Origin of the sequence: Nitrosovibrio tenuis (assembly GCF_900109785.1) — a bacterium.
Lineage (GTDB): Bacteria > Pseudomonadota > Gammaproteobacteria > Burkholderiales > Nitrosomonadaceae > Nitrosospira > Nitrosospira tenuis_A.
In genome coordinates, this window is sequence record NZ_FOBH01000004.1 from 1 (window position 1) to 57,671 (window position 57,671).

A 57,671-nucleotide genomic window follows, 5' to 3' on the forward strand; every position below is an offset into this window, starting at 1 on the left:
TATTGCAGCAATGTTTGAATTCTTAGAGATGCCCTAAAGAGCGAAGGCCCGGCAACTATACAGCTTTACAATTTTCCTGTCCATGCCGATTGTCTAGAATATATGTATCTGATTGCGCTAAAAAACCATACTTATTTTATGGTTTTCGCGTACGCTCCGCCATCCGCTTTGCGAGGGAACAAACCCTGCTTCATGACGCCGTTTATTCTCCCTCTTTATTTTCCCTCTGCGCTATGACTATCGGGAAAAGTGATGCTGTCAAATGAAAGGTCAAACCTGATTATGGAATTTGTAGGGCGGCCTGATATTTAGTGGCCATGCGCTGCAGCAGCGTCTCAAAATCTGCCTGCATTGGCCAGATTCACCAGATCGGGCGCCTTGGCCTTGTGATCATCCCAATTTCGCCAGCAGCGCGCTCCAGCGCGGGACTTGTTCAGAGATTTCCTACCCTCTTCGCCAGTCATGATATTTTTGCGCCCAGTCCAGCAGACGACGAGGCATATGCGCGCGCCTCCATTCCCCAGCGGCATATTTGTTGGCCTCCGGCCAAGTCGGATAAGTATGAATGGTGCCGAGTATCTTGCTGAGGCCAAGGCCCTGCTTCATCGCCAGCACGAATTCCGCCAGCAGGTCGCTGGCATGCATGCCGACAATGGTGACGCCCAGAATACGATCTTTTCCTGGTACGCTGAGCACCTTGACAAACCCACGTGCCGCTTCATCGGTAATCGCACGGTCGAGGTCCTGAAAGCCGTAGCGTGACACTTCGTAAGCGATGCTCCGTTTTTTCGCTTCCTTCTCCGATAATCCAGCACGGGCAACTTCCGGGTCAGTGAAGGTAGTCCACGGAATTACCGAATAGTCCACCTTGAAGCGCTTGAAAACACCGAACAATGCATTTACCGATGCGTACCACCCCTGATGGGCCGCGACGTGGGTAAACTGGTATGGTCCGGCTACGTCACCACACGCATAAATGTTGGGGTAGAGGGTTTGCAGATACTCATCCGTTTCAATGGTACGCATGGGCGAAACCGGGATCCCCAGTTCTTCCAGGCCAAACCCTTCGGTACGCGCAACTCTGCCGACCGCGCACAGCATTGCATCGAATGGAAGGGCTTCCTCGGTTCCGTCCCTGTGGCATACGACCAGGTATTGGTCATCACCGTTGCGCTCACATCGAATGGCGCTGGTCTGCGTCAACACGCGTACGCCATCGTCGCGCAGCGCGGCTTCAACCAGTGCAACCGCGTCCGCATCCTCGCGCTCCATCAAGCCCGCTCGCTCCACTTGGGTAACCTGGCAGTCCAGGCGTGCAAACGCCTGCGCCAGCTCGCAACCAATGGGCCCGCCGCCCAGGACAAGCAGCCTCTCGGGGCGCGCGGTAAGCGACCAGATGGTGTCGGATGTATAGTAGCGCACCTCGTCCAGTCCGGGGATTGAGGGAATGATGGGGCGAGAGCCGGTCGCTATGACAATCGAGCAAGCCGTCATAGTTCGGCCATTGACCTCGACTGTCCAGGGTGTGGTAATACGCGCTTTGCCGTGAATAACCTCCACCCCGAGTTTAGTATAGCGTTCCACCGAATCATGCGGCTCAATCGTATTGATGATGCGATGTACCCGAGCCATCACATCTCCAAAATCGTATTCGACGATGGCACGCGTAATGCCCAGTTCATCGGCATGCCGGGTCTGCCGCAAAAAGGCCGCCGAACGTATCAGCGCTTTGGAAGGTACACAACCAAAATTGAGGCAATCGCCGCCCATCTTGTGTGCTTCGATCAGTGTCACCTTGGCGCGGGTAGCGGCTGCGATATAGGATGTCACCAGTCCTGCCGCGCCGGCCCCTATCACTATCAGATTGCGATCGAATCGCTTGGGTTTAGGCCAGCGAGCACGCGTACTGCTCACTTTGAAGTAGCCCAGCCCCCATCGCGAGAGCCACGGAAACGCCGCTAGTAACGCAAATGAACCGATTGTGACCGGCGATAAGATATCGGATGGACTGGAAATTTCGCCCAATCGGGTCCCCGCATTGGCGTAAATGGTTGTCCCAGCCAGCATGCCCACAAGACTGACCCAAAAAAAGGTTGCGGTCCGCATTGCGGTGAGCCCCATCAGTACATTGATAATGAAAAACGGAAACACAGGTATCAGGCGCAAGGTGAAAAGATAAAACGCGCCATCGCGTTTAATGCCGGCATCGATCGCCGCCATGCGATTGCCGAAGCGGTGCTGAACCATATCGCGAAACACATAGCGGGCCATCCAGAAAGCAAGCGTAGCGCCGATGCTGGCGGAAATGACCGCGACAGGCGCGCCCACCCACAGGCCAAAAATGGCGCCCCCAGCCAATGTCATTACTGCTGCGCCCGGCAAAGAAAGCGCAGTAATGAGGATATACAGCGCGGTATATAAGCCGATTGTCTGCAATGGTCGCGCTTGGTAGGCCTGCTTCAACACATCGCGACTGTTCTTGAGCGTTTCGAAGCTGATGAAACGCCCGAGATCCAAGACATAGAACAACCCGGCCAATAATACCAACACCCCAAGCAGCCACCAGTGTTTCATCTCAGGAATTCCGGAACAAATCCTCCGCTTACGCCGTTGCGTAGGCAACCCATGCACTTATTACTCTTTACCGTCGTCGGACTACCTCAGGCGTCCGCTTCATTTCGCTGCACGATGCGCCGTATTTAAAGCAGCTATAGCAGCGGTGGTGTTTCATGCTCACGGGTGTTTGCAGGGCTTCCGTCAATGTTTCACCGACGACATAATCCGGATCGTCATCCACGAGAGTACAGGCGTAAACCTTCATGCAGTCCCCGCTTTTTGCCACCATTTTGCTGAATGCGCACATGAACGCGCGGCGGCTCTCTTCGGTTTGATAGCTCGTCATGCAAGTTTCAGTGATTTGTGGGGTGGATACATGTATGCCTGGAGGATGAAATTCGGGAAATTCCACCCGAGCAAGATCCGCAGGTAACCCTGCTCTTTGGAAGATTTCGGCAAAGACCGCCGCAACAGCGGCCACATCGGCCGCCGTGCCCGGCGAGAGCTGGCTCGCGACCGAAACATGAAAGCCCATCTCATGCAATTTTCGCAAGCCTGCCAGCGCACTGGCGAACATGCCCTCGCCACGCCCAGCGTCATGCCGTGCGGCCTCAGGATAATCAAGGCTAACGCGAAAACTCAGCGCGCATGCCCGGTTTTGCAACGGCTTCAATTGCTCGATACGCCTGATCAGCGGCTCAGTCGCATTGGTCAATACCAGGCAGGGTCTATGCTGCAACGCATAATCGAGAATACGTATGATGTCCTTATTGATGAAAGGCTCGCCACCGGTAAAGGAAAATTGCTTGACCCCAAGAGCGAGTGCTTCATCGACGAAAGGAATGGCATCTTGAAAACGCAGCAGTTGCAACCGATCGTCTCCCGGTTTCGAGCCTTCCAGGCAAAAAGGGCAAGCCAGGTTACAAGCGGTGCCAGTATGGAACCATAGTTCATCCAACACATGCGGTTGAATAATGCCGCGCGGCTCCCCGCCCGGCAGCCGATACCAATCCTCGTGCCGATCAGGAAAAGGGCTGAAACGGCGGAGGGGTGCGCTGGTCATGGGAATGAGCCTATGATACCCCTTCGCATCCCTTGCTCATGCTAGCAGCACCCGCCTGCACGTTTGTCGGCAATATCATGGGTAGAGTCATCATAAGGCAGCCCCATACCGCAGCCGGGGAAAATACCATAGTGCCGCTCGAAGTTGCCATAAAAATCGAAATGCGCGGCAAGTCGGGTATCGTGCAGCATGCGCCAGGTGTTTCCGCACACAGGGAAATGTTTGCCGGCTTCCATGCGATGATGCTTGTCGAGCACAAACACGTGGGGATGATTCGGTACCGTGCCGCGGTAAACCACGGCTTGACCATAGTCTTCACAAGCCGGCTCCAGATTACCCAGCTTGAACAGCCGGTAGGTGGCCGAATAAAAACGGATGTTTCCCGTCCGCGTGGCAAGTTCCGCGTCCACGTTAATTCTTCGGTCGTCAACCAAGCGTGGGTCGGCAAAACCGTGCTCGCGGGAAAGCTGGAGGAAATCGTTCCAATATAATGCACCACTCAGACATTCGCCGTACAGCACCGGATCGCGAGTCAATGGTTCAGGTACGCGGCGGTCAGTATACACATCGGAAAAATACAGTTCACCGCCCGGCCTGAGGACGCGCCACGCTTCATTCAGTACCGACGCCTTGTCGGGAGCGAGGTTGAGTACGCAATTGGACACAATAACATCCACGCTTGCATCGGCTAATTCGAGTTCCGAGAGGCGCTCAATATAGCCGTGCATGAAGCGCACGTTGCTTGCAGCGTAACCAAAGGCTTTACGGTGATAATCCTCGTGCCGGCGTGCGACAGCCAGCTGCTCTTCCGTCATGTCGACCCCAATTACCCGGCCTTGCTCCCCCACCAGTTTTGATAAAACAAAAATATCGCGTCCGGCTCCACAGCCAAGATCAAGCACAGTCAGGCCTTCCAGGGCTTCCGGCAGAACCAGGCCACAGCCGTAGTATCGAGCCAAAACCTCATTGTGTACCTGAGCCAATATGGGTTTGACATATGCGGGCAAACCGGCGTCAGTCTTGCAGGCGCTGGTCTGGAGATCGAGCGAGCTACCCAGGATTTCGCCATAGTACTTCTGAACAGTGTCATGCATGGAGTTACCTCATGATTGGTTTAAGTTGTCCTTTTGGAGCGGTAGCGTGCTGCCAGCCTGTCAGGTTCGACTCCACGCGCAAAAGCCAACGCGAGATTGCGATTCACCCACGTACGACGCCACCATCCGTCACGATGCCAGCGGCGGGGATCGATAAAAAGCGGTTCGCGTAAAGATTGAAAACGCCCCAGGCGGCGCAGGCCGCGTACCAGCGCTACTTCTTCAAACAATGGCCAGGGCGAATGGCCGCCTGCCTCGATGTAAGCCCGCCGGGTCATGAACAGCCCTTGGTCGCCATAAGGGACACCGATCCGGCAACGGAGGGCGATAGCAGGCTCCAGTAATAATGCGGGCCATGCGCGCGGTGCATCAAAACGGAAACGAAAGTAGCCGCCTACCATATCGCGTTCGAAAGCGCGCTCCATTGCCATTAAAGGATTTGGCGGCAGCCGGACGTCCGCATGCAGGAACCATAACGCATCACCTCGTGCCAGCGCCGCGCCAGCCCGTAATTGGCGCCCGCGGCAAGGTTCGCCGGGCACCCAGAGTGCACCGTATCGATGGCAAACTTGGCTGCATTTCTGGTCGCCAGCACCGTCTGCCACGATAATCTCCAGCGGCGCCCGGGAGGTGCTATGGGGCAGCTTTCGCAATTGATCGAGCAGGTTCGCCAATTTTCCCTCGTCTCGATAGCAGGGAATGATTATGCTAAAACTGGACATGATCCGTTTCCCCGAGCTGCACAATGTGGCTCGCCAATTCATGCAGCGCCCGTCGCGCCGGTCGCCGGTCGTGGCTCAGTGAAGTGATCAGCCGTACGAGATCGTCTGCCTCATCCACGTCAAACCCATGTGTCAGAGTCGACACCGATTGGCCGGCATCATGGCAGCAGTCCGCCAGCGCGATACCCAAATGGGGCGTGCTCCACGGCAAACCACCCAGCGGCGGCCAATGCTTGCGGCTCGCCATCAACACCACACCGCCATCCAATGACGGCATCAATACGGTATCGTGATATTCCATGGCCTCACTCGCTGCTGCGTAATCGGCTGCTTCGAGTGCGGGTGCATCGCTGCCGATATAGACCAGCTCTTCCAGTCCCGCGGCGCGCAATTTGCGATCCAATATGTTCAGCCGCTGTCCCAGATTCCCCGCTGACTGGGGCTCTACGCGCGTTTTGGGATGTACTCCCGGCAACAGAGCCTCGGCCCAGGCATAATCCCCCGCATGCGCAGGAGCGATGACCACCGGACCGGACCAGACATGCGTGTCTTCCAAAGCACAGGCAAGCAGTGCTTCGGCAACACGGCTTGCCGCCATCCGGCCCAAACTTGCGGCCAGCCGTTGCTTGCCGATCCCTAATCCCGGTCGCTTGCAAACCAGCACCAGCGCCGCTTCAATCATGTCGGTTGTTATTGATTCCGCCGCCACAGACTGCATGAGCCGTTCATGAGGTTCTCTCATGAGTTTCCTTTATCGATCACCCGAACTCGTCTGAGAATTGTTATCGATTTATCCCCAGACGACACCGCCTACCTGATGAAGATAAGGTTGTTACATAATAGACAGCATTTTTCTATTGAGCACGAAAATTTTGAAGAGAATCCGCAGTCGCCGATTTTGAAACAAGTTCTCACAGGATGAGATGGAAGATCGGGCTTTATTGCATGACGCGATCTGTGGCATCGCCAATGCCTTGCGCTTTAGAAGAGCATGGCAAACAGGCAAACAGTACAGGAAGCTTGTGATGGAATTTGTTTTATTGGATAAAAATGGCACAGCCCGCCGAAGAGAATACCGGGAATTTGTCAGAGCTCTTAAATGAGACCCTGCCTCTGCCTGTACCATTGTTCAAGCATCATCAGCACCCACACCATGGTGCCGTGATAACCCGCATGCTCGCCCAGATGCTGTTCGAGCAGCTTATCGATAAATCGAGTATTGATGATGTGCCGCGACTTGAGATCATTTAAGCTGTCAAACGCCAGAGCCTGCAACGGTTTATGGTGTTGAAGCCATACGCCGAAGGGAAGACCGAAGCCATGTTTCTGTTTGCCGATGATTTCATCCGGCAAGAACCCTCGCAGCGCTTCCTTGAAGAAATAACGCAACTTTGTGCCTTTAAGTTTGAGTTGGGGTTCGAGTTGCAAGGAAAAATCTACGATTTCATCGCTTATCAGCGGATACGCCACATCCATCCCAGCCAATTCGCACGCCTTGCTCACTTTCGGGAGGTCATTGTCGGCAAGGGTGAATTTTCGATCAAAAGCCAGCATGCGATTGATCAAGCTCTTGGCGCTGCTCTGATGATAAATATCGCTTAACAATTCGGCCGGATAGCCCGGATCGACCGTTTCAAGGAATTCCTGGGTAAAAACCGCCCTGGCGCCATAATGCTCCAGCAGATTATAAGTTTCCGTTCGCGCGGGCATCTCTATCGATGCCTGTTCCACATAACTGCGGGCCTTGCGCATCAATGGCAACGCAGCCCCACCGGGAATGCCTAAAACCACAGGCTCGATAACTGCCTTGCGCAGCAACGCAGGAATTTGTTCATACAAAGAGAAAAGATGCTGTTTGGCATAGCGTGTATTGCCCCCGAATAATTCATCTCCTCCATCGCCGCCCAGCATCCTGTTCAGGCCATCGGCTTTCGCCATGCGCGCACAATAGAAAGCCGGTATGGCGGAAGAATTACCGAAAGGTTGATCGAAGATCGCCGCCACCTGAGGGATGGCTGCCACAATATCATCGGGAGTGACATAATACTCCTGATGCCGCGTACCAAAATGTTTCGCTGCGATACGCGCGTATGCCATTTCGTCATAACCCGAGGCATCAAAACCGATGGAATACGTCCGTGCCGGCTGGCCCGTCACTTCGCCAAGTATTCCCGCGATCGTCGAGCTATCTGTGCCTCCGCTGAGAAAGGTTCCAACCTTCTGATCCCCGGCAGCCTCGCGCACGCTGGAGCGCAATACCCCTAGAAAACCCTCCTTGAGTTCCTGAAAGGGTCGTCTCTCACCTTCGAGGAAGCGCATTTCCCAATACCTGCGGGTCTCAACCCGTCCCTTCCGATAAATCAGATATTCACCAGGGAGAAGACGGGCCTGTTCCCTATAAATGGTCCCGGGACCGGGCACCATATGAAAATAGATATAGTTGTAGAGGCTTTGCGGCGCGATTTCAGGTCTTATCAATGGGTGCATAAGGATAGCGTCCGCCGCTGAGCCGAAAACCAGTGCTCGCCCGGATAGCTGGAAGGCAACCGGGTACGTTCCCATGCGGTCGGTTGCCAGGACAGCCTCATCAGTGTCTTCGTTCAAGATACAAAATGAAAATGCTCCAGCCAGACTCGAAAAGGCTTTTTCGCCTCGGGTCCGCCAATCGTCAGCGAGTGTTTTCGCGACGCCCTGGCTCAGTGCGAGCTGGGCTAGCTGCGACTCGAGAAAATTGGGCCGCCCGCATATGGCAACAATAAGGCCGTCCTTTTGATAGAGATGCCTGCTACCGTCTCCCGCCGCGATTGCGAGCGCGCTTTCCATCCCGGCCAATGGTTCCATGTGGCTGCCATCGAAACGGGAAAGCGGCCCGGCCATCTGCCGGACAAGCCGCAGGTTTTCGGAAGCAGAGATACTGTGGCCTATCCAGCCGCAAAACCCACTCAAAATAGTGCCTCGGTTTTTTTTAACATCAGCGTTCCATTGATAGCTTCGAAACAGTCGTGCTTGTGATCCAGATGGACCCGTCCCCGAACCTCGGGCAATACCAAGGCAGCAAGCAGTATTATGCTCAACTAGACCAATACTTCAACAGGAGGCGGGTGGCTGAGAAACGCCGTTGGGCTCGCAGTAAGACCATACGCGCCGGACTGAAAAACGACAATCAAATCTCCTGCTTCTGCCTGGCTCATTTCCATCTGATCCGCAAGAAGATCCAGGGGGGTGCACAGCGGCCCAACGACCGAAACAATTTCTCTTGCGTTGCCGCGAACTTTGGTGCCGACGACTACGGGGTAATTCTTGCGAATGACCTGGCCAAAATTCCCGGACGCAGCGAGGTGGTGATGCAGCCCCCCATCCGTTACAAGAAATATCTTTTCCCTCGATTTCTTTCGCTCCAGTACGCGGCAAACATAAATGCCAGCCTCTGCAACGAGATAACGTCCGAGTTCAATGACCACGCGTGCTTGCGGTAGCTGCCGCTTTGCTTCCGGCAGCAAGCATCGCAAGTTTTCCCCGACGGCCCCCAGGTCCAATGGCTCATCGCCGGGGAAATAGGGTACGCCGAAACCACCGCCAATATTTAGCAAACGAACTGCGCCAGGCGCATGTTGCGCGAGCGCAATGCCAAGTTGAATGGTTTTCTCGTGGGATTCCTGAATAGCCGCCACCTTCAGGTTTTGCGAACCGCTGAAGATATGGAACCCTTCGAAGTCGAGTCCAAGTCTACCTATCCGCCCGAGCATGGAGGGAACCTGCTCCGCATCAACACCAAACTGTTTTGCGCCGCCGCCCATCTTCATACCGGAGGATTTCAGCTCAAAATCCGGGTTGACGCGAACCGCGACTTTCGGGCGAATGCCGAGGCGATCGGCCAGACAGGCTATACGCTCCATCTCCTGTTCGGACTCCATGTTCACCACAATACCTGCGGCAATGGCGCAGGAAAGCTCATCATCACTCTTCCCCGGCCCGGCGAAACTGATGTGTTCCGGCGATATGGGCGTGTCGAGCGCAATTTTCATCTCTCCGCCGGACGCCACATCTACTCCATCCACCAAGCCGGCCATATGCTGCACTATGGCGGGCATAGGGTTCGCCTTCATTGCATAGTGGAGGTGAATCTCTTCGGGAAGATGCCGGCGCAGAAAAGCGACACGGTCAGTGATAAGCTGTCTGTCATAAGCGTAAAAGGGTGTTCTGCCTATTCGCTGCGCCAACCGCGGGAGCGCGAACCCTCCGACCTGCAGGCAGTCGTCGCGCACCGGAAATTGAGTCACAGGGACATGCTTGGGACGAATATTACTCATGCGCCGGTTCTCTGAAGGCATTTTGCAGTTCTTGGCCGAGAAGCTTCCGATCAATCTTGCCATTGGGGTTGCGTGGCAGGTTTCCTTGCCTGAATTCAATGCGGCTGGGCAGCATGAAAGCAGGGAGGTGAAGCTTGCAGGCGGCGAGCAATACCTCCTGATCCAGACTCGTACCCGCCCGCGGTACCGCGATCACGATGATGGCTTGACCCAGCACGGGATGGGGAACTCCGATTGCAGCAGCCTCTGCCACAAGTTCCGTGGCGTAAATCACTTCCTCGACCTCCATCGGGCTCACTCGATAACCGGACGTCTTGATCATTTCATCGCGGCGGCCGATGAAATACAAGAAGCCCTCCTCATCCATACGTACGGTATCACCTGACCAAACGGCCAATTCCGGGATTGTGAGGCCTAGTTCGTGCGAAAGAACGGGCTTGAAACGCTCCGCCGTTTTTTCATGGTCATTCCAATACCCCATGGATACGAGAACCCCGCGATGCACGAGTTCTCCCGGTTCGCCGGCGGCGCAGGGTGAGCCATCCTCCCGTACCACGAGAACTTCCGCATTGGGAATTGCCTTGCCTATGGAGTCGGGGCGAATTTCTACCTGCTCAGGAGGCAGAAAGGTCGAGCGAAACGCCTCGGTAAGACCATACATCAGAAATACGGCAGTGTCGGGAAGATTGCTGCGCAACAGATCGAGTGTCGCGCGAGGCATCGCCCCCCCGGAATTTGTGATATACCGTAGTGGAATGGCGCTTGGCCACTTCAATTGAGCCAGCTGAATCCATAACGGAGGCACCGCGGCCAAGCCTGTGATCTTCTCCTCCTCAAGCACATTCAGGATGTCCCGGGGCAGAAGATAGTTCATCAGGATGCCGGCAGCTCCGACACGAAATGCCGTAGTAAGCTGGTTAAGGCCATAGTCAAAACTCAGCGGAAGTACCGACAGAATCCGATCCTCAGGATTATTTTTTAAATATTGGGCCACGCTTGCCGCGCCCGCCGTGAGATTGCGATGAGAAAGGACTACGCCTTTTGGTTTGCCAGTGCTTCCGGAAGTGTAAAGGATGGCCGCCATGTCGCCGTCGATACGGCGATGCACTCCAAACTCTTCCGCTTGAGACAACGCGTCCTTCCATGATATGACGTTCAAATTCGCCACCACCGGCAGCGCCTCTGCTGGGCTTACCACTATAACCGTGCGCAAATCATGACATTGCGGCAAAACCGGGGCGAGCAGCCTTAACCGCTCGGCCGACGTCACCAGAATTCTAACGTTACAGTCCCGAAGAATATAGGCTACCTGTTCAGGTTTGAGGAGGGGATTGATTGGTACGAAGACACCTCCCGCAGCCGCAGCACCGAACAGGGCAATAACAGTTTCCGGGCGTTTTTCAAGGTAGACGCCTGCACGCTCACCCCGGTCAAGCCCTAAAGCGAGCATGGACTGCTCAATTGAACGGACCTCCTGAGCCAGCACGGAATAACTTATGCGGCTTCTCCCATACACCAACGCTTCCGCGTCTGGGAAACGATCAGCAGACTTAAGAATGAGCTCGTGGACAAGATCTGCCATTTAATAACGTAAACCTCAAAAATTAACTATTTTATTCGGTGACGGTTCATCAAGTCGTAAATGGTGGGACGGCTGACGCCCAGCAATTCCGCCGCCTTCACAACGTTACCGTCGACTCTTGCCAGCGCTTTCATCAACGCATCATATTCAGCCTTGTCGCGTACCTGGCGCAGATTAATTGGTTCTGCCTCAACGGTTGAACCCTGTAAACCGAGGTCTTCCGCGCTTATCAGGGGCCCATCAGCCATGATGACGGCCCGTTTGATGCAATTTTCCATTTCGCGCACATTACCTGGCCATGTATGGCTTTCAATGGCGGCAATCGCCTCCTTGCTGAAATTGAGTACCGAACGTTTTTCCTGGGTGCAAAATTTATTCTTGAAGTGATGCGCAAGCAATGCCGCATCACCGATTCGGTCTCGCAAGGGCGGTATCGTGATCACGATTTCGCTCAGGCGATAATAGAGGTCCTCCCGGAAGCGGCCTTCTTCGATCAGCTTCTTCAGATTCTGATGTGTTGCACATACGACACGCACATCAACCGGTATTTCCTTACGTCCCCCGATTCTTTCAATCACTCTTTCCTGCAAGAAACGGAGGAGCTTTGCCTGCAATGCCATTGGTAAATCACCCACCTCATCAAGGAAAAAAGTCCCTTCATGGGCAAGTTCAATTTTACCTGGAGTCTGCTTGACCGCTCCGGTATAGGCTCCTTTTTCATATCCAAACAGCTCACTTTCCAAAAGTGCTTCCGGAATAGCGGCACAGTTGATCGCCAAAAAGCGTTTTTCTCTTCTGGCGCTGGATTGGTGCAGAGTTCTCGCAAGAATTTCCTTACCCGTACCGCTTTCGCCCAACACTATAACGCTAGCATCGGATGGCGCAACTTTTTCTATATTGCGGCATACTTTGACCAGGGCGGGATCGCGGGTAATGATACCGCTTATGGACGAGTATGCCTGAGCTTGCACCAATCTGCGGTTCTCCTGTTGCAATGAGTGCAAATAGAACGCTCTCTCTACTACCAAGCCCAGCATTTCTGGGTCACAAGGTTTTTGATGAAAATCGTACGCTCCCGCGCCGATAGCCTTCAATGCATGACCATGATCCTGATTACCGGTCAAAACAATTACCTTGGTATCGGGCGCGAGCTCAAGTAACTGCTCCAGCGTGGCCAACCCCTCCGAAGCACCATCCGGGTCGGGCGGGAGCCCTAAATCCATAGTGACAACCGCCGGCTCATGTCGCCTGGCCAAGGCAAGCGCGCCTTCACGGTCGCTTGCCACCAATACTTCATAAGCGTCGAAGCTCCAGCGTAGCTGCCTCTGCAATCCGGGATCATCTTCGATGACTAACAGAACCCTTTTATCCTGACTCACTTGATTCCTCTTACATTGCCTGCTCAAATTTATTCATCAACCGGTCCTTTGCGCACCAGTCTGCCGGTTCGGATGAAGAGGCAGAACGATGCGAAAAACCGTGCCATCGTACTTACTGCTGGTTACTTCCATTTGTCCGCCCAGCTCGAATACATATTCCCTGCTTTCGAAAACGCCTATACCCATACCCGCCGATTTAGTGGACTCGAACGGCTTGAAAAGTTTATCTCTGATAAACTCATCGCTCATCCCGTGCCCAGTATCCTTTATTTCAACGATGGCAAAATCATTCTTCCTTTTCAGCCGAACCCAGACTTGACCGTTACGGCTTGTGGCTTCGATTGCGTTCTGAATGAGATGCCCCATAACGCGTTCAAGACGTGATGAGTTCGCATACACTTCGAGGTTTGAATCCTGTATTTCCAGAGTTGGCTTGGGCTCGACAATGGATTTGCTCTTTACTGCTTCCTGCAGCAGTCGCGCGAGTAAAAGAGGAGCCGGCCTTTCCGGCGAACTTGCCGTGCTTAATTTCTCCAGCAACCGTTTCATTTTTTGAACGGACAGATATACCGTCTCAACCATATCGCGCTGAAATTCCGGATTTTTCTGGTGTTTTTCGGCATTGGAAAGCAGTAGCGATAACTGAGAAACGAGATTCTTCAAATCATGCACGACGAACGTCGACATACGGTTAAACGATTCAAACTGACGCGCCACCATTAGCGCATTGGCCGCCTCGTGCTGTGCCAAATAGCTGGCTGCCTGATTACCCGCAACTTTGAGAAGATCACTGACTTCCCAGTTCAACTTTAGTTTGCTTCTGGGTTGTGCCAGCACCACAAATCCGAATAATGTTCGATGCTGAATCAGCGGTATCACCAGCCATGCTTTTGGTAGGGCCTGCAACCATTGAGGCAGAGTAACGCCCGGGTATTTTTCAGGGTTCGACGCATATTCCTCCAGATCGATCACCCACTCCTTGTGTTCCAAAAATTGGCAGAACGAGCTGTTAACGGCCTCAAACCCGTCCACTGAAGGCATATTCCAATGTGATACAGGTTCACATTTGCCTGATTCACGGCTTATCCACAGTCCACCGCCAGGACTTTCCACGAGTTGGGCCAAAGCCTGGATAACCCGCTCCTCCAATCCATGTCCACCCTCTGAAAGAGTGCGTGTAAAGCGCAGCCATTCTTCGCGGTAGTCGTAGTTGTAGCTAAAAAAATGCTTGCTGATGAAAACCCTGAGCCAAGAGCGCAACGTGCCCGAAAACAGCACAGCCAATAACAGAATGATGGCGCCGAACAGGAACGTCACCTGCATGACCGTGCCCCAGCTTCCGCCAAAAAAACGAAGGTAGTATCCTGCGCCGGCCATGGCCAGTAAATAGGCGGCGGCGCCAAACAATGCTGCGGAATAGAAGAGAATCCGACGCGATACAGTGAGGCCGATGGACCATTGAGGATTGCGCGCAGCCGACACTGCGACAAGCGGAACAACAAGCGCGTTAACGATTCCCCGCGCCGCCCATATCTCCGGGTTTATATGCCTGAGCAGTAAGGCGTCACTATATAAGTAAAAATCATAAGCGAAGATACTGCCTATGCCGAGGCAGGCGAATTTTATTCCCCAACGGTGTTTGGCCGGCGTGTTCCGGTAAAGCTGCTCCACCAGAATCATGCCAGTGAGCGCCATAGCCAGACTTCCTAAAATATTGTTAGAAAAATCAAGCGCATCATGGCGTAAAAAACCAAAGTTTCCATGGGAGTAGAAGGCCAGCAAGAAACATGCAATGTAGAGGGCTGCGATCAGGATCACGACCGGACTGACCCTCGCGGCAAAAGACGGGCCTCCTTGTCGGTATAACCCCAGCAGTGTGATGAGAAAAACCGACCAGCCTGCGTTTCTGAGAATTTCCAGAATATCAGTTAAAAGCGAAAGAGGAAGGACATCGGTGACGCGATAGGCGAGCACCGCCGCCCATAGCGCAGAAAAAAGGCAGGCAGCAGGCAATACCAATCCATGCGAACGACTGCGCCAACTGGTCAGCAACAGCGTCGCCAAAAAAAAATGTGCCACAGCCGCCATGGTATAGCTGACTGTCGCAATGCCCGTCAACATCGCAGGAGCTGTTTCGAGAATTTATGAGTAGGCGCTCCGCCGAACCCGCCGCTCCAAAAACCGGGGGATAAGTAAGCCGGGAAGAACCCGGTTGACGACCCCGGTAATAACCACGCTCCCAATTCAGTTAATAATTGAGCCTGAGCTGGCAAACTCGTCGACTTATTCAAGAGTTCCCCAATCGTTCTCAATCATCTACCGCCTTTTCCCAACACAACAACTTCGATTGTGTCGATCAGGATGATAATATCAAGGAACAAACTATGGTTTTTGACATAGTATAGATCGTACTGCAGCTTCTCGATTGCATCCTGCACTGAAGCGCCATACTTATAGCGAACCTGGGCCCATCCGGTTATACCTGGCTTAACGCTGTGCCTGACGTTATAAAAGGGGACTTCGGTACAGAGCCGGTCTACGAAATAGGGCCTTTCCGGTCGAGGTCCCACGAAACTCATGTCTCCATTTAAAACATTGAATATCTGAGGAAGTTCATCTATTCGTAGTTTCCGGATAATTTTTCCTACTCGGGTTACCCGAGGATCGTCCGCTGTCGCCCATTGCGGGTTTCCACCTTTTTCCGCATCCTTCCGCATACTGCGGAATTTCAGTACCATAAATGTTTTTCCGCCTTTGCCGACGCGCTCCTGTCGATAAAAGATCGGGGCGCCGTCCTCAAGAAGTATGCATAGAGCAGTAATGAGCATTATGGGCAGGGTAGCGGCCAGAAGGACTCCACTGGCCGCTATATCGAAAACCCCTTTAATTGCAGACCTAAGCGGGCTCTGATCGAAGCCGCCCCCAAAAACCAGCCAGCTCGGGTAAAGAGAATTAACTCGAATCTGGCCTCTTTCTCGCTCGAAAAAAGCGGCCGAATCAGTAACCTTGATTCCGTTCAGCTTGCATTCCAGAAGATCCTGAATAGGGAAGCAGCCGCCTCGCCGCTCCTGAATTGCAATGACGATCTCGCCTGCGCCGTATTGATTAACCAGGGACATTAACGAAGTCATCTGCGGTAGAACGGCGGAGGATGGCACCTGAAGCTCTTCATCCGGTAACGGGACAAAACCGATAATTTTAAGTCGTCTGTAGGCAGGATCGCTACCGGCTTGATCGACGAACTCCCTCGCCTTGCCACCGATTCCTAATACAATAGCCTGAGACTCAAGAAGACCCAGACTGGACCATTTGAAGAAGCCTGCTCGTGTCAGAAGAATTCCTGGCAAGGCCACTAGCATCACGAGCCCCAGTATTCCACGTCCGAGATAGAGGTCTGGCAAAAGGTAGAAAGCCAGAGTCATAAGTCCGAATCCCAACGCCATAGAGGGCATTAGACGAAATAAAGTCTCTTTGATGTCTCGCCGCGAGTCCTGCTGGTACATTCCCATCGCCGCCATGGACAGAATCATGACAAAAGTAAAAGTGCCGGCTTCTGGAAATAAGGATGTGAAAGTGAAAGGAAGCGGTTCAACTTGATCAAAAAAGCGAACACCCGCACCGAAATAAACCGCGAACATCAGCATGAAAAATTCTGCGCTGATCAATAAGACAGTAGTTCTGGAAATATAATGATTAGAAATACGAAGCAATTCTTCACTCTTCAGCAGTGCCGGTTAATACATATGGCGCTGCTGCCTCTCCTGTTTATTTGCCTAAAGCCAAAGATCGAGGTATTTATGCCACCCCTCGGTATCAGCCCATGCACAGGATCTACATAGCGATCCTGCTCCAATCTTTCCTGAACTCATGCACTTTTTTCTGTCAAAAACCCACCCCATGACCGTGGCCAGCTATATATCCCACCCCGAGGCATAAATGGTTGTCGTAATTATTAGCAGGTCGGATGACACCCTAGTGGACGGGGGGATTGACCCGCTAACTGTTCACGGCCTGGCCAACCCGCTCATCAAATTTATCGATAGCTATCATTTAAATTATGGGTAAGCCCCTCTTTGATAGGGACAATGCAGCGTGTCTTTATGCAACGTCAAGTCTGTTCAATATAGCTTTTTCCATCTGATGTCTGCATCATATCAACTTCGCCAGCGAGAACAATTGGACTTTGGTACGTGAGGACCGAGGGTCCTGTATGGGGCACTAAATTGCCGATGGCTGGTACAGTTGATAAGGTTAGAGATTAGATCACGTTGGAATGACCATTAATGGAGATCGGCGGCTATGGCGATAACGATGTCAAAGCGTGCCATAACATCCGCCTATGCCATAGGCTCTAATGCGCACGGGTTTGGGATAGAACTAAAATTACTGTCATCAGTATTCGCAAACCGCCGCATCCTGCCGAAAACCACAAATCAGGAGCTTCGGTCTTGGTATGGCGAACGCCGAACCCAGCTATGCTTTCACGTTCGCAATATCATCCGTTAGGGAGTTTACCATTCAACTGAACGCGTGGTTTCGGCTCAGATTGCTTCAGGTATTTGGGATGAAGGCCGAATTCTTCGGATTATGAATGTCCTGTTTGTGTCGCATCGTTTGTTGACACTGAGCCCTTTACGATCAACGCCAGCTTGAGCCGGTCTGCAACGTCCAGTTTCCGGAAGACTTCAGTCAAATGGGCCTTGACCGTACGTTCTGTAATAGCTAGCCGGCGGGCAATTTGTTTATTGGATTCGCCATTTCCGACTAATGTAGCGATCTCGTATTCGCGTCGGGTCAGATTTGCAAGTAACTCGCCAACCGCTCGCTTGATCCGGTTCTTTTCCTGCGTCATTATGACGAGTTCGTTTAGGAGGCGCCAGCTAAGCGATCGTCGAATCCACAACTCCCCGTGCTGGACAGCTTCTACCACAGCCTTGAGTTGCTCGGGCTCGATAGTACTTCTACAGCAACCCCTCACACCCGTTCTGAACAATGCCCATTCTATCTCATCGGAGATAGAGTGGCTCAAGACGATAAATTTCGTTTCCGGATTCAATTTCATGAGGCCCGCAATTCCATCCGGTCCATCCAATTTCGGCAAATCGTGATCAAGCAGAAGAATTTGCGGTTTTCCGCGGACCAACTCATCCCTGACGGAGTCGAGATTGGTCGAGCAAAATACCGTCGCGAGGCTGTGGACCCCACGCTCCCAACGGTACAGATCATCCTGCGATGAACTAGCCAGCAAGATCAAGAATATCTCTCCCCTGAAAACCATGACATCAGTGCAAAACCCTGTCCATTATTTTGCCGAGCATTTTGCGGGTCGCCCAAATTTCCCCGCTATCAACAACGCGGACAGCCTTCAAAAAATAAAATGGATCCGCCTCATGGCTCAAGTAGCCACGCGCTCCATTAGCCAGAGCCTCGAGTATGTGCTCCTCCGGAATCGATTTATCAGTCAATAACACTACAAAGGTTTCAGGACATCGATGGCGAAGAGCGTCAAGCAAAGTAAAGTTCGCATCGTCGGATGGATCAAGGTGGATAAAAAGAATGCGGGGTTTAAAACGGCTGATCCTGGCAATGATATCTTCGACCGCTGCAACGCTCGCGTGAAGCTCGGATTGGTGGCTCAACGTCATGTGATTTCCATTTACCATAACGTTTGTAAGCACCTCAATGCCTTGTCCGTTTCTCAGGCACTGTTCTAACTTGGTGCGCCGCCCAGGGTTCGTGTCGGCTATCGCCACCGTAACTGTTTGCATTCTTTCCTCCTTCCAGTAACTTATGTCAGCCAATTTTTCATTTCCTGCGCCCCAACAGATCCTGGATGTACGTTCCGGGAATAGCATAGGTTATGCCACTAGGATTGCTGAGCGCGGACTCTTTTGTGCCTTTTACAAAGACCATATTGATCACACCGTATACCAGCCCGGTTTCAGGATCATAAAGGGGGCTGCCGCTGTTGCCCGGGTAGGCAGTACCATCGAGCTGAAATACGGCATAGCGAGGCTTTTGCAATTGGCCGATCATTTTTGCATTAAGTTGCCTCGAGTTGCGCGCAGGCAAGATGATCGGGGTAATTGCGGAAACCATGGCTCGATGCGTGACGGGATAAAATCCTAGAATCATGCCAATGGGAAAACCCGTAAAAATCAAAGCCTGTCCTTCGCGAACACTCCTTGCGTCCCCCAATTCCATCGCGGGCAATGCTGTACCGCTGATCTTCAGCAGCACCAGATCATGCTCTTTATCGATAGCAGCAATTGATGCGGCGCGAAGCTCCGGTTCGTTACCCTTTCCGGTGATAACGATGTAGGATTCTTTATTGGCAATATCCAATACCTCTGGAACAACATGAGCATTGGTAACGACATGAAACCCATCGTCCAGCACGAATCCCGTACCTAGAAAATTAACCTGCGGCGAACGGGTTCTCTGGACGGTTCCCACCCCTACTATCGACGGTTTAATCTGTTCGATTGTTTTGACAAGCTCTTTTCCCCAAAGCGGGGAAGCAAACACGAGCGGGAGAATGGCTAAGCTTTTGGCATAGCCTGGCAGAACAATCGATAAGGTGCGCCAGATATTCATCGTCTCAAAGGAACCTCGAATAAGCCCCACGCGGACGCGACAGCGACTCTGTGGACGAGACGAACGCGCGGGAGGGACAACTCGCGTACCATCCCGCAACGGGACGGGATCGCCCACACCTGCGGTCGCGGCACATTAAGCTGCCCGGTCCCCGCTTTGCGGGATCCTCTGGCAATGCTTTGGCGCCGCTTGTAGCTCTCCATGCATCGCATGCCTCGCATCATAGGCGGAGCTACGACCTTCGTCGCGCGCCTGGTGCCGCGTCGTGCACCTGGGGCTCATCCCGATTTTACCAGCAACGCGCTCCGCAGAGGACTTGTTAAGAGATCCCCAATGCCAATTGTCAGCTTCTGGGGCGTTTCCGAAAAGCTTCCACTCCAGAAACCTAAGCAAATCCTCGTGCGGAATGCCTCGTTGGGCTCAGCAGCAACCAGTCACAACCAGGGCTGTCGGTTCATGCTGCCGCTATCAGGAGCACCAGTCTCTGGTAGAAAGCAGTAAGTGCGCCCTCGTTAGGAAGATGCCAAAGAGCCTCCCGCGGAGATTGAGAAGGGGATCCGGGCGCTTTTGCGGCAATGGCTCACCTCTAACGGCACTCAGCGGTTTATCTTGAGCGAGCCGGCATCAGAAGCCGGGCAGGATTATCGGCAACCCTCCATCTTGTAAATATAATACCCATCCTTGTTAATCGCGTCGGCGACATTAGCCGGAGCGCCTTGACTGTGGCAAAAACTGCATTCTCTGCTGGTGACTGTTGCGTCCCCTTCGCCGATCGAGGTCAACCATTGCTTCGCATATTCGACCGCTTTCTGGTTGTCTTTCACTGCGGTAAATACATCAAAGTGCATCGTGTGGCCATCTTTAGCTTTGACATAAGTGTCATACACGTGAATTTCCATATTGCTTCTCCTTACGTTTACAGGTGTTAGGGGAGCCGAGGCAATCGCCTTGTAGTAAGCCGACTCAAACGCCAACTCAAACCATAGACTATCACGGCCGCGGAAAAAGTGGAATGCGAGACGTATCCAGCAAATACTTCGTGCTCATCCACTCTTGTAGAGGATCGAACGAGCCTGTCCCCCTGCTATTTTACTCTTCTCGTAGTCCACCTTCACTATATCTGTCACAAAACTGTGACAAAACTGCAATAAAACGGCCACATCCCTGAACTATCCTCCCTTCGGTTTTAAACAAAAAACCCAAGAGGGAGGGGAGTTAATGAAGTTATCCAAAGCATCTTTAGCGATCGGTGCCATGTTAGGCTCAAGCGTATCATGCGCGGCCTTTGCCATTGACCTTTATGTGGACACCAAAACTGAGCAGATTTATGCAAAACCGGGGCCTGGCCGCGTCCATATGGGTTCTTTCGTTCGAGAAGACACTCCGGCAAAAGCAGCCAAGGCGTCCTCCGGCAAGACGATTAATACTCCTGCAGATAGGGAGCCGGAGAATACGGCGGAAATGGCAGGGGCTAACGCCAGTGCGGCTGAGTTGGCCGCCATGCGCAAAGACCTTGAGCTTAAAGCTAAAATGAGGGAGGCTCGCCTTGTCAGCGAGATTGGGTCGCTCGAAGAACGTGTCAAGGAAGCTGAAAAAGTCCATGTCGAATTTCATGATGGCGGTCCACACTTTGCGAGCAAGGATGGCAATTTTACGTTTGCGATGAATGGACGAATGCAGGCCGGTTCGCAATACAATTTTATAAACGAAGTCCAGCCTGCCACCGGCAGCAACTTGCCTAATGAATTGAACAGCGGCGCGACAATCCGCCGTGCTCGTCTTGGTTTTGAAGGTACTTTTTTTAAAATCTGGGACTACAAATATGAGCATGATTTCACGCGCGGTAATGGCTCACTCGCAGCTGGGGTTACCGACGCTTTTATACGGCTAAACGTAACCAAGCCGTTCTCGGTAAAAGTCGGTTCATTCAAGGAACCCTTCAGTCTCGAGGAAGCCGCCAGCAACCGTTTCCTCACATTTATTGAACGGCACCTGGCGGTCAATTCATTCGTGGACAACCCCAATACCTACAAGACGGGCATAGGCGCCAACTACGCGGAGCCGCGGTTTCAATTTGGGGTCGCTTTTCAAACCGAACCTGTAGGACCGTGGTCCGCGGCTTCCACTTCGGTCAATGCCGCCGGAAATAATCCCCGAAACAATGGCTCCGGCGATACGGGCTGGGAAGGCATCGGGCGGATATCGGGAAGACCGTGGATGGAGGATGAAACCAAATTCGTGCATATAGGCATCTCGGCCGGCCACACTGCCGTCAACACGCAATACGCTGCCAATGGCACGATTGCGACTACGCCCTCCGCACAAGGCGGAGGGGGAGGCGGAATGGCATTCTTTGCATTCCCCGGAACCAACGTAGATCGTACCAATGTGCTGAATACCGGCAACCTGAGTGTGGGAAACAAGGGGGCGCCGGGTTCACGGCAGATAACGAGCTACGACCGCTATGGCGCGGAGGGTTGGCTGGTTCACGGCCCGTTATCTCTTCAAGCGGAATATTTGCGCACGAACATAAATGGGATAGGTTATGACAACGAGCATTTCACGGGCTATTATGGTTTTGCCAGTTATTTCCTGACCGGTGAATCCAAAACTTATCATGTCAGAAATGGCGCAGCGAACCGTATAAAACCCAAGCAGAGATTTCAATGGAACGGTCCAGGCTGGGGGGCATGGGAGGTTGCCGCGGGCTATGATTACCTCAACCTAAATAGCGGGGTCATCAGAGGGGGGCAGATGGATATGGTCAGGTTTGCCTTGAACTGGTATCCCCATCCGAATGTAAAAATACAGAATAACATTATCCATGTTTTAAACGTGGATACGAGCGGATCTACCATTCCTCGTACTGCTGGCTTTAATGACGCCCGTTTAAGCTCTTTCCTGACACAGGTTCAGGTGGATTTTTAACAAGCATCTTTTCCAAAAACCTTTGAATAAGTCCGACGCGAGCGCAGCGAAGGGCTTGTTCAGGGTCCTCCGTAATCCGAAAACCGATAAGTTGGAAGCCTAGAAGCGTTTCATCTAAGCGAAAACTCCACTCTGCTGGCTGACTTTTTGCTATCCGCTTCGGCTTGGACCTTCGGCTCAAGCATGAAGATGCGATCGCCCGGAATACCACCTTTTTCGATCAGCCAATCACGCGCATTCTCAGCCCGGACTTCAGCAAGCTCGCGCATTTCGCTATCGCCGGCATTGATATTGGCAAGCAGCAACTGTTCCATTTCCGGCGCCGGCAGGCTTTTTGTCAGCCCTATAACGTTTTTAGGCTTCGCGAATTTTTCTTCCTTATAAGCAAGGGCCAGATATTTGGCGTGTTCCTCCGGCGTCAACTCGATATCATCCAGCAAGCCGCTCGTTTCTCCTTTCTTCACATTCTCCAATAGTTTCTGGGCTTTAACTTTGCGCTCGAGTATGGCGCGTTTCAACGCGTCCGGGTCGTGCATGGGATCCGCTTCGCCCATGATCTCGAGCTTGAGTGCAGGCCGGTCTGTGAGTGCCTTGGACAACGCCTGAAGCCGCTTTTCAGCTTCGGGCGTAACTTCTGCGTGTCCGGGAGAAAAGCTGATCTCCGATAATTCCTCACCGCCCGCAAAAAGCGATCCCAGCAGCGAGAAAGGCGCGGTCACAGCTTTCGTGAGCAGGTTAACGATGACCTTGACAATGACCGCGCCGATGCTGAATTCCGGGTCATTGATCGAACCGCTTATTGGTAAATGAACATCGATTTCGCCACGCCTGTTTTTTAGCAGCGCTACTGCGAGCGTTACCGGAATCGCGAGTGCATCCGGGCTTTCGATTTTCTCGCCGAAGGTCAGTTGATCGAGAAATACATTATTTTCCGCCGTCAACTCACCTTTCTCAATGTGATAGTGAATATCGACCGATAGCTTGCCTTTCTCAATAGCATAACCAACGTATTTACCCGAGTAAGGGCTGAAAGCCGGCATATCGATGCCTTTCGCGGTCGCCGTGAGGTCAAGGTAGAGTTCTTTCCCGAATGTGTTGACCTTCCCGGAAATTTTCAGCGGGGCGGTTTTATCAACAGTGCCATGAACATCGATTTCGCCTGGCTTTTCAGGATCCAGAGGGCCTATGCGTCCGCCAAGGCCTGTCAAATTGGCCCGATAGTTGGGTTTGATGAATTGATCGTGGAAATTGACGTTTCCGCCTTGCAGCAAAATCCGGCCGATCCGAACAGGAACAGGCTGGCGATCTGGCGGTGACGGAGTGCTTATGGCAGTCTGCCTGGGCCCGGAAGGAGCGCGTTCCACCGTTTTCACCGTTTCCTGCGGAGCAGAGGCCGGTTTTCCAGGCGAAGCCTTATCAGCCTCCTGGCGGATGATATGCTTAAGGTTGAGTTCTCCTTGGGGAGACAGAATCACGTAAGCAAAAAAATCCGCAATGGCCACCGAATTTATGTTCACCCTCAGCGGTTCATTCACAAACTCGATACCGCTCAGATCAAGGCTTCGCCAGCGCAGGAGATCCGTGGTCGCCAACTTGTCAAGCACGCTAAAGTTGGAGAATTTGCTGTCACCGTTCAAAACTATTTTTATGGGCGACCCCTCCGCCTTGACTTTGCCTCGAAAGGAGGCGGCACCACGCGTAATCAGCGCGTTCATCCGGTCTCCAGCCCAACCCTGCAGGGAGACAAGGTCGATATCCTTGGCATCCACATCGAATGCGGCCGCCAACGGTGCCCAGGCGAGGGTACCGCTCGTTTCCAGACTCCCGTGTTGGTTTACCGCCGCGTTAAGCGTCAGCTTCAGTGGAGACGCGCCGCTGAAATCGATATGGTCGACAGTCAGGTCCAGCGGCTGGATGACCATCGGCGCTACATTTGCCAGCGAAACATCTTCGAAGCGAAGCGCCGCACCCGTCAGCTTGAAACTGCCAAGCCTTACTGCCCAGGGCTTAGTTGCTTGCGTTTTGGCAGGGGCGGTCTCAGGCGCCTGTTTTGGATTCGGTACTTGCGAAAACAATTTCACGAGATCAAGTCGACCATCGCTCTCCCGGCGCACCGACGCATTCATCCGATCCAGTATTACATCGCCGAGGACAACAGTCTTCCGCGTGAGGTCGATCGCGACCTGACTAACACTCAGCGACGGCAAGGAAAGTACAGGTTGTGTATCACCCTCGCGCGCAATCGCAGCTTCAGCCATGCCCAGCCTTACATGGGATGGCTTCGAGCCATTCAGATTGACCTCAATCGAGCTGACATCCAGCTTATCGAGCTTCGCGGTGTAGGGCATTTCCACCGCATGATTCTCGATCCGCAGCTTCCGCAACGCAGCAACGCCCGTTAAAACCATTTTTGGCGCTTCACCGTCAACTTGGGTAAATGTCAGCAACAAATTGCTATCCAAATAGCCTGAATGAAGGCTGATTCCAACCGGGATGGGGGAATACTCATCGACGCGGGTCAGGTCGACATCATTGAGCTTGAGCTCAAGTGTTGCTTCCCGATTCCTCGTGAAAGGGCGGAGCTTGCCTTCGAGAGTGAGCGGAGCCCCGTTTACCTTGGCGCTGAAATGCGGTTCAACCCAGCTTTGCTCATCACTTTCAAAGTTTGCGATAAAGGGCACCCCGAGGCGGATTCCGGAGATTTCCTGTTGGCTTTTCTTGACCCGATCTATAAATATGAAACGGCCGTCTTCGACGAGAATGTTGCTGACAGCGAACATGGTCTTCCCTCCGGCGGGCCGCTTCATGAAATCTTCAACCAAATCGGTAATGTTGAAACGGTTCTCGCCCTCGCGTACCAACCGCACGGCGGGTCCTCTCACCGATACCGAGCTGATCACCGGCGCACGACGTGAAACAGAAGCAATACTCAAATTGGTATACAGTTCATCGATGGACAATAGTGCTTCACCCGCATCCGTATCTGATGTTTTTTCGCCCACTCGAAAACCGCGCACAGTCAATTCCAATGTAAAAGGCTGAATTTCGACCGATTGCACCGTTACAGGCCGCTGCAGGGCTTCCGAAAGTGTACTTTCGAGCTTGGTCTTGGCGTAACCCGGCAGCCAGAAGTAACCCAGCAAGCCAAAAAGAGCGATCGCGGCGGCTAAAATTCCGAGGCCGATGCCTAAACGGCGTTTTTGCGCAGCGATTCGATGAAAAATTGATGCCGGAGACATAGTTGCTCGGTATTCCTGAAGAGGTTGTTGCCAATAGCAATCATGAATGGAGTGTAAGAATCTCTGAACAAGTCATCCGCAGGACGCGGCGCGGCAAAATCGTAACACTCACAATGCGCACGACGCAGGCGGCCCGTAGCCAGGTCTACTATGCCAAGGAGTGCAAGAAGGCAGTGAACGCCCGATTTTGCCCAACCATTTTCCAATCCGAATGAGGTGGGGCTTTGCCGACGGCCTGCGTTGTCAGGCACCTGGCGAAGGGATCAATCATTCGCTTCGTCGCCTTTCCCCCTCCCATCCGAAGCTGTCGTCGCGCCTACAAAGGACCTGTTCCCTATCTTTTATGCCACAACTTTACGCTCAGGCGAGGGGATGGGTCAATCCTAATAAAACTTTGAATAAGTCCCACCGTTCCACCTGGACGCTACGGGGCTTTGGGCGTCGGGAACATGCGAAAGATGCTCGCAAGCCCGTCTCAGGTTGTGGTACATCGGACGCGACCGCGCAGGGGGAGCAGTGCTTTCGGCAGGAAGAATCGATCCCGCAGCGGAATGCGAGCACCGGTCGTACGCGGTCAGGGCATCCGACGCGGCCCAATCGCCGCTTCGCAAAACTCTTGGGACAACGCCTCGGGCACCCTTCGGTCAGCCCTTGGCAGCGCAGGGCTTGGCTATAACCCTCGTCGCGCCTGAACCCATTCGATTTTACTTTCGGCAAACACTACGATTTATTGCGATTTAGCCGAAGACTTCTGCGATCAGCGACGAGACTTTCTATGTAATGGCGGAAGCAACACATACGTCAAAGCAACCAGGAGCGCAAACAGTACATAGGCTGCAGTCAATGCCCATTCTGGAAAATCATAGTAGAGGATGCGATGTAACCAGCGCTGAACGAAACTATTGGAGGTTTCGGCTCCGCGCAGCGCATCTTCCAGTGTTGTCAGCGGGCAGACCATGCCAATAAGGGATTCGCCAGCGACAAACAGGATGGCAACCAAATGTGCAAGCCGGAACCGGGGATTTCGAACGAAACCGAAACCCATCCAGGTGCCGATCCAGATCACGGGAAGGCCGCCCACGACGAACAGCGCAAACAGGAAATGAACGACAAGTATGAAATCGGCCAGCGGCACGGCTAAGCGAACGACTTTGGAAAAAGCAAAAGAATAAACATATTCTATTAGGTTATTTCTGAATGGGTGCACCTATCGGTATAGTGTCCCCAAACAGAAGAGGTGGCAGCAAGCTTATGAAGATTCGCAACCTGGATCTGACGCGCAATCCCATAAATGATGAGCATCAGCAATTGGGGCTTCCCCCGGTTGAAGAGCCGATTACGCATCCCGGGACCCATCCGCTTCTTCACGCAGCCATGTGGTTTATCGCTCTGGTGATGATTGCGCTGGTTTTGTTTTTGACGGGACGTTTTTTCGTTTCGAACAACTGGTTGGGCGGCTGGCAAATCATCGGCGAGACAGTCAGCGGAAGCGCTTTCTGGAGCGCTGTAATGGTCGGGTTTTTCGCTCAAGTGGTGGATGGGGCCCTAGGCATGGCTTATGGCGTCACTGCGACAACATTCCTGTTGGCAACGGGGGCCAGCCCAGGAGCAGCGAGCGCGAGCGTCCATATTGCGGAGATTTTCACTACCGGGGTTTCGGGTATTTCCCACGCCAAATTCGGCAATGTCAACAAAGAATTGTTTGTACGCTTGCTGGTACCGGGCATTCTCGGCGGAATATTGGGTGCGATACTGGTGACGCGCATCGACGGCGCCATATTCAAACCCTATATATCCACTTACTTGTTACTGCTCGGGATTTATATCCTCAGCAAAGCGTTCCGTCCCCTGCGCCTGCGCAATAATGCCCCAAGGCATGTGGGAAAGCTCGCGTTATTTGGTGGGTTCGTCGACGCGGCAGGCGGCGGCGGCTGGGGACCTGTGGTGACGTCGACGCTGGTCAGTTCGGGTAACGATCCCCGTACTACTATCGGATCTGTCAATTTTGCAGAGTTCTTTCTCACATTAGCGGGCGCAACGGTTTTTACACTGCTGATGGAAACCAATACGTGGACCATAATCGTGGGTCTGGTGTTTGGAGGTCTGTTTGCCGCGCCGTTCGCCGCCGTGCTGTGCAAGAAGCTTCACGCCCGGACATTGCTGATACTGGTGGGTACACTGATCGTTATCATTAGCCTCTACAATCTGTACCGGTCACTTTCTTTCTGAAGCACTTCAGGCCGAGAGAAGCGCGTTCCATCCTGAGGTTTTCTATTGCAGCCTGCTTGAAAACAGATGCACAGCTTTACAAATTCCTTACATTTACATAATAATTTCTTCACATGTGTTATGTTAATTTTTCCGCAACCAAAAAGCCCGTAATGAGAGTGATGTCAATTATCGCTAGCATGCAGGCTTTGTGGCTTTGATGGTCATCTTAAACGAATTAATTGTACTACTTGAGTATGGCGTTTGACGGACAGGAACTGAATTCCTGTTCTCAAGTTTTAGTTTATTTCTGGATTTTCGATATAGGGAGAAAAAAGTGCAAAAAACTATCAAAGCTATTTTTGCCGCCGCGGTGCTGTCCAGTCTGGCGCTTTCAGGTCCAGTTGCCGCTCAACAGGCCAATGACGATCTATCGGATTTCCAGGTCTGGGGTAATATTACAGCTACGGGGAACTGGGGTTTTCTTAACCCGGATAACCCAAACTTGAAGAAATGGAAATGGTGGGCGGAAGGCCAGGGACGTTTTGGTGATAATGCATCGCATTTTTCCCAAGCCTTGCTACGTCCCGGTATAGGCTATCAGCTTACACCCACAACCAGCATCTGGGCGGGTTATGCCTGGGCTCCCACCCAACAGCCTTTCGTCAGAGTACCATTCGACGAACAGCGGGTTTGGCAACAGGTATTGTGGAGAGACAAATTCTCCTTTGGAACAGTCCAGGCTCGCAGCCGGCTGGAGGAACGCATGGCCCCTCAGCTCGGTAACGATGTCGGCATGCGTTATCGACAATTGATGAAATTATCGATACCGCTCTCTTTCGCGCCAGGCTTCAGCTATGTGGTTCAGGATGAGGTTTTTGTCATTCTTAATACAGGCGATTGGATACCCCGCAGAGGGATTGATAACAACCGGTTCTTTACGGGAATTGGCTATGCGGTCACTAAAGAGATTACAGCTGAAATCGGCTATATGAACCATTATATTTGGCGGAGAGGTCCAAACCTGATGGATCATATTTTATCGATCAATGTCCTGGCGAACTTTTAATTCTGATTTCCACCCCCAGCAATGGGGGTGATTCCCGGCTATTCCGGCATCCTTTATTTTCCTGAACCGCATGATATCGCCGCCGCTTCGCGGTGTAAACGGACATGAAAAGCGCAGCAATAACACTGTCCCTGGCTATGTCAGCTCCGCTAGTGTTCCTGATCCCGCTTGAGGCAAGCGCCAGGAACTTGTCTAATCCCCAAACCTACGAGCGATGCATTCGGGATTCGATGAAGGGAGTAACAAGCAATCGCGCTGCCGAGGAAGCCACGCGCGCCTGCCGTGAGCAATCCGCGGGGGACAGAGTAAATGACGCGGATCTGCCGCCCGATGCGCTGGATAAGCTCGAAATTCACGCCGGTTTTGGCTGGGGAATTTTCAGCGGAAGTTTGTATAACGGCAACAGTGGTTATGCCATTACGCAGGTTATAGTTCTTATTACTCCCATGACGAAAGGCAACGTTGCCGCTGCATCGGCGGACGGGACCGAGTATGGTATCGCCCTCGCTGTTCAGCCGCTTACCAAAGGCGCACTGTCGATGCCAATCCCGTCGGACAACACCTTGGAGTATTCATGGAAGATCGTGAAGGCACGTGGGTATAAAACGAGGTAGCGCCGGGTCGCTCGCTTCGCTGGCTCACCTCTACAAGAGAGGCTTTACCATGGACTCAAGCTTGCTCCGACTCAGGCTGCCCAATTTCGTGGCGGTGATTTTGCCGCTGCGGTCAATAATGACCGTAAAAGGCAGCGCGCCTTGGCGGTTTCCCGCTGCTTCCGCCAGCGCCATTGCTTTCATGTCACCGACCAGCACGGGATAATTGATACCAATCTCTTTACTGAAGGCTGCTGCTCTTTCCTTCTGATCGACGGCAATTCCAACAAAGACCAGTCCGCTATCGCCGAATTTTTTCTGAAGTTCGATGAACTCGGGAATTTCCTTTCTGCAGGGCTCGCACCAGCTTGCCCAGAAATTGACCACCATCACTTTGCCAAGCCATTGCGACAGGGATTGATTGTTGTCTTGCAGGTCCGGCAGGCTGGCTGCAAGAATTGTCTCGGCTCCTCTGTTTGACCCATCCGCCGGCGCTTCAGCATGCGAACCGCTGCTCATTAGCTGCCCGCGTAATAAAAAGCCTGCTGTTACCGCAAGTAATGCAACACCCATATACAACAGCATCTGTTGTAATTTCGTCATGCCATATCCCAAAGATTAATTTTCGAAACCGGTCCTCGACCCTTACAGATACAGATACCGCGGGCTGCAGTTGCCTTAGAATACACATGCTGCGGAAAGCCGTCACTCGGCTGCAAGAGTCACCGAAATCCATCCAGCGGACCATCGCGCCACGCTCATGTTGCCTGTGCGGGGTCGAGCTGGAACCGCGTGGTCCGGTTGAGCATGGACATCCAGCCCAACTCCATTTATATGCTCTGCCAGCGGCAACAACCCGCTGGATTGTTATATGAAAGGAAATTAGATCAGCACCGCATTGAGTACTGCAAGAAAGCGTTCCGCATCCTGATATCCAATCAACCTCACTCCTGGAACTTCCCGTCCCTCCTTATCGAGGAACAGGATGCCAGGCGGACCAAACAGTTTGAAGCGCTTGAGCAATGCCGCGTCCTCGGGCGTCCCGGCGGTCACGTCGGCCTGCAGCAATACCACATCTTTCAACCGGGATTGGACCTTTCGGTCGGTAAAGGTGAAACGTTCCATCTCCTTGCAGGAAATACACCAGTCAGCGGAAAAATCCACCATGATGTATTTGTCCTTCGACTGGAGGATATGCTGATCGAGTTCGGCAACGGATTTCACTTTTTGAAAAGGCAAATGCCCGGTTTGCTCGCCACTTATGTTTGTAGCGGCCGTGCTGCGGGCCGCAATATTGAGTTTGGATAGAGGTTGCAGAATATCGCGGCTACCCGACAATACCCCGATCAGCAGGGCAACACCAGTTAATAGCGAGATCATGCCCAGCCCCTTCAGGAATTTCCTAAACCCCGAGGCATCGGGTCGCAGCGGATCGACGGCGTGCAAATAAATGGCTGAGATGATCAATAACGCCGCCCATAGCAGCATATGCGCTACGGCTGGAATTACGGGCGATATCAGCCATATCGCCACACCGAGCAATAACACGCCGAAAAATTGTTTGATGGACTCCATCCAGGGGCCTGCTTTCGGAAGAAGCGCTCCCGCGGAGGCACCCAGCAGCAGCAGGGGGACGCCCATTCCCAGAGCCATGGCGAATAGGGCTGAGCCACCCAGCACTATGTCGCGGGTCTGGCTGATGTAAAGCAATGCTCCAGCCAGAGGGGCGGCCACACAAGGTCCAACGATTAAAGCGGATAATGCCCCCATGCCAAAAACGCTCGTCAAATGCCCACCCTTTAAATGGCCGGCCTCTTCGGACAGCTTGCTCTGAAGGAAACCGGGCAATTGCAACTCATAGAAGCCGAACATGGAGAAAGCCAGCGTTACAAAGACCAGCGCGAATCCGGTTAGCACCCATGCGTTTTGTAATACGGCTGACAGCATCGCACCGGAAAGCCCGGCCGCCACACCCGCGGCAGCATAAGTGATTGCCATCCCCATGACGTAAGCGAGCGACAGAGCGAATCCGCGGCTCTTGGTAATATGTTGACCCCGGTTGGCGATAATCCCTGAAAGAATGGGGAACATCGGAAAAACACACGGAGTAAATGAAAGAAGCAGACCGACCCCGAAAAAACCGGTCAGAATCAGCCAAAAATTGCCGGTTTCGAACATTCGCTCGATCTTGAGCGATTCGGTCTCGATGGCAGGAGCTTTGGCTGGAGATTGAAACAATTCCGCGGTGGGGTCCGCCTTCGTGGTGGACTGCGCGACGGAGAAAGACGAGGCCGCTATTGCGTCGGCGCTAATCGCGCTGGCGATTGCTCCGGCGGCCGCTTTAGCTGCTGGGAGGGTTAATTCGATGACTTTGTTAATAGGCGCATAACAGACCCCCATTGGCTCGTTGCATCCCTGATAGGTTGCAATAAGCGTCAATTTATCGTTCGATGACGCGTCGCGTTTCAGGGAGATGAGCGCTTCGAACGGTCGGTTAAAAACCTCGACCTGACCAAAAGTCAAATCGCCTTTTAGCTCACCCCGGGGCAATGAGATTCTTTCAATCGACGTTTCGGTAGCCTGTGGCTTGAACGCAACCTTATCTTTATATAGATAATAATTTTTCGCCGGTTCAAATTGCGCTACAAGCGTATTCCCGTCCTTTACGCTGACCGTCAGCTTGAAAGCCTGATCCGGAGGCAGCAATTCCTGCTCATTCTGATCAAGGCCTTTACCAATTTGCTGTAATCCCGAAAGAAAACCGAAAGATGACTTCTCCTCCGCAGCAATATTGAGACTGAAGAAGCAAAGTAACAGCAATAAATAACGTCTCAGGCGCATAGAAATACAACTTTGTTCATTTGACATCCGGAGTCGGCGTGCCGAAATCCAGGGTTTCGTTTTCAATCCATTTCAAATAAGAAGGTAAGCCGTTGCTGATTGGGACAGCAATGATTTCAGGGAGTTCGTAGGGGTGCAGCGACTTTATCACCTGCTCTAACCGGGCATAATGTTGCTCAACCGTTTTAATGAGTACCGGTACTTCTGCGGTGGTTTCGCTTTTTCCGTCCCAGCGATAGACCGAAGTGCAATCAGCCAGCACATTGACACAAGCCGCCAGCCTTTCCTCGACCAGCGTTCGTGCAAGACTCATCGCCGCCGATCGATCGGGCATATTGGTAATAACGAGTATGGGCTCCATTGTGATCGGTCGATTGGTGTCTGCTTAAAAGGTAGAGCGAATTTTACCCATTTTCCACGGCAATTGCTGTGCATGGCGCAGGAGATTACTGAAATGACCCGCTGGGCAAATGTCCCCCGGCGATCACCAGCAACTGGGCTTGCAAAAGATATGGTCAGGATAACTCATTTACGTTGAAAGCGATGCCGTGGCACCGGCGGGAATTGTCCAACCCAACCGGATATTTGTCCACCAGGCAGAGATCCGTTGGCTATCGGGAAAACCTGGCTCAGCGAGGCTTATTTTGAGTTTGCAAGACATTCGGCCACGGTTGGATATCGAAGGTTTACACGCAATTCATGCTTCATGCGGTCATTCGCCAACCTTCGCGACTCCCTCATAAACGAAAACATGCCGGGCGATATGCGCCCTTCGGCCTGTGCACGGGCGATACGCCGTGGCCGCGGCAGTCCAAACCGGTCTGCGACCAGGTCGAAATATTCACCCATTTTGAGGTTTGAGTTATCACAGGCGTGATAGATACGCCCCGGTCTGGCATAGCGCAATGCAGCAACAACGATGCGGGCAAGATCGTCGGCGTGAATATGGCTGGTATAGCTGTCCTCTTCCGGAATCAGCGCCAAGCAATCTTCGCGCAGACGGGCAAGCGGTAAACGATCCAATGCGTAAATACCGGGTACGCGAAGAATTGAAACGTTTATACCATTCCGCAAACCCCACGCTCGTACCCGTCTCTCAGCGTCGGCCCGGCGTAATGCGCGTCCGCTTTGGGGATTGATCAGGCGGGTTTCATCTATCAGCGCACTCTGGCAATCTCCATATACCCCACTGGTGCTGATGTAGACAAGCCGTTGTGGTAACATTGCTGCCTTTATCCTCGGCCGCTTGGCCAGCGCTGCCAGGAGGTTGACGGTGCGAGTGTCTAGCTGGCCATGATCAGGTGGCGGCGCCAGATGCAGCACTGAATGAGCCATGCCCGAAATTTGGCCAAGGCTGTCCGGTATATCGAGATCCCCATACACAGGCGTAATATTGTGTAGACGTAATATGGCGCGAGTTTGCGGCCTCCGGCACAGGCCCAGCAGCCTGTAATGCATTCGCAGCAAAGGCGCCGCGCGCAGCGCGATGTCGCCACAACCCACAATCAAGAGCGTCCGTTTCATTTTATTGCTGGCCGTCTTATTTTATTTGTTGACTCGTTCATAACCGATGTCGCATCAAGTCACTATCAAACCGAGCGGACATGTATTCCTTGCCCAGCCCGGAGAAACTGTACTACAAGCCGCGCTTCGTGAAGGTTTTCCGCTGCCCTATGGTTGCCGGAACGGCGCCTGTGGCACTTGCAAGGGCAAAATCATACAGGGAACCGTCGATTTCGGCAGCTATAACGCGGCTACATTAACGGAAATAGAGAAGCAAGCAGGCATGGCGCTTTTTTGCTGCGCCGTGCCGCTGTCCGAACTTGTGATCGAATGCCGCGAAATCGGGGCAATAAAAGATATTAAGGTCAAGACTCTGCCGTGCCGCGTCCACAAGATGGAGCGCGTTGCACTGGACGTAATGGTTATTTACCTGAAGCTCCCCACTAACGAGAGACTGCAATTCCTCCCCGGTCAATATATTGATATTCTGATGAAAGATGGCAAGCGCCGGAGCTTTTCGCTGGCTAACGCGCCCCATGACGACGAACTCCTGCAATTACACGTGCGCAATTATCGCGGCGGAACGTTTGCGGAGCATGTATTCACTCGTATGAAAGAAAGGGATATCCTGCGTTTTGAAGGTCCGCTCGGCACATTTTTTCTGCGCGAAGATTCCGATAAACCCATCATATTCGTCGCCAGCGGCACCGGCTTCGCGCCGGTCAAAAGCATCCTTGAGCATGTGTTTCATGTACGCAACATGCGCGGCAACACGCGCAGCAGTGAAAGGCGGATGGTGCTCTACTGGGGTAATCGCACCAAGGCCGACTTATATATGCCGGATGTTGCGGATCGCTGGCAACAGGAGCATGACAATTTTACTTTTATCCCGGTACTGTCGGAGGCATTGCCAGCCGATAACTGGAACGGACGAACTGGATTGGTGCATCAAGCCGTGTTGCAGGATTTCAACGACCTCTCCGGGTATCAGGTATACGCCTGCGGCGCGCCTGCAATGGTTGAAGCCGCTCATAAAGACTTTACCGCATTGCGCCGGCTACCAGACGACGATTTTTTTTCCGATGCGTTTACCGCCTCACCAAGCGAGCCCAAGTCCTGAAATGTATCCCTGGGCATTCTGGCCCGGCTGATCAGATACATTCTCATTTCCAATAACCGGCGCGCGCCCTCGGATTACCCGGATTATTCGGCTCATCTGCCCTCAGCAAGGACATGCCTCTGCCCCAACGCTTCCAACCTCTTCAGGACAAGCTCCAGCCCCTCGTTATAGTGTTCTTTCGCCAGTTCGGGCCGCCCGATTTTCTCGTTTAATCGTGCCAGTGCAAGATGAGCTGGATAACCCGGCTCGACTGAGAGACTTGCGTCCAGGTAATTTTGTGCTTTGCCCCACAGCTCGCAGTGAATGCATAATTTACCGAGAGCGAGCAACAGGCTGGCATCGTTGGGATGAGATTTCAGCCATGCCTCGGCGCGTTCGATCTGGCTGATTGCGTCATTTTCCGGGCACTCTGCATACAGCTCGGCCAATTCAGAATCCCACTGTCTGTCCAGGCTCTGCTCGATAATCTGACGGGCTGTCGCGCAGTCTCCTATAGCCGTGCAAGCATGGGCAACGGCAACCGCCAGTTTGTTGTCTTTTTTGTCCGCCGAAGATACCGTTTGCCAATATTCCCGCAATACGCGGGGATCCAACATTTTGCTTTTAAGATTTTCCACATGAGCGTGGCGCCGTAATTGCTTCAATAATGTCTTATCGAGTGCGTCGCGCTGTTCCAGTTGCCCAAGCAGGTCCAGTACCCTATCCCAGTTCTTCAGTTGCTGCTGTGCTTTCAGTTCCAGTCGCAGAGCAGCCGCGTGCTGCCGCGTTTCTGCGGCGCGAAGCGTTTGCAATATTTGCAGCGCTTCCTCTGAGCGATGCTCATCCAGCAACAGTTCGGCTTGAGTCATAAGCCTGAGTACCGTTTCCTTCGGCGCACTGGTTTCCGCCAAAGCGATAAACTCATCCCTTTCGGCGTATCTTCTCAGCTCATGCGCTGAGCGCGCGGCAACCACGGCGTTAATCACGTCAATCGCGGGAGAGTCGTCTTTCAATTCCAGCGCGGCAGCGGAAGCTTTCTCTGCCTTGGCATAACGCCCTTCCAGAAACGCCCTCAGTCCATCCAGCATTGCTCTGCGCGCCTTCTCGCGGCGCCGGCGCAACCGGAATTCCTTGACTTCCATGGGCAGCCGCAAAGTGATGACCGCCAGCCGTATCAAAAAATAAGCGACAAAACAAGCTGCCAACAGCAGCACCACCGATAAGTTGAGAGAGAGCTCAATTCGATAAGGTTGCGCGACCACCAGCACATAGCCATTGTTGTATTTGGCCGCCAGCGTCGCTGCCACGGCAATACCAAACAGCGCCAGCAGCCAGAGCGCCGCCTTCATCTATTTGTTCCGGTCTCGCGCGAGACGGTAATTGCGCACCGCGTCGAGACTTTCGGAAATGCGCGGCAATTCCACCCCCACTTCGCTGTCGCGCAGCGTGCGTAACCCCTCAAGCATGCTAACCACCGGCTCCGACTTATTGTCGTAATACCGACTGATCCAATCTATGGAAGCGTCGAGATCAGCCTTGAAGCTGGGCCCGTCGCGCGCAAGTAGCGCATGCCGGGCCGATAACAGACGCAACTTTAAATTTTCCCGCAGAAAATAGGCTTGGGATGGTGACAGCAACGCAACATCCGGCTTATCCATAATCTGGATGCGTACGAGCTGCTTCAAGTCCTCCCATGTTTCGCGCAGGAATTTTAGCCATAGGCTTTCGCCTGGCAGAGCTTGATGCCGGGGAGGGCTCACTTCCGGCGGGCGAAGTTCCATTGCCAGTGGCAATTTATCAACCGCTGCAGCAAGATTATCGAGACGCAGGCTGATTCCCACTGTATCCACATAGGGGGCAGCTTTAAGGCGATCCATATCTTTGGAAAGAATCTTGCGCAGTGGCGTTAGCTGCGGACGATCGATGCGCTGCAGTCGAGCATCGGCCTCTTGCATGGCAATCAGGGCAGCTTTCACGTTACCTGCCAGTTGCAGCTGCTGATTGGCAATAAGCAGTAATTGTTCGACTTCCTCGAGCGTTGCCTCATCGCGGTTACGCGTGAGCTCCTGGTATAGTGCTTCCAGCGCCAATTGCTGGTTCTGCGATTCAGCCAGCTTTGCCTCCAGCAGGCTGAGCTTCATTTCCGCCCGGCGCCCTGTCTCGGCCGCTTCCCCCGCGATATTGCGCGATTCCTTCCCCGACGCGTCTGCTTCGGCCAATCGCTTTGCCAACTCGTGTTGCAGCCCCGCGATTTGATTACGCGTGTCATACCACTGCCAGGCTATAACGGGCGCAAGGATTAAGATAAGAATCAGAAGAGGGAGGTTAATGCGCTTATGTAGCCCCTTACGTATTTCTCCGGGTGATCCCCTGCCCGATTCCTCGCTTATCCTCTGCGATTCAGGCGCGTCGGTCGAGGTGATTTCAGAAGGTATCTCGGCACTCACGGTTTCATTGAAGCTGAATCACCGCCAGCTTTCGATCGGAAATAAATTGACAGGCCTTCAAGCAAACCATAATCTCCGGCGGGTGTAAGAATTACATGGGCGCATCCAAGTGTTCTCGCGCTCTCGGCTATGCGTTCGTGGGACACAAACAAGGGCGTCTGCTTGAGCCATGCCTGAGCCGCCTCACCAACCATATCAAATAAATTGCGTAGACCTTCACTACTGGTTATGGTTATCGCGCTGATCTCGCCGCGCGCCCCGGCTTTCAGTAGCGGAGCAACGTCAGCAGACGGTTTGGCGCGGCGATAACATTCAGCATACTCAAGTATGGCGCCCCGCTCCAGCAAAGTTTTACCCAGCAGTTCGCGACCTCCATCCCCGCGAAAAATAACGACGTGCTTGCCCGCCAGGTGCTTCAATTCCGCCATATCGAGCAATGCCTCACTGTCGAAATGCGCAGTGGGAGCGATAACCGCTTGGACATCGAAATTCCTCAGCGCCTTCGAGGTTCCCTGGCCAACCGCGGCGACTTTCAACCCGGGAGGTAACGAACGGCTGGCATGTATGAGGCTCATTGCCTTATTGACCGCGTTGGGACTGATAAAAACCGCCAGATCGAATTCATCGAGACGCCTGATCACCTCTAGCAGTGGGCGTGGATTTATTACATCGAGAATTTCAAGCACCGGAAACAAAACCGGTTTCCCCCCCGCTGTACGTATTCTCTCAGCGAGCCCGCCTGCCTGGTGCGCCGGACGCGTGACCAGGACGGTAATCCCAGTCAGCGGTTTGCTCATGGATGCCTCACGAGTGGGCTTACGGGTGGCTTAGGGGTCGCTTATGGGTGACTTATGGGTTCGGGCGCATGAAGCTCCAGCGCGGCCAGAATAGCTTCCGCTCCCTTTACCTTCAGGTTCCGTGCCAATCGTATACCAATATCGGTACCCTTCTCAGGTTTGCCACTCAATTCATCGCTTATGATTTGCGTCCCATCCGGGCTGGCGACAAATCCGCGCAGTCGCAACGCGTCCCCGGTGATTTCCGCGAAACCGCCCAGGGGTACTTGGCAACTTCCGCCCAGAGCCCGGCTCATCGCGCGTTCGGCCGCTACGCATTGAGCAGTTTGAAGATGATGCAGTGGTTGTAAAAGCTCAACCATATCTGCTCGCCCGGTGAGGCATTCGATGCCCAGCGCACCCTGGCCTACCGCCGGCAAACTCAGCTCAGGGCTCAGAAATGAAGTAATGCGATGAGCCAGCCCCAGCCGTTTCAATCCCGCGGCCGCAAGAATGATCGCCGCAAATTCACCTTCATCCAGTTTACGCAACCGGGTCTGCAAGTTGCCGCGCAGGGGCTGAACCTTGAGATGTGGGAAGCGTGCGCGCAACTGGCTTTCCCGCCGCAGGCTGGAAGTCCCCACGATGCTCCCTTCCGGAAGCGCGTCGAGGCTGGCATAGCGATCGGAAACGAAAGCATCGCGTGGATCTTCCCGTTCCGCGATAGCTGCCAGCATATATCCGTTTGGCATATCCATTGGCACATCCTTCAGTGAATGCACCGCGATATCCGCGCGCCCATCCTCCAGCGCCTGCTCCAGTTCCTTGATGAACAATCCTTTTCCACCAATTTTGGAGAGAGATTTATCAAGTATCTGATCTCCGCGCGTAGTCATGCCGGATATGTTGAATTCGGTTTGCGGGTATAATTCCGCGAGCCGGTCACGTATGAAATTCGCCTGCCATAAGGCCAGAACACTTTCTCGAGTGGCGATAACAATCTTTGCAGGTTTGGATGAATTAGGCATTATTATTACATTGGAAAAATTGCGGAATTGATACCGATACACATTTTAGCATGCCAGACGCCAACCCGGACTCAAGTAGGTACAACGCCTGCGGTCCGCGTTGCGAAAGAGGTGTTGTCATGAGATCGCTTGCTCCCAGAAGCGAAAATTTTGATAAAAATCAGTCGGACCATGCAGACAGTCCAGTCAAGGATGACCCCCTGAGGGAAGACATCCGCCTGCTCGGACGAATGTTGGGCGACACACTGCGGGAACAGGAAGGTGAGCCGACTTTTGAACTCGTGGAAACTATCCGCCAGACGGCAATTCGGTTTCGGCGCGAGCAGGACCCGAAGGCGGGACACGAACTGGATGTTATTCTGAACCAGCTCAGCAATAAAGCAACGGTAGCGGTGGTGCGCGCATTCAGCCAATTCTCGCAGCTTTCCAACATTGCTGAGGATATGCATCATAATCGCCGCCGCCGCACCCACCTTCGAGCCGGATCACCCCCTCAGGCAGGCAGCGTGGCACTGGCCCTGGATCGGGTTTTTTCCAGCGGAACGGATGGTGACGCGTTGGGCCGCTTTTTCGCCAAGGCACTGGTTTCTCCAGTCTTGACCGCGCACCCGACCGAAGTGCAGCGTAGAAGCATGCTCGATTGCCAGTTGACCATTGCACATCTGTTGAACGAGCGCGATCGTATGCAGCTTACCCCGGACGAGCTGCGCAATAACGAAGAGGGACTGCGCTGCGCCATCCAAATATTGTGGCAAACCCGCATGCTGCGTTCGGAACGTTTGTCGGTATATGATGAAATCAAAAACGGCCTGGCCTATTATCACTATACTTTTCTTACCGAAGTACCCCGCCTGTATGCCGAGATAGAAGATCTGCTTGAGCGAAGAATGGAGGCAAATGCGCCGCCTATCCCGCCATTTCTACGCATCGGAAGCTGGATAGGCAGTGATCGGGACGGGAATCCCTTTGTAACCGATGAGGTCATTTTGCACGCGGCCGAGCGTCAATCGGCGCTTGCGCTGGATTTTTACATGGGGGAAGTGCACCGGATTGGTCGCAGGCTGAGCCTGACCGAACGCCTGGTGGATGTGGACGATGAACTGGCGGCTCTGGCCGAGGCATCGCCCGATCGGGCGGCCAGCCGTGCTGACGAACCCTACCGGCGCGCGCTTATCGGTATTTACGCGCGCCTTGCGGCAACCAGCCAGGATCTTGGGCATGCGATCAGGCAAAGGCGTCCCGTCGGCCCGGCCACCCCCTACGCGGAAAGCACGGAATTCGTCCATGATCTGGATATCGTCATCCGCTCGCTCCAGCAGCATAAATCGAAGTTGCTGGCGAAAGGGGATCTGCGTCATCTGCGGCGGGCCGCAGAGGTATTCGGTTTCCACCTGGCTCCGCTGGACATGCGCCAGCACAGCGGTGTCCATGAACAGGTCGTGGCGGAATTACTCGATTACGATCTTCTATCCAAGGGTTATTGCGAGCTGACCGAGGCGGAACGTGTACAGCGACTCCTGACCGAGATCAGCAGTCTGCGCCCGCTGCGCTCACCCTATCTAGCCTATTCGGAACTCACCCAAAGCGAACTACGCATTCAGGAAGCCGCGGCGGAAATTCAACGGCGGTTCGGCCGCGCTGCGCTGCCAAACTACGTGATTTCGAAAACAGACGGCGTGTCGGACGTGCTGGAAGTCGCGCTATTATTGAGAGAAGTCGGCTTGCTGCGGCCTGGGGAACTGCCGCATCTGCATCTGAACATAGTCCCACTATTTGAGACTATTGCGGATTTGCGCGCGTGCGGGAAGGTCATGGACGAGCTGTTCTCGCTGTCCTATTATCGTAAACTCCTGGATTCGCGCGGCAGTGTCCAGGAGGTGATGCTTGGCTATTCTGACAGCAATAAAGACGGCGGTTTTCTCGCCGCCAACTGGGAGCTGTATAAAGCCGAAACAGAACTTACGAAGGTGTTCGCCAAGCACAAGGTTGAATTGCGCCTGTTCCATGGACGCGGCGGTACCGTCGGGCGTGGTGGCGGCCCCAGCTATCAGGCCATATTGGCTCAGCCTCCAAATAGCGTGAACGGCCAGATACGCATCACCGAGCAGGGCGAAGTGATCGGCAGCAAATATTCCGACCCGGAAATCGGACGCCGCAATCTCGAAACGCTCGTAGCCGCCACGATAGAGGCCACATTGTTGAGCCACGACACCTTGGGGGAACGCGCAGAGGATTATTATCGAACCATGGAAGTGCTGGCGCGCGATGCGCTCGCCGCTTACCGCAATCTCGTTTATGAAACACCGGGTTTTAATCGCTACTTCCAGGAATCCACGCCCATAAGAGAAATCGCGGGCCTCAATATCGGCAGCCGCCCGCCATCGCGCAAACAATCCGACCTTATAGAAGACCTGCGCGCCATTCCCTGGGTGTTCAGCTGGAGTGTGAATCGTGCCATGATTCCAGGCTGGTATGGGTTTGGAACGGCTGTGGAAGCCTTTGTCCAAAGGGAAGGCCGGGGCGAGAAGGGGCTTGGACTGCTTCAGGAGATGTACCGTACATGGCCGTTCATGCAAACGCTGCTGTCCAACATGGATATGGTATTGGCTAAAACCGATATGGGAATCGCGTCACGTTATGCTGAACTCGTAACCGATACCGGACTGCGAGATAAAATTTTCGGTTGTATCCAGGCCGAATGGGATCGCAGCGTTGAATGGCTGTTCGCGGTGTCCGGCCGCACAGAGCTGTTGCAGGACAACCCGACGCTTGCTCGCAGTATTCGTAACCGTACACCTTATATCGATCCGCTCAATCACCTGCAAGTAGAGCTGTTGCGGCGATATCGCTCGGGCGACGCAACAGATGCGGTCAAACGGGCAATACAACTTACCATTAACGGCGTAGCCGCAGGTCTCAGAAATAGTGGGTAAAACCGATCAAAGGTTCCGATTTCCGACCCCCGGCTCGGCCGGTTTTTATTTTTAGGATAAGTTTGAAATAGTCGTGGCCAAAAAACTTTATATCAAAACCTTTGGCTGTCAAATGAACGAGTATGACTCGGAGAAGATGGCCGATGTGCTTCACGCTGCCGAAGGCATGGAAAAGACGGATGATCCGGCTGAAGCCGATGTCATTCTGTTCAATACTTGCTCGGTGCGGGAAAAAGCACAGGAGAAGGTATTTCACGATCTTGGACGCGTCCGATACCTGAAAAAAAACAATCCCGATCTGCTCATCGGCGTAGGAGGTTGCGTGGCCAGCCAGGAAGGCGCGGAAATTGTAAAGCGCGCCCCGTATGTCGATCTTGTATTCGGTCCTCAAACGCTGCATCGGCTGCCCCAATTGATTTCCGCGCGCCAGGCTACCGGCCGCCCTCAGGTTGATATCTCTTTTCCCGAAATTGAAAAATTCGATCACCTGCCCCCGGCGCGTGTCGAAGGGGTGACTGCTTTCGTTTCGATCATGGAGGGATGCAGCAAATATTGCAGCTTTTGCGTGGTTCCCTATACACGAGGTGAGGAAATCTCCCGTCCATTCAGCGCTATTCTGGAAGAGATCGCAGGGCTGGCAAGTCAGGGAATTAAAGAGGTAACGCTGCTTGGGCAAAACGTCAACGCGTATCGTGGGATGATGAATTACGAGGAAGAGGCCGAGACGGCCGATTTTGCGCTGCTGCTCGAGTATATTCACGAAATTCCCGGTATCGAGCGCATCCGGTATACCACCTCTCATCCAAGAGAATTCACCCGGCGCCTGATCGATGCTTACCAGGCATTACCTAAACTGGTAAGTCATGTGCATCTGCCGGTTCAGTCGGGATCGGACCGGATCCTGGCCGCAATGAAGCGCGGCTATACTGTTCTGGAATACAAATCGATCATACGGCGGCTGCGCGCTGCCCGGCCCGACATTTCGCTTACTTCAGATTTCATTATTGGTTTTCCGGGTGAAAGCGAAGCAGACTTTGCCGCCACGATGAGGCTGATCGAAGAAACGAATTTTGACGGTTCCTTCAGCTTCATTTATAGTCCGCGTCCGGGCACGCCTGCCGCGGACCTGGCCGATGATACCCCGTATGAGATAAAACTCTACCGCCTGCAACAGGTGCAGGAAAAAGTCGAGCAACAGGCACAGACCATCAGTCAGAGCATGATCGGTACCACCCAACGTATTCTGGTGGAGAGCCCATCCAGGAAAAATCCCGATGAACTCTGCGGGCGTACAGACAATAACCGCATGGTGAATTTTTCCGGAAATCCGGAAAAAATGGGCCACTTCGTAAATGTGATCATTACTGACGCTTTATCACATTCGTTGCGAGGCAAGATCGACGAGAGCAATTGGAAGAAATTCTGAATAAGCGAGCGAAATCTTCATTTCTTGCAAACCACGCCCGTCACTGCCAGAATTAAGATATGCCCATCGCACAATCGCTTGCCAAGCCATTGAAATCCCAACCCGTCGAACTTTCCTTTTCCCCAGCCGATAACCAGCGCCTTGCCAATTTATGCGGCGTGCTGGACGAAAACCTCAGGCAGATCGAAACCGTACTTGACGTCACCATTGCACGCCGGGGAGAGCATTTCGCCTTGCGCGGCAGCTCAGCCCGGACTTCGCTTGCCGCGGAAGCATTGCAAAGATTTTATGCTCAGGCACAGCACCATCTGGGCATCGAGGAAATCCAGCTAGGTTTGATCGAAGTGATGAATCCGCATTCGAGAAAGCATGGCTTGATTGAAGGACGTGCAAAAGAGACTGGGGAGCTGGCTCTGCTTACCCGCCGCAGCGATTTACGCGGCAGAACGCCGCGTCAGGTCGAGTATCTTCATCAGATACAAACCCACGACATCACATTTTCCATAGGTCCGGCGGGTACCGGAAAGACTTACCTTGCCGTGGCAAGTGCAGTGGATGCGCTGGAGCGAGATATCGTTGCCCGGATAGTGCTGGTTCGGCCGGCGGTTGAAGCCGGCGAGCGTCTTGGTTTTTTACCAGGAGATATGGCACAGAAAGTGGATCCTTATTTACGTCCTCTTTACGATGCACTGTATGATCTGATGGGGTTTGACAAAACCAGCAAGCAGTTCGAGCGCAGCGCAATTGAAATTGCCCCGCTGGCTTTTATGCGCGGCCGCACGTTGAATCAGTCCTTTGTCATACTTGATGAGGCCCAGAATACCACTCCCGAGCAAATGAAAATGTTCCTGACTCGTATCGGTTTCGGCTCAAAGGCCGTTATAACGGGTGATATTACTCAGATTGATCTGGCGAAGCATCAAAAAAGCGGTCTGGTGGAGGGCAAACAAGTTCTGGAAAAAGTGCGCGGCATCGCTTTCACCTATTTTGGCGCAGAGGATGTGGTGCGCCATCCCCTGGTTCAAAGAATCGTGAATGCTTATGAAAAGTATGAAAGACAGGGGCAGCAAACCTGATTCTCCCGGGAAAAGCAGCAGCAGGAATATAAAGCTGAAATTGACCATGCAATACGCAACTCATGCAGCTGATGTGCCTGTGCGATCTGAATTTCGCAAATGGATTAAAGTAGCCCTGGTGCAGGATGCGGAAATTGTGATGCGCATTGTTGATGAAGTTGAGGGCCGCAGCCTCAACCGGGACTTTCGCGGAAAGGACTACGCGACCAACGTGCTGACTTTCGGTTATAGCAATACTCGGCCTCTGTCCGGAGATATTGTGCTGTGCACGCCGGTGATAGAAAATGAGGCGCGGCAACAGCATAAAAATCTCGACGCGCACTACGCTCACCTTACCGTACATGGCATTCTGCATCTGCAGGGGTATGATCATGAAAGTGATGCTGGCGCAGCAATAATGGAACGGCTGGAGGCGGAAATTATGGAAAGCCTGGGATATCACAACCCTTATGATGAAATCGTTGACTGAAGAACCTCTGCACAAGCGCTCGGCGGAGTGCGTAGTTGGCAACTGAGCTGGCGGAGCGGGGACTCATTCGGGCGTGGCTTGACCTACTCATTACAAAAAAAAAGTCATAACGGCATGGATGATCCTCTCAAACAACCCGGCTTGCTTGAGCGTGTCAGTGCGCTCTTTCTGCGTGAGCCGGGAGACCGCGAACAACTGTTAGCTTTGCTGCGGTCCGCATATGAGCGCAATCTGTTCGATTCAGATGCATTAAGCATGATCGAGGGCGTGATTCAGGTATCCGAGATGCAGGCACGGGAGATCATGATCCCGCGTTCACAAATGGATGTGATCGATATTGGCGAACCGGTGGACAAGTTTATCCGCTTTGTTATCGAGAAGGCGCACTCGCGCTTTCCAGTTACCGAAAACGATAAAAACAATGTTATTGGCATACTACTGGCAAAGGATCTTTTGCGCTATCACGCGGGAGATGAAGAGTTTAACGTACGCGACATGCTACGGCCCGTGGTATTCATTCCGGAATCCAAGCGGCTCAATGTATTACTCAAGGATTTCCGTACTAACCGCAATCACATCGCTATAGTCGTGGATGAGTACGGCGGCGTTGCAGGACTGGTAACCATTGAAGACGTACTGGAGCAGATCGTGGGGGACATCGAGGATGAGCATGATTTCGATGAAGCCGAAGACAACATTGTAAAAGATCCTGACGGTCATTACCGCGTCAAGGCCATTACCGAAATCGTCGATTTCAATGAACGGCTGGGTGCGGAATTCAGTGATGTGGAGTATGACACCGTCGGTGGCTTGGTATTGCACAAGTTCGGCCGGCTACCCAAACGAGGTGAATCAGTAACTGTTGATCACTTTAAATTTACGGTCCTGCGGGCCGATAGCCGCAGATTGTATACGCTGCTGGTGGAAAAAAATCCCGCACAAGCTGAGCAGCAGTAATAGAAGGATCAGCCCTGGCCGGGCCTGACGTGGATCCTTTAATCATGAGATCGTGAATGAAGTGAATCCGCGTCTGGATGAAAAACTATTGTCTGAACCGCCAGAGGTAGAGGTAATCATCGAGGTTCCACGTGGATGTTTTCTTAAACGGGGATCAACCGGTAGCATCGACTTCATTTCTCCCCTGCCGTGTCCCTATAACTACGGCTCTGTGCCCGATTATCTTGGCCTCGATGGTGACCTCCTGGATGCGCTGGTGCTCGGCCCGCGGTTGCCGTTGGGTACGATGATTCAGGCCAGAGCCTGGGGTGCTGTGACCTTGACGGACCGCGGCATGCAGGACGACAAGCTTATCTGCAGCGACTCCTCTCTTGATGCGCAGCAACGCCAAAGGGTACTGCAATTTTTTAGATTCTATGCGGAGTGTAAAAGCTTGCTGAACATATGGCGAGGCCGGCCGGGACGCAATGCATGTGAAGGTTGGTGCGAAGCGTCCCAGGCTCTCTCCCGCGCACGGCCGCGAGACCGTGCTTGGCGACAACCACATGTTGACTTTTAGCGGATCTCTGAACAAGTCCTGGAATCGAGAACCAATCCGGAACGCCTCTGTCTCTTTCCGACACTGCGGATTTCTTTTAAACCGGATGAAAAATATTTTGCCAAGCCCTGCCGACCATGGCAGAATTGCGCCCCCCGCCGGTTAAGCCGAAATCTTTCTTTCACTATGCCTCTCCTCACTCTTGAAAAAGCCTGCCTCGCCTTTGGACATCATGCGTTACTGGATCAGGTGAATTTGCAGCTTGACCCCGGCGAACGTGTCGGCCTGATCGGCAGGAATGGGGGCGGTAAATCCAGTTTGCTCCGTCTTCTGGCAGGCGAAATAGGGCCTGACGACGGACGAGTCTGGCATGGGCCCTCGTTGAGGCTGGCTTACCTGCCACAGGAGCCCGAACTGGATCCCGCCCTCACGGTTTTCCAGGAAGTATCGAAGGGGTTGGGGCCGATCAGCCAAGTGCTGCTCGACTATCATGAAGCATCTCATCTCTTGAGCGAAAGCGGGCAGGATACTGAAGCGCTCCTTTTGCGCCTTCAGGATCTGCAAACCGAACTGGAAGCCCAGGATGGCTGGCGTATACAGGCTAGGGTGGAAACCGCCATTGGCAAGCTTGAACTGTCTGCCGACGTATTGACAGGAGAACTGTCCGGTGGTCAAAAAAAACGGGTGGCGCTGGCTCGCGCGTTAGTGGTATCCCCGGATGTGCTGTTATTGGATGAGCCGACCAACCATCTGGATTTTTCTTCGATCGAGTGGCTCGAAGGGCTTCTTAAGAGTTTTCCGGGCACAGTACTGTTTATCACTCACGATCGCCGTTTTCTAAATAATGTGGCGACTCGGATTATTGAACTTGACCGAGGCAAACTGACGAGCTTTCCTGGCGACTTTGCCGAGTATCAGCGTAAGAAAATGGAAATGCTTGAAACCGAAGCCGTCCATTATCAAAAGTTCGACAAGGTGCTGGCACAGGAGGAAGTCTGGATACGCAAGGGAATTCAAGCGCGCTGTACCCGCAATGAAGGCAGGGTGCGGCGGCTGGAAGCGCTGCGGCTCGAACGTGCCGCGCGCCGCGAACGGGCTGGAACGGTAAACCTTAATGTAGGAGACGGATCGAAATCGGGGCGCCTGGTGGCTGAGCTGGAGCACATAACCAAGGCATATGGCGGCGGCAAACCTCTCATTAATGACTTTTCCTGCCGGATTATGCGCGGTGATAGAGTCGGATTGCTGGGGCCGAACGGCGCCGGAAAATCCACCTTGCTAAAGCTGATATTAGGAGAACTACAGCCCGATAGTGGCAGCGTCCGGCAGGGAACCAAACTCGCGGTGGCGTATTTTGACCAGATGCGCGAGCAGTTGAATGGCGAGGAAACCCTGATTAATACCATAAGTCAAGGCTCGGATTTTATCGACATCGGGGGAACGAGAAAGCACGTCATCAGTTATCTGGAAGATTTTCTGTTTGCACCGGAGCGAGCGCGGTCGCCGGTAAAAACGCTTTCCGGCGGCGAGCGCAATCGGCTGTTGCTTGCACGCCTGTTTACTCGCCCTGCCAATGTGCTGGTTCTGGATGAACCCACCAATGATCTGGACATCGAAACATTGGAACTGCTTGAGGTAATGCTGCAAAACTATTCCGGCACGCTGTTCCTCGTGAGCCACGACAGGGAATTTCTCGACAATGTGGTTACCCAGGTTATCGCTTTCGAGGGAGAGGGCATACTTCGGGAATATGTGGGAGGTTATGAAGACTGGATGCGTGTGAAGAGTGAGAGTCTTCAAAAACTACCGCTATCACCGCCTAAGCAGCACACGGCCAAACTCTCGCTTGAGGTTCTGCCTGACAAGAAGCATGAGCCGGCTACGCGCGTAAAGTTGGGGTATAAGGAAACACGTGAACTTGATGAGCTACCCGCAAAAATCGAGATTCTGGAGCGGGAACAGGCTGACATAACCTGCCAGTTAAGTTCGTCTAATATTTACCGCGATAGCCCCCAACGTGCCAGAAACCTGCAAGAGCGCTTTGCGGCTCTCGAAGACGAACTCACGCATTACCTCGTCCGATGGGAAGAACTGGAAGCAAAACGCACGACAAGCGGACAGAAAGTGTAATGATAAGTTCCCGTATGTGCTGTTACTTTTATTCGTTGACCGGAAATGGCACATCGTTTAGAGTCGCTCTTTTTGTAAAAAGAGGGCACTAATAATGAAACGACCAGCGATAGTGAGTGTAGTTGCATGGGGTCTGCTCCTGGCATTGTCAGGTACCGCTCAGGCAGCCGGTGACCCAGCCGCGGGAAAAACGAAGAATGCCATGTGCATTGGTTGTCATGGAATAGAGGGATACCGGACATCATATCCCACAGTCTATCAGGTTCCCAGACTGGGCGGCCAGCACGCCGAGTACCTGGTCAAGGCGCTCGAGGCATATAAAACCGGCGCACGTAATCATCCCAGCATGAAGGGTATAGCCGCCACACTTTCCACGAAGGATATGGAAGACTTGGCCGCCTATTACGCAAACAGCGGAAAATAATCACTCATTACGCAAGGAAGCCTCATGAAAAATTTCGTTATTGCCGCGGCAAGCGGTGCTTTGCTGCTGGTTTCCAGTCAAGGAATAGCAGCCAATATTGAAGCTGGCAAGAAAAAAGCGGCTGAGGTCTGTGCCGCCTGTCACGGCCCTGATGGCAATAGTCCCGCTCCGGCTTTTCCAAAACTTGCCGGTCAGTATGCCAGTTATATCGAAAAATCCCTGAACGAATATAAATCGGGTGTTCGCAAGGACCCCATCATGGCAGGTATGGCTGCGCCTTTGAGTAAGGAAGATATCGAGAATCTGGCAGCGTATTTCGCTAGCCAAGCTGGCCTGAAAACAAAATATTGATCGGGAAACCTCTGAAATAAGCCCGGCAGTTAGCCGGTAGTTAACTGTAGTGGTATCACTATAGACTCGTTCAGAGGTCTTGGTTATTAGCTCTGGTATAAATTACCTTACCCTCATCGAGAGGGCATAGGTGCTATTGTCCTCAACATGGACCAGGGACGCGAATTTCTCCGCGTCCGCGGGTTAATTTTCCCGCCGATCGAGACACTCAAAATACACCGATGCGTCCGGCGGTAATTGATTGCGCTGCGCTTGCCAGATCATTTCCGCCAGACATTCCATCACTTGATGCATCGCAGTATGTTCGTCCCTCGTTTTTTTCAGTAAACGCTCGAATCGCTGCCGGATTCCGACAGGCTGGTCTATTGAAAGTTGCTCCATAATAGCGATGTGCATGCTCATGTGGAGAAATGGATTCGTATCGCCCATTTCCGCCAAATAGTCCTTGTCCCGATAGTACTCAGCATTTTCCAGCACGGCCTGATACTCCGGATGTAGCAGAATTACTTCAAGCGCCATGTCTTCCATGGCGGACAGCATTTCACGCTGCCGGTATTTATGCCAGGTGTCAAAAAGAAATTGGCGCGCCTGGTCTCTCGATGGATTAAACATTGGGGCTTAAACATTCACGCGCGAAGCGGTGAAAAAGTTTTCCTAAAGAAACGGAGTCTTGTCCTCATATTCGCACAGATCATTGATGATGCAGGCGGGGCATTTTGGTTTCCTGGCCACGCACACGTAGCGTCCGTGCAAAATAAGCCAGTGGTGGGCATCGTGCCGAAATTCTTCCGGGACACATTTCAAGAGCTTTTGCTCCACTTCCAGCACGGTTTTTCCGCGTGCGATACCGGTTCGGTTTGATACGCGAAAAATGTGAGTGTCTACCGCGATGGTCGGTTCGCCGAACGCGGTATTCAACATCACATTGGCGGTCTTGCGGCCCACGCCAGGCAATTTTTCCAGTTGTTCCCGCGTCCGCGGAACTTCGCCACCGTAATGCTCAATGAGCATGGCACACGTCGCCAGTATATTCTTTGCCTTCGTTTTATATAATCCGATACTCTTGATAAACTCTCGCAGACCGGCTTCCCCCAATGCCAGTATCTTCTCGGGCGTATTTGCCTTGGGAAACAGTTTCCGCGTTGCCAGATTCACGCCCTTGTCAGTAGCCTGTGCCGATAGAATCACTGCTATAAGCAATTCGAAAGGCGAACCATATGCCAGCTCGGTAGTGGGATGTGGATTGGCCGCCTTGAAGCGGGTAAAAATCTCCCTGCGTGTATGCGAATTCATGAGTTGGAAGATAAGAATTTGATAATCGATTGGAAAAACTCTAGGGAACCGCCAGAATTAGTCGTCCGCGGAGGGCGTCCCCCGAAAAGCCGTCGTCGCGCCCGCGTGGCACTTATTCAGAGGTTTCCTTAATATACTGTACCTTCATTTTGTACCGTACTTTCATTTTGTACTGCACCCGTCATTTTTGTCATTCAGTCGAACTCGTGCGGCCATGGCGCGCTCCAATGCAGCCTGGATCATCGCTTTTTTAGTATTTCCGGTTGCGGAAGGACCGGCGGGAGAAACATTTATATCTTTTTCTGCTTCGGCTTTTTGGACGAGCTTTTCTTCCCGTTCCTGCTTCTCACGTTCAAGCCTCAGCAACCTGAAGCGGTGGCGCGCGCGCGCTCGATCCGCGGCTTTCTTTTCGTCCGCGTCGGTCCGGTAGCCGCGTGAGGTGAGATGGGGCTTGGAATCGTTGGAGTTTTCCCCCAGAGCTGGTATTCGTGGTGGAGCCATACTGATGCAGTCCATGGGACATGGCGCAATACATAACTCGCAGCCGGTGCACTCTTCAGTGATCACTGTATGAGCCTGCTTGGCTGCGCCCACGATGGCGTCTACAGGACAGGCCAGGATGCAAAGCGTACAGCCTATACAGGCTTGTTCATTAATGAGCGCAACGGCTCTGGGTTTTGTAAAACCATGGGCAGTATTGAGCGGCTTGGGGCTCACTCCCAGCAATCCAGCCAACTTGAGAATACCGCTCTTGCCACCGGGAGAGCACTGATTAATATCAGCCAGACCTTCCGCAATCGCCGTTGCATAAGGCCGACAGCCAGCGAAACCGCATTGGCGGCATTGGGTTTGCGGCAAAATGCCATCTATTTCCACTATGAGCTGATCTCTTGTCATACTGAACCTCAATGTGGAACCGACGAACCCGAGGCACATAGTGCCTGTCCGATCTCCCGCACCAGATGAGGGCCGCGGTAAATCAGGCCGCTGTAAATCTGCACCAGGCTTGCCCCAGCCGCGATTTTTTCCCGTGCATCGGCCGCGCACATAATACCGCCGACAGCGATGATGGGGAGAGCTCCCTGGAGCGCGGCGTTTAATTGGCGGACGACCATTGTGGCTTTATGCTTGAGCGGTGCTCCACTCAATCCCCCGGCTTCATCCGCATGAGGCAGTGTTTCAATACCGGCCCGGGACAAGGTTGTATTGGTTGCGATAACCCCATCAATTCCGTGCGCCCGCAACAACGCTGCGATGGATTCGATCTGCGGCGGTTCCAGGTCGGGGGCGATTTTCACCGCCAGAGGCGTATATTTGCCATGTTCGTCAGCCAGTTTCCGCTGGTTCGATTTCAGCATGGCAAGCAAACGATCCAATTCCCCGGCGTTTTGCAATTGCCTCAGCCCCGGGGTATTGGGTGAGGAAATATTGATAACAATATAATCGGCGTAACAATATACCTTATGCAGACACGCCAGGTAATCATCCGCCGCTTTTTCGACAGGGGTATCGAAATTCTTGCCAATGTTGATGCCGAGTATGCAACTGCGATTCGAACGTCTGACATTCGCCAGCAACCTGTCGACCCCGTGATTATTAAATCCCATGCGGTTGATTATGGCGTTTGCGCGGGGCATACGAAACAGGCGTGGTTTAGGGTTGCCCGGCTGCGGACGGGGAGTGACTGTGCCGATTTCGACAAATCCGAAGCCAAGCGCCGCAAGGGCGTCGATGTGTTCGCCATTCTTGTCCAGCCCGGCGGCAAGTCCCACGGGATTGGGAAAATTCAAACCCATAACGTTGCGAGGCGTGCAAACTATGGCATCGCCAGTTAACAAACCAAACCGGCGAGCTTTCTCGATTGCGCTAAAGGTAAGCCGATGAGCCGTTTCGGGATCGAAACTGAACAATAACGGGCGAAGCAGGGAATAAAGCATTTACTTTGTTAATCCGGCGCCTCAGGAAGATTTGGAGATTTTGAATCTCGCGGGCGATTTGTTTATCATCACGTTCATCATTGGTGGGATTCTGTATGAAGCTGTCTATTTTTATTATTATCGCTCTCGCAACAATATTGGGCGATCCCGCTCATGCCATGAGCCAATGGGACAAGCTCAATAATGAGGTGGAAACACTCTATCAACAGGGAGATTATAATCGCGCCATTTTGGTGGGAAAGAAGGCTTTGCAGGCAGCCCAGCAGTCACTGGATCCAAACCATCCTGCCATCGCAACAAGCCTGAACAGTCTTGCGTTACTATATAACGCCCAAGGTCAGTATACACAGGCCGAGCCGTTACTCAAACGCGCCCTCGGGATTTTCGAGAAGTCGATCGGCCCGGAAAGTCAGGAAGCCGCCGCAGCGCTGAATAATCTCGCAATGGTTTACAGGAGCCAGGGGCAATACGCGCAGGCGCATCCGTTGTATCAGCGCGCACTGGCGATTGATGAGAAAGTGCTCGGGCCGGAGCATCCCGACGTGGCGGTAAGTTTGAATAATCTGGCACAGCTATACCAGGCGCAGGAACAGTATACGGAAGCCGAACCGCTTCTCAAACGCGCGCTTGCTATTGTGGAAAAAGTGCTAGGCCCCAATCATCCTAATGTAGCGATGAGCCTTAACAATTTGGCCCTGCTGTACACTGCTCAAAAACAATATTCTCAGGCTGAGCCGCTTTTTAAAAGAGTATTCGCGATTTCAAAAAAAACGTTCGGCCCGGAGCATCCCAATGTGGCTTTGAGTTTGAATAATTTGGCCGGGTTGTATCGAGACCAGGGGAAGTATCCACAGGCAGAGCCGCTTTTCAAGCGGGCATTGGAAATTTCCGAAAAAACGCTAGGGCTGGATCATCCCAATGTCGCGACCGGTCTCGAAAACCTCGCGCAGCTCTATCGGGATATTGGCCATCCGGTCAGAGCCGAGCCGCTGGCTAAACGCGCAGCCGCAATACGCGCCGCTCAACATAATTAGTCGATAACTATAACCTCCATCCGCGAGACCGATAAGTTTCGCGCGGTGCCAAAAACCAGACGCGCTAGACGCTACATATCGTTATCAGTCAGCAGTTCCCACTGCCCTCCAATCAATCCCTGCAATGGCTTGAATCCGGCTTTGTATGCCATTTTCCCGCTTTCCTTGATCCAGTACCCGAGATAGAGATAGGGCAACTTCAGTTCGAGGCACAGTTGCACTTGCCATAAGATGTTATATGTGCCAAAGCTTGCGCCTGTCACATCGGGATCAAAAAACGTATAGACAGACGATATCCCGTCCGGCAGCTCATCAATGATACTGATCATGCGCAACCGCCCATTTTCATGAAACTCGACCAGTCTGGAATTGACATTACTTGGCAGCAGAAAGTGGCGATATTGCTCGCGGCTATCGCGGTCCATACCACCACCACTATGGCGCCGTGCCTGATAGCGCAGGTAAAGCGCGTAGTGATCCGGGTGGTAATATAAGTCGTGTTGGGTCGCAACCAGGTTCTGATGCCTTTTCCAGGAGCGACGCTGGGAACGCTTGAGGATCAATTCGTCAACCACGATGCGCACCGGCACGCAGGCACGGCAGTGGTCGCAGTAAGGCCGATAGGTAAAGGCGCCGCTACGGCGAAAACCCGCCTGGACCAATGTGCCGTATACGCTGGTATCGATCAGGTGGCTCGGCGTGGCCACCTGGGAACGTGCCAACTGGTCGGGCAGATAGCTGCAAGGGTACGAGGCGGTCGTGTAGAACTGCAGTACGCAAGAAGGAAGATCATTTAGCTGGCTCATGACCAAAACACCATTTCTCGACTCGTCCAGGGTAGTTTATCAATTCTTTCAATTTTTGACTAAACTCATTGCGCGGGATTTCTCTCGCGCCTAAAGACGCCAGATGAGCTGTTTTCATCTGGCAATCGATCATACTGAAGCCCCAGCGTTCCAATTGCCACACCAAGTGGACCAATGCAATTTTGGATGCATTGGAAACACGGGAAAACATCGATTCGCCGAAAAACATCCTCCCCTGAGCGACTCCGTACAGCCCTCCAACCAATTCGCCGCGCATCCAGACTTCGACGGAATGGGCCAAACCCATTTCATGCAAGCTGGCATAAGCCGCGACCATGGCTTCATGAATCCACGTGCCGGCACACCCTTCACGCGATGCGGCGCAGGCGCTGATAACCTCGAGGAAAGCGCTGTCAGTCCGTATTTCATAATCGATGTTCTTCAGCGTCTTCCTGAGTGATCGTGATATTTTAAGTTCACTCGGAAAAAGCACCATGCGTGGATCAGGACTCCACCATAAAATGGGATCACCCTCGTTAAACCAGGGAAAAATGCCGAGGCGATAGGCCTCGAGGAGGCGCCGAGGCGAAAGGTCGCCGCCCGCTGCGAGCAGCCCGTTGGGCACTTCGAGCGCGGTGCTCAATGAAGGGAAAGGGGTTTCAGGGCTGAGCCAGGGAATCATGCGTCCCCGGAAGAACAGGGAGCTTGTGCCCCGTGTACTCTTTTAACTGATAATGGGATCAACGGATGGTAAGCGCTATCAACAGGCAACAGGCGCGAATTGATAACGCGTCGGATCAGGCATGCCCGCTGCCTGAAACCCGGTCCGGCGTATTCGGCACGCATCGCACACGCCACAGGCCAGCCCCGATTCATCCGCCTGATAGCAGGAAACAGTCAGGCTGTAATCCACGCTCAGCAGAGCTCCCTGCTGGATGATCTCTGCCTTGGATAAGGCGATCAATGGTGCCCGTACGCTCAACCTGGCGCCTTCCACCGACCTTTTAGTGGCCAGATTCGCCATTCTTTCGAACGCCGCGATGTATTCAGGCCGGCAATCGGGGTAGCCGGAGTAATCGATAGCATTAACGCCAAGAAAAATATCGCTGCTTTCGAGAACCTCGGCCCAAGCCAGTGCCAGGGACAGCATGATGGTATTGCGGGCAGGAACATAAGTGACGGGTATGCCTGCCTTAATCCCGCCGACCGGTACCGCCCTGGATTTTTGGGTAAGGACGGACCCGCCGAACAAAGTCAGATCGACTTTAACGATCTTATGCTCGCGAGCTCCGATGGACTGTGCCAGTTTTGCCGCGGCCACCAGTTCAGACCGGTGGCGCTGACCGTAATCGACACTTAGAGCATGACATTCGTATCCTCTGCTGTTTGCGATGGCAAGCGTTGTAGCCGAGTCCAGCCCCCCCGATAGCAGCACTACAGCCTTAGTCATAATCCTGAATCCGGCAGGTGGATAGCGTGGAGTGAGCGGTTTTCCGGGCGCGGGGTAAGGCGCGATGACGCCATGTGGCGCAGAAATGGTTCAGTCCGCCCCATACCCTGTATAGCGAACTCACCAAAAAAGTGAAAATCAAGTGACGCATAAGCTCTTTGCGGACCATGGAGTCTTTCGGACCATGGCAAAAATAGGCGGTCAACTGCTGGATCCAGGATAATTATTAACGCGGTAATTCACGGCGGGTCCAGCCGCTTGAGTATCCCTGTTCAGAGTTTCCGTTATCATCGCCCGGGTCCCTCACCCCACAACACCTTATGCAACTGGATCTGCATGCGCACCGGCAGACGATCACGCAAAACCCACCCGGCGAGCGTGGCGGGGTCAAGCCTGCCATAAACCGGTGAAAATAAAATTGGACAGATTAGATCCAGTTGGCGTTCACGAAAGATTTCAATCGCCCACCGGTAATCCACTTCATCACACAGCACAAACTTCACTTCGTCATTCGCTGCGAGGTGATTGAGATTGGACCAGAGATTCTTTTCCACTTCACCCGAACCGGGAGTCTTGATATCCATGATCTTCGACACCCGCGTGTCAATTTTTGAGATATCCAGTGCGCCGCTGGTTTCAAGCGATACTGAATAGCCGGCGTTGCACAATTCCTTGAGCAGAGTCAGACATTCTTTCTGCGCCAGCGGCTCCCCCCCTGTAACCGTGACATAGTGTGCGGCAAAACTGCAAACCTCCGCCAGAATGGCGGTAATGGATAAGCGCCGCCCGCCGTAAAATGCATACTCCGTATCGCAATAACCGCAACGCAGAGGGCAACCTGCAAGACGCACAAATACTGTCGGCAGCCCTACGCGGCTGGTTTCTCCCTGTAAAGAAAAGAAAATCTCACTGACGCGCAGACTTTCCTCATCGGAAGATCGCGTATTCCTCGGCGATACTGATGACGCTGGGGATAAGGTAGAGGCCATGTCTCGTACGCGGAAAGCATGGTGCGCCGGCACCACAAGAAGGGGGTGTACTATTTTAAATTGGCCAGCCGGCGCTTGGCTTTGTCGGCGGCATCACTGCCGGGGTATTTGCGGATGAGGTTTTCCAAAGTTTTTTTCGCTGCAGGTTTCTTATTCATCTCCTGCTGACTGCTGGCGAGGTTGAGCATTGCATCGGGTGCCTTGGCACTGTCAGGAAAGGTATTGATCAGCTTCTCCTGGGTGCTGACTGCGTTCTTGAAGTCTCGCAATGCATAATAGGAATTACCGATCCAGTAGTGAGCGCTCGGCGCGAGACTAGAGCCAGGGTAGCTCTTCAGGAATTTATTGAATTGGGAAATGGCATCCTGATACCGGGCAGCTTTGAACAGGGTGTACGCAGACTCGTATGCGTAACTCTCGCCGTTCTCCACTGCCGGGGCACTGGTATTCGGGACAACTGAAGGGGCGACTGAAGGGGCGACTGAAGGAGCGACTGGAGGCACGACCGCCGCCGCTGACGCCTCCGTATCGGTTTCTGCGCTGGCGCCTGGTCCGGATGCCATGGAAACGGCTGCAGATGTCGCGGATCCGCTTGGCTGCTCAAGCCTCCTCAGGCGGCTATCCAGATCGATGTAAAAATCCTTCTGCCGTTTCTGAGTCGACTCATTCTCATTGACAAGAACCTCGATCTGACCCTGTAACTTGTTCAGCTCAACCCTGAGCGTCTCGATCTGATTATGAAGGTCGAGCAGTGGCTGATTGTTGAGCAATTCTTCCAGCTTGATGATGCGCGCATCCAGAGCCTGGCTCTGCGTGCGCAAATT

Annotated in this window: 49 protein-coding genes (1 of these 49 running past the window's edge); 15 read left to right on the forward strand and 34 right to left on the reverse strand. The window is 53.1% G+C overall.

All coding sequences use genetic code 11. The features are described 5' to 3' along the window. Positions 1-444: 444 nt before the first annotated feature. From BMX00_RS06650 to BMX00_RS06725, 15 genes are all read right to left on the reverse strand, one after another. Positions 445-2,574, reverse strand: coding sequence for an FAD-dependent oxidoreductase (locus BMX00_RS06650; protein ID WP_090828251.1), 2,130 nt, complete (start codon positions 2,572-2,574; stop codon positions 445-447). A gap of 67 nt (positions 2,575-2,641) precedes the next feature. Beyond that, complete coding sequence (locus tag BMX00_RS06655) at positions 2,642-3,619, reverse strand: radical SAM protein (RefSeq protein WP_090828252.1); 978 nt, start codon at positions 3,617-3,619, stop codon at positions 2,642-2,644. 41 nt (positions 3,620-3,660) lie between these two features. Further along, positions 3,661-4,713, reverse strand: a complete 1,053-nt coding sequence (locus BMX00_RS06660) for a methyltransferase domain-containing protein (protein WP_090828253.1) — start codon at positions 4,711-4,713, stop codon at positions 3,661-3,663. Positions 4,714-4,733: 20 nt separating this feature from the next. Continuing rightward, positions 4,734-5,435, reverse strand: a complete 702-nt coding sequence (locus BMX00_RS06665) for a TIGR04283 family arsenosugar biosynthesis glycosyltransferase (RefSeq protein ID WP_090828254.1) — start codon at positions 5,433-5,435, stop codon at positions 4,734-4,736. Then, positions 5,422-6,177, reverse strand: a complete 756-nt coding sequence (locus BMX00_RS06670; protein WP_245727860.1) for a TIGR04282 family arsenosugar biosynthesis glycosyltransferase — start codon at positions 6,175-6,177, stop codon at positions 5,422-5,424. Before BMX00_RS06670 ends, BMX00_RS06665 begins: the two co-directional genes overlap by 14 nt. Positions 6,178-6,530: 353 nt before the next feature. After that, positions 6,531-8,381: an asparagine synthetase B family protein gene (locus tag BMX00_RS06680; protein ID WP_090828256.1), complete on the reverse strand. Its 1,851-nt coding sequence runs from the start codon at positions 8,379-8,381 to the stop codon at positions 6,531-6,533. A 128-nt stretch (positions 8,382-8,509) separates the two neighbouring features. Next, complete coding sequence (locus tag BMX00_RS06685) at positions 8,510-9,745, reverse strand: pyridoxal-dependent decarboxylase, exosortase A system-associated (protein ID WP_090828257.1); 1,236 nt, start codon at positions 9,743-9,745, stop codon at positions 8,510-8,512. Further along, positions 9,738-11,327 carry an acyl-CoA ligase (AMP-forming), exosortase A system-associated gene (locus BMX00_RS06690; RefSeq protein WP_090828258.1) on the reverse strand — a complete coding sequence of 530 codons (1,590 nt, stop codon included), beginning with the start codon at positions 11,325-11,327 and terminating at the stop codon, positions 9,738-9,740. Before BMX00_RS06690 ends, BMX00_RS06685 begins: the two co-directional genes overlap by 8 nt. A gap of 26 nt (positions 11,328-11,353) precedes the next feature. Further along, the gene (prsR, locus tag BMX00_RS06695) at positions 11,354-12,706 is read right to left on the reverse strand and encodes a PEP-CTERM-box response regulator transcription factor (protein WP_090828259.1); all 1,353 of its coding nucleotides are present in this window, start codon (positions 12,704-12,706) and stop codon (positions 11,354-11,356) included. A 36-nt stretch (positions 12,707-12,742) separates the two neighbouring features. Further along, a complete protein-coding gene (gene prsK, locus BMX00_RS06700) occupies positions 12,743-14,827 on the reverse strand; it encodes an XrtA/PEP-CTERM system histidine kinase PrsK (RefSeq protein WP_090828260.1) in 2,085 nt (694 codons plus the stop codon). Positions 14,828-15,018: 191 nt separating this feature from the next. Then, a complete protein-coding gene (locus BMX00_RS06705; RefSeq protein ID WP_245727862.1) occupies positions 15,019-16,350 on the reverse strand; it encodes a TIGR03013 family XrtA/PEP-CTERM system glycosyltransferase in 1,332 nt (443 codons plus the stop codon). Between the two features lie 941 nt (positions 16,351-17,291). Continuing rightward, the gene (locus BMX00_RS06710; protein ID WP_090828445.1) at positions 17,292-17,960 is read right to left on the reverse strand and encodes a LuxR C-terminal-related transcriptional regulator; all 669 of its coding nucleotides are present in this window, start codon (positions 17,958-17,960) and stop codon (positions 17,292-17,294) included. A 28-nt stretch (positions 17,961-17,988) separates the two neighbouring features. Next, a complete protein-coding gene (locus tag BMX00_RS06715; protein WP_090828262.1) occupies positions 17,989-18,474 on the reverse strand; it encodes a helix-turn-helix domain-containing protein in 486 nt (161 codons plus the stop codon). Positions 18,475-18,511: 37 nt separating this feature from the next. Beyond that, positions 18,512-19,303 (reverse strand): S1 family peptidase, encoded by a 792-nt coding sequence (locus BMX00_RS06720; protein ID WP_090828263.1) that lies wholly within the window; start codon positions 19,301-19,303, stop codon positions 18,512-18,514. Between the two features lie 641 nt (positions 19,304-19,944). Then, on the reverse strand, positions 19,945-20,202 hold the full coding sequence (locus tag BMX00_RS06725; RefSeq protein WP_090828264.1) for a DUF2024 family protein: 258 nt from the start codon (positions 20,200-20,202) through the stop codon (positions 19,945-19,947). A gap of 319 nt (positions 20,203-20,521) precedes the next feature. Here BMX00_RS06725 and BMX00_RS06730 point away from each other — a divergent pair, with 319 nt between their 5' ends. Continuing rightward, a complete protein-coding gene (locus BMX00_RS06730) occupies positions 20,522-22,231 on the forward strand; it encodes an OprO/OprP family phosphate-selective porin (protein ID WP_090828265.1) in 1,710 nt (569 codons plus the stop codon). 110 nt (positions 22,232-22,341) lie between these two features. On the opposite strand, the gene BMX00_RS06735 is transcribed toward BMX00_RS06730, so the two are convergent. Then, positions 22,342-25,470, reverse strand: coding sequence for a DUF748 domain-containing protein (locus BMX00_RS06735; RefSeq protein WP_090828266.1), 3,129 nt, complete (start codon positions 25,468-25,470; stop codon positions 22,342-22,344). 757 nt (positions 25,471-26,227) lie between these two features. Then, positions 26,228-26,605, reverse strand: a complete 378-nt coding sequence (locus tag BMX00_RS06745; RefSeq protein ID WP_245727864.1) for a DUF2784 domain-containing protein — start codon at positions 26,603-26,605, stop codon at positions 26,228-26,230. A gap of 116 nt (positions 26,606-26,721) precedes the next feature. Here BMX00_RS06745 and BMX00_RS06750 point away from each other — a divergent pair, with 116 nt between their 5' ends. The 3 genes from BMX00_RS06750 to BMX00_RS06760 all read left to right on the forward strand — a co-directional run bounded on the left by BMX00_RS06750 (position 26,722) and on the right by BMX00_RS06760 (position 29,361). Beyond that, complete coding sequence (locus BMX00_RS06750; protein ID WP_090828268.1) at positions 26,722-27,699, forward strand: sulfite exporter TauE/SafE family protein; 978 nt, start codon at positions 26,722-26,724, stop codon at positions 27,697-27,699. A 316-nt stretch (positions 27,700-28,015) separates the two neighbouring features. Continuing rightward, the gene (locus tag BMX00_RS06755) at positions 28,016-28,747 is read left to right on the forward strand and encodes a DUF2490 domain-containing protein (RefSeq protein ID WP_090828269.1); all 732 of its coding nucleotides are present in this window, start codon (positions 28,016-28,018) and stop codon (positions 28,745-28,747) included. 104 nt (positions 28,748-28,851) lie between these two features. Continuing rightward, on the forward strand, positions 28,852-29,361 hold the full coding sequence (locus BMX00_RS06760) for a hypothetical protein (RefSeq protein WP_143053054.1): 510 nt from the start codon (positions 28,852-28,854) through the stop codon (positions 29,359-29,361). Positions 29,362-29,391: 30 nt separating this feature from the next. Here BMX00_RS06760 and BMX00_RS06765 read toward each other — a convergent pair whose 3' ends face one another. From BMX00_RS06765 to BMX00_RS06780, 4 genes are all read right to left on the reverse strand, one after another. Next, positions 29,392-29,943, reverse strand: coding sequence for a TlpA disulfide reductase family protein (locus BMX00_RS06765; RefSeq protein ID WP_090828271.1), 552 nt, complete (start codon positions 29,941-29,943; stop codon positions 29,392-29,394). A 279-nt stretch (positions 29,944-30,222) separates the two neighbouring features. Continuing rightward, a complete protein-coding gene (dsbD, locus tag BMX00_RS06770) occupies positions 30,223-32,181 on the reverse strand; it encodes a protein-disulfide reductase DsbD (protein WP_090828272.1) in 1,959 nt (652 codons plus the stop codon). A 16-nt stretch (positions 32,182-32,197) separates the two neighbouring features. Beyond that, a complete protein-coding gene (gene cutA, locus BMX00_RS06775) occupies positions 32,198-32,542 on the reverse strand; it encodes a divalent-cation tolerance protein CutA (RefSeq protein ID WP_090828273.1) in 345 nt (114 codons plus the stop codon). A 278-nt stretch (positions 32,543-32,820) separates the two neighbouring features. Next, positions 32,821-33,705 (reverse strand): SDR family oxidoreductase, encoded by an 885-nt coding sequence (locus BMX00_RS06780; RefSeq protein WP_090828274.1) that lies wholly within the window; start codon positions 33,703-33,705, stop codon positions 32,821-32,823. 46 nt (positions 33,706-33,751) lie between these two features. Between BMX00_RS06780 and BMX00_RS06785 the strand changes: the two genes are divergently transcribed. After that, positions 33,752-34,804 carry a CDP-6-deoxy-delta-3,4-glucoseen reductase gene (locus tag BMX00_RS06785; protein WP_090828275.1) on the forward strand — a complete coding sequence of 351 codons (1,053 nt, stop codon included), beginning with the start codon at positions 33,752-33,754 and terminating at the stop codon, positions 34,802-34,804. A 92-nt stretch (positions 34,805-34,896) separates the two neighbouring features. On the opposite strand, the gene BMX00_RS06790 is transcribed toward BMX00_RS06785, so the two are convergent. The 4 genes from BMX00_RS06790 to hemC are packed head-to-tail and all read right to left on the reverse strand — an operon-like array spanning position 34,897 to position 39,034. After that, a complete protein-coding gene (locus BMX00_RS06790; RefSeq protein WP_090828276.1) occupies positions 34,897-36,132 on the reverse strand; it encodes a heme biosynthesis HemY N-terminal domain-containing protein in 1,236 nt (411 codons plus the stop codon). Further along, entirely contained in the window at positions 36,133-37,230 is a 1,098-nt protein-coding gene (locus BMX00_RS06795) for a uroporphyrinogen-III C-methyltransferase (protein WP_245727866.1), read from the reverse strand. Beyond that, positions 37,227-38,027, reverse strand: a complete 801-nt coding sequence (locus BMX00_RS06800; RefSeq protein WP_090828277.1) for a uroporphyrinogen-III synthase — start codon at positions 38,025-38,027, stop codon at positions 37,227-37,229. The genes BMX00_RS06795 and BMX00_RS06800 overlap by 4 nt, the downstream gene beginning before the upstream one ends. Positions 38,028-38,068: 41 nt before the next feature. After that, the gene (gene hemC, locus BMX00_RS06805) at positions 38,069-39,034 is read right to left on the reverse strand and encodes a hydroxymethylbilane synthase (RefSeq protein WP_090828448.1); all 966 of its coding nucleotides are present in this window, start codon (positions 39,032-39,034) and stop codon (positions 38,069-38,071) included. 119 nt (positions 39,035-39,153) lie between these two features. On the opposite strand from hemC, the gene ppc reads away from it, so the two are divergent. The 9 genes from ppc (at position 39,154) to BMX00_RS06850 (ending at position 49,338) form a co-directional block, all read left to right on the forward strand. Next, positions 39,154-41,967: a phosphoenolpyruvate carboxylase gene (gene ppc, locus BMX00_RS06810; RefSeq protein WP_090828278.1), complete on the forward strand. Its 2,814-nt coding sequence runs from the start codon at positions 39,154-39,156 to the stop codon at positions 41,965-41,967. A gap of 73 nt (positions 41,968-42,040) precedes the next feature. Further along, a complete protein-coding gene (gene miaB, locus BMX00_RS06815) occupies positions 42,041-43,393 on the forward strand; it encodes a tRNA (N6-isopentenyl adenosine(37)-C2)-methylthiotransferase MiaB (RefSeq protein WP_090828279.1) in 1,353 nt (450 codons plus the stop codon). Positions 43,394-43,482: 89 nt separating this feature from the next. After that, positions 43,483-44,469, forward strand: coding sequence for a PhoH family protein (locus BMX00_RS06820; RefSeq protein WP_218141513.1), 987 nt, complete (start codon positions 43,483-43,485; stop codon positions 44,467-44,469). Next, a complete protein-coding gene (gene ybeY / locus BMX00_RS06825; RefSeq protein WP_090828281.1) occupies positions 44,444-44,938 on the forward strand; it encodes an rRNA maturation RNase YbeY in 495 nt (164 codons plus the stop codon). The genes BMX00_RS06820 and ybeY overlap by 26 nt, the downstream gene beginning before the upstream one ends. A gap of 114 nt (positions 44,939-45,052) precedes the next feature. Then, positions 45,053-45,895, forward strand: coding sequence for a CorC family transporter (locus BMX00_RS06830; protein WP_090828282.1), 843 nt, complete (start codon positions 45,053-45,055; stop codon positions 45,893-45,895). Positions 45,896-45,947: 52 nt separating this feature from the next. Continuing rightward, a complete protein-coding gene (locus tag BMX00_RS06835; RefSeq protein ID WP_245727876.1) occupies positions 45,948-46,454 on the forward strand; it encodes an inorganic diphosphatase in 507 nt (168 codons plus the stop codon). A gap of 165 nt (positions 46,455-46,619) precedes the next feature. After that, positions 46,620-48,563 carry an ATP-binding cassette domain-containing protein gene (locus BMX00_RS06840; RefSeq protein WP_090828283.1) on the forward strand — a complete coding sequence of 648 codons (1,944 nt, stop codon included), beginning with the start codon at positions 46,620-46,622 and terminating at the stop codon, positions 48,561-48,563. 94 nt (positions 48,564-48,657) lie between these two features. Further along, a complete protein-coding gene (locus BMX00_RS06845; RefSeq protein WP_090828284.1) occupies positions 48,658-48,987 on the forward strand; it encodes a c-type cytochrome in 330 nt (109 codons plus the stop codon). A gap of 24 nt (positions 48,988-49,011) precedes the next feature. After that, positions 49,012-49,338: a c-type cytochrome gene (locus tag BMX00_RS06850; protein ID WP_090828285.1), complete on the forward strand. Its 327-nt coding sequence runs from the start codon at positions 49,012-49,014 to the stop codon at positions 49,336-49,338. Between the two features lie 183 nt (positions 49,339-49,521). On the opposite strand, the gene BMX00_RS06855 is transcribed toward BMX00_RS06850, so the two are convergent. The 4 genes from BMX00_RS06855 to BMX00_RS06870 form a co-directional block, all read right to left on the reverse strand. Then, positions 49,522-49,950 (reverse strand): DUF1841 family protein, encoded by a 429-nt coding sequence (locus tag BMX00_RS06855; RefSeq protein ID WP_090828286.1) that lies wholly within the window; start codon positions 49,948-49,950, stop codon positions 49,522-49,524. A 42-nt stretch (positions 49,951-49,992) separates the two neighbouring features. Next, entirely contained in the window at positions 49,993-50,631 is a 639-nt protein-coding gene (gene nth, locus BMX00_RS06860) for an endonuclease III (RefSeq protein WP_090828287.1), read from the reverse strand. Between the two features lie 162 nt (positions 50,632-50,793). Further along, positions 50,794-51,528 (reverse strand): RnfABCDGE type electron transport complex subunit B, encoded by a 735-nt coding sequence (locus tag BMX00_RS06865; RefSeq protein ID WP_245727878.1) that lies wholly within the window; start codon positions 51,526-51,528, stop codon positions 50,794-50,796. A gap of 8 nt (positions 51,529-51,536) precedes the next feature. Further along, positions 51,537-52,568 carry a quinone-dependent dihydroorotate dehydrogenase gene (locus BMX00_RS06870; protein WP_090828289.1) on the reverse strand — a complete coding sequence of 344 codons (1,032 nt, stop codon included), beginning with the start codon at positions 52,566-52,568 and terminating at the stop codon, positions 51,537-51,539. Between the two features lie 95 nt (positions 52,569-52,663). Between BMX00_RS06870 and BMX00_RS06875 the strand changes: the two genes are divergently transcribed. After that, positions 52,664-53,602, forward strand: coding sequence for a tetratricopeptide repeat protein (locus BMX00_RS06875; RefSeq protein WP_090828290.1), 939 nt, complete (start codon positions 52,664-52,666; stop codon positions 53,600-53,602). 71 nt (positions 53,603-53,673) lie between these two features. Here BMX00_RS06875 and BMX00_RS06880 read toward each other — a convergent pair whose 3' ends face one another. The 5 genes from BMX00_RS06880 to ybgF all read right to left on the reverse strand — a co-directional run. After that, a complete protein-coding gene (locus BMX00_RS06880) occupies positions 53,674-54,408 on the reverse strand; it encodes an arginyltransferase (RefSeq protein WP_090828291.1) in 735 nt (244 codons plus the stop codon). Further along, positions 54,392-55,090: a leucyl/phenylalanyl-tRNA--protein transferase gene (aat, locus tag BMX00_RS06885; protein ID WP_090828292.1), complete on the reverse strand. Its 699-nt coding sequence runs from the start codon at positions 55,088-55,090 to the stop codon at positions 54,392-54,394. The genes BMX00_RS06880 and aat overlap by 17 nt, the downstream gene beginning before the upstream one ends. Before the next feature lie 78 nt (positions 55,091-55,168). Then, positions 55,169-55,858: a 7-cyano-7-deazaguanine synthase QueC gene (gene queC, locus BMX00_RS06890; RefSeq protein ID WP_090828293.1), complete on the reverse strand. Its 690-nt coding sequence runs from the start codon at positions 55,856-55,858 to the stop codon at positions 55,169-55,171. A gap of 287 nt (positions 55,859-56,145) precedes the next feature. Next, positions 56,146-56,847: a 7-carboxy-7-deazaguanine synthase QueE gene (gene queE, locus BMX00_RS06895; protein ID WP_090828294.1), complete on the reverse strand. Its 702-nt coding sequence runs from the start codon at positions 56,845-56,847 to the stop codon at positions 56,146-56,148. A gap of 50 nt (positions 56,848-56,897) precedes the next feature. Continuing rightward, on the reverse strand, positions 56,898-57,671 hold the 3' portion of the coding sequence (gene ybgF, locus BMX00_RS06900) for a tol-pal system protein YbgF (RefSeq protein ID WP_245727880.1). Its footprint extends 126 nt past the window's final position; only the last 774 of its 900 coding nucleotides appear in the window; its start codon lies beyond the right edge, outside the window — the gene reads right to left on this strand; the stop codon is at positions 56,898-56,900.

Coding starts and splice junctions, on each gene's coding strand:
- BMX00_RS06650 (WP_090828251.1), bottom strand. CDS start 2,574: ATGAAACACTGGTGGCTGCTTGGGGTGTTGGTATTATTGGCCGGGTTG.
- BMX00_RS06655 (WP_090828252.1), bottom strand. CDS start 3,619: ATGACCAGCGCACCCCTCCGCCGTTTCAGCCCTTTTCCTGATCGGCAC.
- BMX00_RS06660 (WP_090828253.1), bottom strand. CDS start 4,713: ATGCATGACACTGTTCAGAAGTACTATGGCGAAATCCTGGGTAGCTCG.
- BMX00_RS06665 (WP_090828254.1), bottom strand. CDS start 5,435: ATGTCCAGTTTTAGCATAATCATTCCCTGCTATCGAGACGAGGGAAAA.
- BMX00_RS06670 (WP_245727860.1), bottom strand. CDS start 6,177: ATGAGAGAACCTCATGAACGGCTCATGCAGTCTGTGGCGGCGGAATCA.
- BMX00_RS06685 (WP_090828257.1), bottom strand. CDS start 9,745: ATGAGTAATATTCGTCCCAAGCATGTCCCTGTGACTCAATTTCCGGTG.
- BMX00_RS06690 (WP_090828258.1), bottom strand. CDS start 11,327: ATGGCAGATCTTGTCCACGAGCTCATTCTTAAGTCTGCTGATCGTTTC.
- prsK (WP_090828260.1), bottom strand. CDS start 14,827: ATGTTGACGGGCATTGCGACAGTCAGCTATACCATGGCGGCTGTGGCA.
- BMX00_RS06705 (WP_245727862.1), bottom strand. CDS start 16,350: ATGCTGATGTTCGCGGTTTATTTCGGTGCGGGTGTTCGCTTTTTTGAT.
- BMX00_RS06715 (WP_090828262.1), bottom strand. CDS start 18,474: ATGCAAACAGTTACGGTGGCGATAGCCGACACGAACCCTGGGCGGCGC.
- BMX00_RS06720 (WP_090828263.1), bottom strand. CDS start 19,303: ATGAATATCTGGCGCACCTTATCGATTGTTCTGCCAGGCTATGCCAAA.
- BMX00_RS06725 (WP_090828264.1), bottom strand. CDS start 20,202: ATGGAAATTCACGTGTATGACACTTATGTCAAAGCTAAAGATGGCCAC.
- BMX00_RS06730 (WP_090828265.1), top strand. CDS start 20,522: ATGAAGTTATCCAAAGCATCTTTAGCGATCGGTGCCATGTTAGGCTCA.
- BMX00_RS06735 (WP_090828266.1), bottom strand. CDS start 25,470: ATGTCTCCGGCATCAATTTTTCATCGAATCGCTGCGCAAAAACGCCGT.
- BMX00_RS06750 (WP_090828268.1), top strand. CDS start 26,722: ATGAAGATTCGCAACCTGGATCTGACGCGCAATCCCATAAATGATGAG.
- BMX00_RS06760 (WP_143053054.1), top strand. CDS start 28,852: ATGAAAAGCGCAGCAATAACACTGTCCCTGGCTATGTCAGCTCCGCTA.
- BMX00_RS06765 (WP_090828271.1), bottom strand. CDS start 29,943: ATGACGAAATTACAACAGATGCTGTTGTATATGGGTGTTGCATTACTT.
- dsbD (WP_090828272.1), bottom strand. CDS start 32,181: ATGCGCCTGAGACGTTATTTATTGCTGTTACTTTGCTTCTTCAGTCTC.
- cutA (WP_090828273.1), bottom strand. CDS start 32,542: ATGGAGCCCATACTCGTTATTACCAATATGCCCGATCGATCGGCGGCG.
- BMX00_RS06780 (WP_090828274.1), bottom strand. CDS start 33,705: ATGAAACGGACGCTCTTGATTGTGGGTTGTGGCGACATCGCGCTGCGC.
- BMX00_RS06785 (WP_090828275.1), top strand. CDS start 33,752: ATGTCGCATCAAGTCACTATCAAACCGAGCGGACATGTATTCCTTGCC.
- BMX00_RS06790 (WP_090828276.1), bottom strand. CDS start 36,132: ATGAAGGCGGCGCTCTGGCTGCTGGCGCTGTTTGGTATTGCCGTGGCA.
- BMX00_RS06800 (WP_090828277.1), bottom strand. CDS start 38,027: ATGAGCAAACCGCTGACTGGGATTACCGTCCTGGTCACGCGTCCGGCG.
- hemC (WP_090828448.1), bottom strand. CDS start 39,034: ATGCCTAATTCATCCAAACCTGCAAAGATTGTTATCGCCACTCGAGAA.
- ppc (WP_090828278.1), top strand. CDS start 39,154: ATGAGATCGCTTGCTCCCAGAAGCGAAAATTTTGATAAAAATCAGTCG.
- ybeY (WP_090828281.1), top strand. CDS start 44,444: ATGAAAGACAGGGGCAGCAAACCTGATTCTCCCGGGAAAAGCAGCAGC.
- BMX00_RS06830 (WP_090828282.1), top strand. CDS start 45,053: ATGGATGATCCTCTCAAACAACCCGGCTTGCTTGAGCGTGTCAGTGCG.
- BMX00_RS06840 (WP_090828283.1), top strand. CDS start 46,620: ATGCCTCTCCTCACTCTTGAAAAAGCCTGCCTCGCCTTTGGACATCAT.
- BMX00_RS06845 (WP_090828284.1), top strand. CDS start 48,658: ATGAAACGACCAGCGATAGTGAGTGTAGTTGCATGGGGTCTGCTCCTG.
- BMX00_RS06850 (WP_090828285.1), top strand. CDS start 49,012: ATGAAAAATTTCGTTATTGCCGCGGCAAGCGGTGCTTTGCTGCTGGTT.
- BMX00_RS06855 (WP_090828286.1), bottom strand. CDS start 49,950: ATGTTTAATCCATCGAGAGACCAGGCGCGCCAATTTCTTTTTGACACC.
- nth (WP_090828287.1), bottom strand. CDS start 50,631: ATGAATTCGCATACACGCAGGGAGATTTTTACCCGCTTCAAGGCGGCC.
- BMX00_RS06865 (WP_245727878.1), bottom strand. CDS start 51,528: ATGACAAGAGATCAGCTCATAGTGGAAATAGATGGCATTTTGCCGCAA.
- BMX00_RS06870 (WP_090828289.1), bottom strand. CDS start 52,568: ATGCTTTATTCCCTGCTTCGCCCGTTATTGTTCAGTTTCGATCCCGAA.
- BMX00_RS06875 (WP_090828290.1), top strand. CDS start 52,664: ATGAAGCTGTCTATTTTTATTATTATCGCTCTCGCAACAATATTGGGC.
- BMX00_RS06880 (WP_090828291.1), bottom strand. CDS start 54,408: ATGAGCCAGCTAAATGATCTTCCTTCTTGCGTACTGCAGTTCTACACG.
- aat (WP_090828292.1), bottom strand. CDS start 55,090: ATGATTCCCTGGCTCAGCCCTGAAACCCCTTTCCCTTCATTGAGCACC.
- queC (WP_090828293.1), bottom strand. CDS start 55,858: ATGACTAAGGCTGTAGTGCTGCTATCGGGGGGGCTGGACTCGGCTACA.
- queE (WP_090828294.1), bottom strand. CDS start 56,847: ATGGCCTCTACCTTATCCCCAGCGTCATCAGTATCGCCGAGGAATACG.